Genomic DNA, 57671 nt, shown 5'->3' on the forward strand with positions numbered 1-57671 from the left:
GATTGTATGTATGGCGACCAGCTGAAATTCCTTAGGGGAGTTGCCAACACAACCTATGAATATGCCGGTCTTATCCATGAAGCCTACGAGCGCGGACAAAACCAAGTTGAGTATCAGGACAATGGTTTTGCAAGACAATTGGCATTGTTGGCCCGTTTGATCAAAGGTAACCTAGGAACTAAGGTCTATATGATTTCCATGGGAGGTTTTGACACCCACGGAAACCAGCCCTTGGCCCATGAGCGCTTGATGACAAACCTATCCGTGGCTGTTGATAATTTTTATGATGATATCGCCTTTACCCAACAAGACGATAAAGTTTTGAGCATGACCTTTTCAGAATTCGGTCGACGAATTTTTGAAAATGGTTCCAATGGCACAGACCATGGTAAAGCGGCACCTACATTGTTCTTTGGATCAGGATTAAACGGAAGTGCGTTTGTAGGGGAACACCCAACTTTGGACAATCCGGACGGCAGGGGTAATTTGGAATATACCATGGATTTTAGAGATTTATACGCCACAGTTTTGGCGGAATGGCTCTGTGTGGACATTCCTTTGGTAGAACAACATCTTTTGGATCACCCTTATGCGCCGGTCAACCTTGGCTTTAATTGTAGCGGTGTTGATTTCCCGGACATTGCGTATAGCGATGGCGAACCGACCCCTCCGACGCAACCGGAACCTACCGATCCCAATCCGGATCTGTTGAATGCGGTTGTCCACAAACCATTTTACCCAACGGACAATGCCCCGCATATTTACCTTGAAATGCCCTTTACGGCCCATGTGGATATTCAGTTGTACAATATTCTCGGCCAAAACGTAGGGACCGTTTATAATGAAATGATGACCGAGGGATCAATGGAAATTAACATTAGGGAACGGATGCCCGAACATTTATCCACTGGAAAATATATTTACCGTATTCAGATCCAGGACAAAAAAATGAGCAAATCGGTAATGGTTGCTTAACACGCCCCACACTTTGCAACTTGACCTTCGGTGCGCCAATTGGTAAACCGAAGGTTTTCTTTTTATGGCATACCGCCATGCCCGGGTAAAAATCTGTATTTTTGTGCCTTAATTCGAGTTTGATGTCTCAAAATCTTCAAAATCCAAAAAGGTACACGATTACGGCAGCTTTGCCCTATACCAATGGCCCCATCCATATTGGCCATTTGGCCGGAGTCTATGTCCCGGCCGATATTTATGTGCGGTATTTACGCTTAACGGGCCATGAGGTTGCTTTTGTATGTGGTAGTGATGAACACGGGGTCGCCATTTCCATGAAAGCGAAAAAGGAAGGTGTATCCCCAAAGGAGATTATAGACAAGTACCACGGTATCATCAAAAAATCCTTTGCCGATTTTGGGATTTCGTTCAACAATTATTCCAGGACCTCGGCAAGGATACATTATGAAACCGCTTCGGATTTTTTCAAGAAACTACATGAACAAGACGATTTTATTGAAGAAAATACGGCCCAATTATATGATGAGGAAGCTGGACAGTTTTTGGCGGATCGCTTCGTTATCGGTACTTGCCCCAATTGTGGTTATGACGAAGCCTATGGTGATCAATGTGAGAATTGCGGGTCTTCCTTAAATGCGACGGATTTGATCAATCCAAAATCTACGATTACCGGTGCCGTTCCCACTTTAAAAGAGACCAAGCATTGGTTTCTGCCTCTAAATCGTTACGAGGATTTCCTAAGAAAATGGATTTTAGAAGGCCATAAAGAAGACTGGAAGCCCAATGTATACGGTCAATGCAAATCTTGGATCGATGGTGGTTTGGAACCCCGCGCGGTTACCCGTGATCTGGACTGGGGCATTCCCGTGCCCGTTGAAGGTGGGGAAGGCAAGGTATTGTATGTTTGGTTCGATGCACCTATAGGCTATATCTCTTCTACCAAGGAATGGGCAGAAAGAGAAGGTAAGGATTGGGAACCCTATTGGAAGGATAACAATACTAAATTGGTGCATTTCATCGGAAAGGACAATATTGTCTTTCACTGTATCATTTTCCCGGCTATTCTAAAGGCCCACGGAGGTTACATACTTCCTGAAAATGTTCCGGCCAATGAGTTCTTGAACCTGGAGGGCAATAAATTGTCCACTTCCAAGAATTGGGCAGTTTGGTTACATGAATATCTGGAGGAATTTCCGAAAATGCAGGACGTCCTTCGTTATGGGTTGACCGCAAATGCCCCAGAGACCAAGGACAATGATTTTACCTGGAAGGATTTCCAAGCCCGAAACAACAATGAATTGGTTGCTATTTTCGGGAATTTCATCAACCGCGTGGTGGTCTTGACCCACAAGTATTACGATGGAATTGTGCCAGAACCCACTGGTTTTTCGGAGATTGACCAGGAAACCTTGGCCGAACTACAAAAATATCCGCAAATCATTTCCAATTCACTGGAACGCTACCGCTTCCGGGAGGCGAGCCAAGAATTGTTGAATTTGGCCCGTTTAGGCAATAAATATTTGGCCGATGAAGAACCCTGGAAAGTTATCAAAACGGATAAGGAAAGGGTGAAGACCATTATGTTTACCGCCCTGCAAATTGCAACGGGATTGGCCATTTTAAGTGAGCCTTTTCTACCCTTTACTTCCGCAAAACTGAAAAATATTCTCAATATTGGGTCGAACCCGATCCAGACCGGATGGGCACAAGTAAAGGATAACGAGATACTACTATCCACCGGTCATGTAATCAACAAAGCGGAACTTTTGTTTCGGAAAATTGAGGATGATGAAATCCAAAAGCAACTGGATAAACTGGAAGCCACAAAAAAAACCAACGCTGCTATGAGCGTCACAGAAGAAATAAGCCCCCAAAAGGACACGATTACCTTTGACGACTTCACAAAACTGGACATGCGTGTGGGCACAATTGTTGAAGCCGAAAAAATGCCCAAGACCAAAAAACTGATGATCTTAAAGGTAGACACTGGGCTGGATACCCGAACCATCGTGTCCGGCATTGCAGAAAGTTTTAAGGCCGAAGAGATCATTGGTAAAAAAGTCACTGTACTCGTTAACCTGGCCCCTAGAAAACTAAGGGGTGTGGAAAGTGAGGGAATGATATTAATGGCGGAGGATACGGAAGGCAAATTGGTGTTCCTAAACCCGGATAAGGAGGGTGTTGGCAATGGTGGCGCTATTAGCTAAGAGGCTACTTTTGGGCTTTCTTAATCTGCGGTCCGCTTTTATAATGGTCAATGCTACCCCCATTCCAACAGTAGAGACACTCTAGCATAGTTAGACTCAAATTTGTCAATTTGGGTAATCTTTGATTGCAAAAACACTTTTGGCTTATCCAAGGTCCAGAATCCATAACAAATCCGTATTTTTCCTTTGAAATTCACTAAAAACGAAGGAATTCATTTTTAAAAAATCAGCTTGTGAAAATGTGGTTTAAAATTATGTGCCCCTTTACTCAAATTACAAGAAGGTCTACCCGATTTGGACTTATGATGATAGGTCTGTTCGGTCCTTTACAGATATATGCGCAAAAAGAACACCCTAACATTATTGTAATCGTTACGGATGACCAGCGTTGGGATGCGTTGGGTGCCATGGGAAACAACATCATACAAACCCCCCATATGGACCAGTTGGCCAAGGAGGGAACCTTGTTTAGAAATGCTTTTGTAACCACTCCCATTTGCGCGGCCAGCCGGGCCAGTATCCTAACCGGACTTTATGAGCGTAAGCACAAGTTCACCTTCGGAACCGAACCTTTACAAGAAGAATTTATAAATATTTCTTATCCTAAATTACTAAAGCAGGCGGGCTATACGGTGGGGTTCTTTGGAAAATTCGGAGTGCATTTTGAAAATGAACTGGAGAAGACCATTTTTGATGGTTTTGAAACTTCAAGGACCGATGGGTATTTTCGGTTACGGGGTAAAGGATGGAGCAAGCATGAACATCTGACTGACATCACTACCAACGATGCCATTGATTTCATTGAAGGTTTGGATAAAGGGCAGCCTTTTTGCGTATCCATCAGCTATAATGCACCCCATGCCGATGACACCAACCCAAGACAATATGTGTGGCCCAAACGGAATGATACCCTTTACCAAAATGCCAAATTGCCAAAAGTGTCTCTTACTGAACAAACCTATCACTCAGCATTACCGGATATTTTAAGGGATAGCCTGTATTTGGGCAATATTCGGTACAAATGGCGCTTTGACACCCCAGAAAAAGCAGAACAGATGATTAAAGGCTATTATAAGATGATCAGCACTATAGATCAAAATCTTGGAAAATTGAGGTCTTATTTACAAAACAAGGGGCTAGCAGAAAATACCGTTATTGTGTTTATCGGAGACAACGGCTATTTTTTGGGGGAGCGCAGGTTGGCGGGCAAATGGCTGCTTTATGAGAACTCACTTAGGGTGCCTTTGATCATTTATGACCCGGCAGGGGGTAATGACGCCATGAACGAAATGGCACTGAACATTGATTTGGCACCTACCGTACTGGATTATGCCCATATTGTACCTCCTTCTCAAATGCAAGGAAAAAGTTTGAAGCCCTTAGTACGAAAAACAGGAAATCTAAAACGTGACGTATTCCTATGCGAACACCTTTACGATATTCCATACATCCCAAAAATAGAAGGGGTACGCACAACCAAGTATAAGTATTTCCGGTATTTGGATACGGACATAGAGGAACTGTACGACCTGCAAAAGGACGAATTGGAAGTCAATAATTTAGTTTCCGAAAAGGAGCATGCCCAGGTTTTGGATATGCTCCGAAAAAAAACAAACGAACTTATAAGGGATAATTCAAGGTAACTCAGCTTGCTATTGCCAAGCTTCCCTTTGAATTTAATCTTGTCATTGGCTCAGTTCACATTCTACCCAATATACCCTTCCCCTATATAGCCAAATCAACATTATTTGTATTTTCTACTCCACTAGGATACGGACAATGCTTTTTGGCTATGGTAGGGCAAAAGTCATAAGGACATCCCCTTCCTTAGTTCCCAGTTTGCCCCCGCCAGTGGCCAAAATGGAAATATATTGTTTACCATCCAAGGTGTAGGTAGTGGGTGTAGCATACCCCCCATAGGGCAATTGATATTCCCAAAGGATTTCACCGGAATCAATATCAAAGGCACGAAACTTTTCATCAGACGTAGCTCCTATAAAAAGTAGACCTCCACTGGTGACCAAACTTCCCCCAAAGTTCTCTGTCCCGGTAGGTGGCAAACCACGCTCAATCAATTCGGGATATGTGCCTAGGGGGACTTTCCATTGCAATTCCCCAGAATCCAAATCCAAGGCTACCAATGCTCCCCATGGCGGCGTAGTGGCCGGATAACCATTTTCATCCAAAAAACGGTTATAGCCCTTTACGGCATAAGAGGGCTTTGCATCCGTTTTTTTAAGGTCGGGATACTCCCCTGCCTCCAAATCCATCAAGAAGTCGGATAGCGCCCTTAATCCATCTCCCGTAATTTGTGGGAACGCAGGCATGGCACCCCGTCCTTTGGTAATGATGGCGGCTACCTCTTCCGGAGAACCATATTTTTTTGATAACTGGTCTAGACCAGGTTGCGTATCATGGCCTTTACGTTCCGCACCGTGACAAGCAACACATGCGTTTTGAAAGTAAATGGTCTGCCCCGGGTGCGCCGCTTCCCTTTTGCTGGCATCTACCATTTCAATATGCCATGCGATTTGATTGGTATTGATAAACAACCAATTTTTTTCCGGGTGATATGCTGGACCCCCCCACTCACCCCCACCGTGCAGTCCATAGTAGATGATTCCTTTTTCGGAAGGTGCATCATATCGGCCTAGATCCGAGTTCTGCATACGTAAAACTGCTCCGTTGTGGGCACTATCCGACAAGGTAGTGGCGTGTTCCAGGGCAACTTTCTGTCTAGAAAAAGGCTCTGGCCATGAGACCATAGGTTGGGTTGGATAGGAACGTTCCCCCGGCAATTGGCTCTGCTTTACAGGAACTTCTTCAACATCGGACAACACCTCGCCGGTTAATCGGTGAAAGATAAAGGTATCCCCGGTTTTGGTAATCTGTATGGCAGCCGGAATTTTTTTGCCCCTTACCGTAACCTCCGCCAAAACCGGAGCGCAGGGCACATCGACGTCCCAAAGATCGTGGTGTACTATTTGATAGTGCCAGACGCGCTCCCCTGAACTGGCCTTTAAAGCAACAACACTGTTGCCAAAAAGGTGTTTCCCAGGATTAAAGGGCCTATAAAAGTCGCCTTTGGGTTGCCCGGTGCCAAAAAAAATCATATCGTTCTTCTCGTCCACCGATATACCGCCCCAAACATTTACACCAGCCCCCTTTTTCCAATAATCCTTGTCGCCATAGGTCTTATGACCAAATTCCCCTTCATGGGGAATGGTATTGAATTTCCAAACACGTTTTCCCGTGCGCACGTCATAGGCCGCCACATGGGAAGTCGCCGACCAGCTGGAAGCCCCGATAATGATGAGGTCATCGATTACAACCGGACTTGAAGATACCGTGACACCCATTTTCTCAGGTGGCAAATGATGTCCTTGGTTCATGTCTACCTTACCTTTATCTCCGAAGCTTTCCACAGGCTTACCGGTAATCCCATCCACAGCCAATAAAAGATTGCCTGCACAAAAAAATATTCTTTTTAAACCCTTTTTTCGCCAAGCGGCCATTCCACGATTGATATTCATGTATTCCGGTCGTTCTTCTCTGTTGAAAGTAGGTTGAAAACGCCATTTTTCCGTTCCGTTTTTGGCATTTAAAGCAATCAGCTCTTGATAACCTGTGGTAAAATATAAGGTACCTTCAATAACGATAGGATTACATTGATTATGCACCTTGCTTCCGGAACTGAAAGTCCAAGCCGGTCGTAATTGTGCCACGTTTCCTTTGTGAATTTGCTCCAGTTCCGAAAAATGCGTGATTCCCGGATCGCCCCCGGTTACCTCCCAATCGGTAAAAACAGAAGATGTTTTTTCCCGATTTTTGCCACAACTTATCGCCATCGTTGCCACCCCAAGACATAGAAAGAGCTTATTATATGACTTCATTAAAAGAAAGGCCTTTTTCGGCCATGTACGGAAGATGTTCAATTTAGGCATGTCGAGGTTTTTATTTTTTAATTAATAAGACTGCTTAGTTACAAAAATAAGGTATTGGACCTTCAGATGTAATTAGGAACATCGCCTCCTCGATCCAGAATTTCCAATAGGTTGCTTTGTTCTTCGAAGTCTTTATTCCATAGCCCGCTCCAAACGATCGTTGATACTTATCCCCAATCCTTCATTAGGAAATCGTTGCGCAATGATAATATCCAAATCTGCTTGGTCCAATCGATGTAAGGCTGCAAACAGATTTTGCGCAGCCTCAACCAAATCTCGTTCTTCAGAAAGGGTTTCTACCACCTTGGCGTTGGCAAAGCTAGATTCGTAAAAGGCCAATACACCAATTTCATGGTTTACAAAATCCTTCATTGTTTTAAGGACATCATCGCTTAGCACTAGCTTTGTTCGAGGAGAATAATGCTTGGCCAACATGCCGGGTGCTTGTGGGGCATTTTCATTTTGGGTAAGCAATCTCACTTCCCCTACATAGGCTTCAATAGCTTCTAGGGAAATACCTCCTTTGCGATAAACCACCGCAGTTGACCCATCAAACCCTACAATGGTAGATTCCAATCCCACCGTACAGGGCCCGCCATCTAAAATAGCGGGAATCCGATCACCAAAATAGTCGGCCACATGTTGGGCGGAGGTAGAACTGACCCTTGTAAAGGGATTGGCACTGGGAGCGGCTATAGGAAAATCGAGCCCTCGAAGTAGCTCCAAGGTCAAGGGATGGTTGGGCATACGTAGGGCAAGGGTAGATTTTCCCGCGGTGACCAGATCGCTTACAACGTTTTGTTTTTCAAGTATTAAAGTCAAAGGGCCAGGCCAAAATCGCCCTGCCAGCTTTATGGCCGCTTCCGGTACTGATTTCACCAAGGATGACAATTGGTCCAGATGATGGATGTGTACAATCAATGGATTGAATAAAGGTCTTCCCTTCATCTCGAAAATCTTTCGGACCGCTTCGTCATTGTAAATGTTCGCCGCCAGTCCATATACCGTTTCGGTAGGTATGGCCACCAATGCATTGCTACGAAGCAGTTTTTGGCAATAGGCAACATCCGTGGTAATGGTATTCCTCATATCAGGCAAAGGTATTACAGCATCCATTTATATGAGCCATTTTCTGGGAAGAAACTGATGAAGAAAAGGGCCCAATAGGATTAGCAGTGTTCAATTGCCTGTGATTTATGGGAATAAGCGATATTTGATATAACAAATGATTTCTGGAGTTTGCTTAAAATCGCCTACCACCCTATTTATAGACATCCTCTTCCGAAAGGTCATCGATTTCCGATGGAGAAGTATGAGCTCTTACCACAACAGTTGTTGCACGAGGGCACTTGTACCGCTGTAAACTTCTTCGAACCAAAAACCCCCAATGACAAGTATATTGTAGCCGTTCATGAACCTGAGTATTTCTATGATTTGTTGAACATCAAAATCCCTGCAAGGGAGGCCAGGAAAATTGGCTTCCCCTTAACCGAGGTCCTGGTAGAAAGAGAGCGCATTATCGCCGACGGGACCATGAAAGGTTGTGAATTTGCGATTGAAAATGGAATTGCGATGAATATCGCCGGAGGTACACATCACGCATATACCGACCGGGGCGAGGCCTTCTGTATGTTAAATGACCAGGCCATAGGGGCACGTTACCTCCAGGCGAAGAATTTGGCCAAAAAAATCCTAATAGTGGATTTGGATGTCCATCAAGGGAACGGGACAGCAGAGATATTCCAAAATGATGACTCGGTCTTTACCTTCTCCATGCATGGGGCCAATAACTATCCTTTTAAAAAGGAAAAATCGGATTTGGATATTCCTTTGCAAAAAGGAACCGGGGATATCGAATATCTTTCCATTTTACGGGAGAATCTACCTAAACTCATCGATAAAACCCAACCCGATTTTATTTTTTATCTCTGTGGGGTGGATATTATTGAAACCGATAAATTGGGAACATTAGCGGTAACCTTGGAAGGGTGTAAACAGCGGGACGAAATGGTATTGGAATCCTGTCATCGGTTGGGCATTCCGGTGCAATGCAGTATGGGCGGTGGATATTCTGCCGATATCAAAAGAATTGTCGAGGCCCATGCCAATACCTTTCGTTTGGCACAACAAATCTTTTTTTGAACAACGCTATCCGGTTTTGAACAAATTAAACTGGACGCAATCCTTACGCTGTTTTAGGAGTTTTCATTTTTTTGTACTTTCCCTGACCATTTTCAATCAAAATCTGCTTTTTATGGGACTCGTTCGCTATGTATTCTTGACCCTTTTGTCCATTTCACTTTTCCCTTCCTGCAAGGAAAAACCAAAAGAACCTGTGTCCGTTCCAGAAGGGGTATCAAAAAATGAAGCCCAAAAAATAAAGGTCATTTTTGATACCGATGCCAACAATGAACTGGACGATCAGCATGCCATGGCCTATATGCTGTTCAACGGTGATGTTTTTGACATACGGGGAATCACGGTCAATGCCACATATAATGGAGGCGGTATTCAAGGACATTATGACGAGGCGGAAAGGGTATTGCAGTTGAGTAATTTAAAGGATTCCATACCGCTCTTAAAAGGGGCCAATGGAAATTTCGATGAGATTTCGGATAGCTTTGACCCCTACAATTATGATGGGCAGGAAGGAGTGGATTTTATTTTGGAGGAGACCAAAAAGGATTCAACTATCATTGTAGCAGTGGGTAAGCTAACCAATATCGCCCTGGCTCTAAAAAAAGATCCCTCTTTCGCAGAGCGGACCAAAATTGTTTGGTTGGGAAGCAACTATCCGGAACCCGGGGAATACAATCAGGACAATGACACTATTTCCATGAACTATGTGTTAAATAGTAAAATTCCTTTTGAAATGGTAACCGTGCGTTATGGAAAACCCTCGGGAACCGATGCCGTTGCCGTTACCCAGACAGAGGTAAATTCGAGAATGCCCGGATTGGGCCCAAAAGCAAAAACTCCCATTACCGGAAGGCATGGGGGAACCTTTGGAAATTTTGGGGATTATTCCATAAGTCTCTTTGAACATATCCATTACCATACCGACCCTCCCTCCCGTCCGCTCTTTGATATGGTTGCCCTGGCCATTTTAAAGGATAGCTCCTGGGGAGAACAAAAATCGATTCCAGCCCCGGTACTTATCAATAATAAATGGATAGAACGCCCACAGAACGACAGAGAAATCACAGTCTGGGAAAACTTTGACAAGGAAAAGGTTCTGGCAGACTTCTATGAAACCATGGAGAACCCCACTTTAGTATCGGCAACACAGTAGCCACCACCCATTTCTGTCTAAAATTTTGGTTTTAAAAGAAAATACAAATTGAAATCTTAACGTTAACTTGAGCCGCAAATCAGTGCAATGCAAAGAGTCTTTTCACTTTTTCTCTTCATAACCGTATGTTTCGTGCAGTCCCAGGATTTGCATACGGATATGACCGAAACCCGATGGGATATGTTCAAATATGACATAGGAAATGTTTTTTTGGGGGTGGGCCATGCCTATTCCAGGCCATTGCATTGGCAGGGTGAGCAATGGGGCGATTTTGGCATTACTATGGTAGGAACCGGATTCGCCTATTTCTTGGATGATCCTACCTCAAGGTACTTTAGGGATATTAAGGAAGACATCCCGCAGGTCATTCGGGATTACGGGTTTCAATATGGAAGCCCTTCCAACAATTACATGATAACAGGTGCCGTATATCTTGCCGGACTTGCCATAAAGGATGAGAAGTTGAGGAGAACAGGGGTTCTGCTAATATCCTCCGCAACTGCTGGGGGATTTTTGCAACAGATCTTAAAATCAGCGGTGGGAAGGGCCAGACCCTTGAGCGGAAAAACCAAAGATACTTTTAGACCCTTATGGAGCGGGGACAAGGATTTTCATTCCTTTCCTTCAGGTCATGCCATTTTGGCCTTGACCAATGCCCATGCCATTGCAAAACAATTTAAAAGTCCTTGGATAAAAGGGGGTATTTATACCTTAGGGGCCATTCCCTCAATTTCTAGATTATGGGAGGGCAAACATTGGCTCTCCGATGTAGTCTTTAGTGCGGTGGTAAGTATTTTCATCGTTGAGTCCATTGATCGTTATCTGGATACCAAATATGACGAGAAATACAACGATAACCGTAAAAAAATTAGTTGGGATCTCAATTTTGGCCCGGGACAATTTGGAATTGTTGCGCGCTTCTGACCTGGAAAGCATTGTCAAAGTAGGTATAATTCGTAACTTTGAAAAAAATTGAAATTTATGTTATCCAAGAAGGTTGAAAAAGCATTGAACGGGCAAATTAGAATAGAGGCGGAATCCTCCCAGGTATATCTATCCATGGCCTCATGGGCAGAAGTAAAAGGTCTGGAAGGGATTTCCCAATTCATGTACAAACATTCCGATGAGGAACGGATGCATATGCTTAAACTGATAAAGTTCGTTAACGAAAGAGGTGGACACGCCACCATTTCCGACTTAAAGGCTCCCAAGACCGAATTCGGTACTTTCCAAAAAATGTTCCAAGAACTATACGACCATGAAATTTTCGTGTCGAAAAGTATAAATGACTTAGTGCATGTTACCTTGGAGGAAAAAGATTATGCCACTCATAATTTTCTGCAGTGGTATGTGGCCGAGCAAATCGAGGAGGAGGCCTTGGCCCGCACTATTTTGGATAAGATAAATCTCATCGGAAATGACAAAGGCGGCCTTTACCTTTTTGATAGGGATGTTCAACAAATAACCGTGGAAAGTGCCGCTTCGGATACCACGGAGTAAAATTCCGCTGTTTTTCTTATTTAGATTTAATTAAAATAGTTACTTTTGGAATATTCCTTAAGTGATTATTTGTGGGCAAAAAAAAGAAGGTAACAAAAAAAAAGCTTAAAAAACTAGAAAAAGCCCAGAAGGCCGCATTGCGGAAATTGACTCCAAAGAGCTGTAAAACCAAGTGCTGTTCCAAATATAAAAAAGGCGAACCCAAACGGTGTAGTCGCTGCCCTTGCTTTGATTTATTGAAAAAAGTAGCTTAATATCCAAACCGGCCTTACTTCATAAATGGTTACCCGCACACACCGAGAATCATAAAATTCAGTATCTTTCCTGTACCCTAGAATACTGGGACAGTTTCAAAAACGTATGCATATTTTTTGCCCATGAAGCAACTTCATCTGATTTTCACCTTCGTTTTCGCTGTGCTATCGTATGGCCAAACCCCATCGGCAAGCACCTCTTCACCCCTTTCCGAAACTTCACCGACCGATGAAGGTATGTCCCCGGAGCGTTTGGAGCAAATAGATTTGATGCTACAGCAAGCCGTTGGAAAAAACAATATCCCAGGTGCCGTTGCCCTAATAGCCAGAAATGGGAAAATTGTATTTCATAAGGCCTATGGCAAGGCAGATAATGCATTGAACAGGACCATGGAAAAAAACACCATTTTCAGAATCGCCTCACAAACCAAGGCCATAACCTCTACCGCGGTAATGATGCTATGGGAAGAAGGAAAATTTCGTTTGGACGACCCTATTTCGAAATACATCCCAGATTTTGGAAAAGCTGAAATATTGGACACCTTCAATGAAAGCGATTCTACTTACACTACAAAGCCCGCGGAAAACCAAATTACCATAAGACACCTTCTGTCGCACACTTCGGGATTGGGTTACGGGGTAATCGATGGTGACGAGCGGTTCCAAAAAATATATGCCAAAGCGGGTATTACGGACCTCTTTACCACCGAAAACATATCCATTGGCGAAAGTGTAAAGAAGCTTGCGAAACTACCGCTACATCATAACCCAGGCGATGCCTATGTATACAGCGAAGGTTTGGACGTCCTTGGCTATTTTATTGAAGTTGTTTCCGGAATGCCGTTTGATGAATTTCTTCGAGAACGACTTTTTGACCCACTAGGCATGGATGATACCTGGTTTTACCTTCCCGAAGAAAAGAAAGACCGGCTGGTGACCGTACAACGGAAAGGAGCAAGCGGATGGGAGAAATATCCTGTTACTTTTTATGATCCGGATTACCCTGTTAAAGGGGCTCGTCGATTTTTTTCGGGAGGTGCAGGATTGTCAAGCACCGCCAAGGACTATGCTACTTTTTTGCAGATGTATTTAAACGATGGCGAACTTAACGGAAAACGTATTTTAAGCCGGACTACCGTAAGAAGCATAATGGGGAACCAAACCGGGGAGCTGTGGGGCAATGGTATAAAACATTACGGACTTGCGTTTGGTGTGGTTACCGCAAAAGGTCAGGATCATGGTGGTGAAGGAAGTGTCGGGACCTTTGATTGGGGCGGATATTTCAATACCCAATATTTCGCAGACCCTCAGGAAAACATCATTGGAATATTAATGAAGCAAACCCGGGGACCTGTAGAAGATCAAACCGGTTGGAAATTTCGTCAGATGGTTTTTGCCGCTGTGGATGACTGATTTTTTGTTTCAAAAGACCCGCTCTACTTACTCCAATTTGAAGTAATGGGATAGATATACCACACTCCCAGGTTCTTTAAGTGGAAAATGCCAAAAACTTGTACTAAACTTGGGACCCGTTTCCATAATTAATTAAGAAATGGCCCATACACTTCTTATTGAGCACCCACTGTAAAAAAGATAGTATTGCCACGAAATTAAAGTGCTCTTTCCTACTTCCATAAATGTAAATCTTACTCCTTTTTAACAGTTTGATCAGGATATTAATGACCAAGGTTAGGTCTTTCAATTTTTTTTGAATTAGTAATGGTATTGTATTGAAGAATATCGTAATTTAATTCGATATTATTTTTACTAAATCGAATTGCAGTTCTATGGAAAATAAAGACCAAGGTCCGGAATCCAAACCGGAAAAAACCATAAGTAGGCGCAGTTTTATCAGAGGTGCAGGATTATCTACCGCAAGTAGTGTCCTCATGACTTCAAATGCCTTCGCACTCGAGTACAAGGAACAAGCTCAGACGGGAAAAGAATTTGGCCCCGATGCCACAACGATAAAGATGAAGGTCAATGGCATAACAAAATCCCTTAGCGTAGAACCCAGAACAACCCTGGCTTCGGCTCTGAGAGATCATCTGGAGCTTACCGGAACCAAGGTTGTCTGTGATAGAGGCTCTTGTTCCGCATGTACGGTTTATTTGGATGGTAAGCCCGTGAATTCCTGTATGATGTCAGCGTTTGATGTTGGAGACAAAGAAATTACTACGATTGAAGGTATTGCCAAAAACGGTGAATTGCATCCGGTTCAGGAAGCCTTTATAGAACATGATGCTTCCCAATGTGGGTACTGCACGCCTGGGATGGTTATGTCTTGTGTAAACCTTGTAGATAACAACCCCAATCCCAATTTGGAAGATGTAAAGAACGCTACTCGAGGCAACCTTTGCCGTTGTGGCACCTACCCCCATGTCTTTAAGGCTACTTTGGAAGCAGCAAAAAAAATGAATTAAGATGGATACTAGAAAAGAAAAATTCCCATACGGTATTCCAGGGCATAATTTAAACCAAGTGGAACGGGAAATTCCTGTTGAAGAGCCGCCTGCGTGGCCTATCAATGATGAGTTAAAACTTATCGGAAAAAGGGTCACAAGAATCGATGCCCTCGAAAAAGTGACCGGCAAGGCAATTTATACCTCAGATATTAGATTGCCAGGTATGCTGTACGCAAAGATGTTGCGTTCCAATGTGCCCCATGCCACTATCTCATCCATAGATATATCCCAAGCGAAAAGACTTCCTGGCGTACATGCCATTCACCTTATCGAGAACGCACCAAAAGAGGGAGAGGAAAAGAGCACGAATAAATACCCCATGGTAAAATATGTGGGTCAACCTTTGGCAGGTGTTGCTGCCGAAAGTTTAGAAACTGCCAAGGAGGCTGTTTCGTTAATCAAGGTAAACTACGAGCAAAAACCATTTGTTATAGACATTGAAGCCGCCATGGAACTCAATGCCCCTATTGTGTTTGATGCGCCTATCCAACAGCAGCAAGATGGTGGGGACGTAGGCGAGACTCATGATGGCAGCAAGGGAGAAGGTAATGTTAGAGGGCCATCCACTAGCAGTTTTTTTGGCGGGCCCAGGGGTAATTTGGAAGAAGGATTTAAAGAAGCCGATGTTATCGTAGAAAGAACGTATAGAACTCAGGTACATACACATATGCCATTAGAGACCCATGGCGTTGTTGTGGATTGGAATGCCGATGTTATGACGGTCTATGCCTCCACACAAAATACGGCTGCGGTTCGGAATGAGATGGCCAGCGTTTTCAATTTGCCAAAAAGCAAGGTGCGTGTCATCTGCGAATTCATGGGCGGCGGATTCGGTGCCAAGCACAGCGCCGGAAGTTTTGGACCTATGGCCGCGAATCTGGCGAAAAAAACAGGTAGGCCCGTTTGGCTGATGCTAGATAGGCAGGAAGAGCATCTTGCAGAGGGAAATCGTCCCAATTCAATTCAATACCTAAAAATTGGGGCCAAGAAAGACGGAACCTTGACCGGTATTCAACAGCGCTCCCATGGAACGGCTGGTGTTGGACTAGGCGCCGGAGTGGGGCGTATCGCCCAAATCCTATACACCTGTCCAAATTTTGCCACCGAACAGTACGACGTTTTGACCAATGCCGGACCTGGAGCGGCATGGCGCGCACCTGGAAATGTGCAAGGCGCTTTCGGCCTGGAACAAGCCATAGATGAAATGGCGGAAAAACTAAATTTGGATCCCTTAAGTTACCGGGACCATATCGATATCAGCGAAGTACGAAAAGTAGAACGCCAACGGGGAGCGGAACTTTTTGGATGGTCCCGTCGCAAACCTGCCGGAAGTGGCAAGGGTGTGGTAAAAAAAGGGCTTGGAGTAGGGCAATCTACCTGGCCCCGATTTGTTTCGTTGGATTCTTCCGTGGAAATTAAAATCCATAAAGGCGGAGGTGTAGAGATACGATCTAGCGTTCAGGATATAGGAACAGGGACTAAGACCATTCTTGCCCAAGTAGTCGCCGAGGAATTGGGCTTAGAAGTAAAGGATATCAAAGTAAATATTGGCGATACCTTTTTTCCTGTAGGACCAGGTTCCGGTGGAAGTGTGGTCACGGGTTCTATTACACCTCCTACCCGTAACGCAGCCTTTGAGGCAAAAATGGCTGTATTGAAACTTGTAGCCAAAAAATGGGAAACAGATTCTTCCGAATTGTATATGGCCGATGGTCAAGTGGGCCATAAAACAAATACAGACCTTAAAATGTCCTTTAAGGAAGCCACCAGGCTAATGCGAACCAGCCAAATCAGTAAAATAGCCAGCCGATCGGATGATTACGGTGGCTTTCAACAACCTTGGGGTCTGGCTTACGGTGATCTGGGATCAGTTCAATTTGCAGAGGTTAGCGTCAATACCGATACGGGATTTGTAAAGGTAGATCGTATAGTGGCAGCGCATAGCTGCGGTAGACCATTAAATATTGGACAATTGGAAAGTCAGATCAATGGAGGAGTCATCCAAGGGGTATCTTATGCCCTTTATGAAAACAGGGTGATGGACAATAGCACTGGCCATATGATGAACGCCAATGTGGATCAGTACAAAGTCCCATTTTCTATGGAAATTCCCGAGATTGAAACAGTAATCGTGGAAGAATATTCCGGGCGTTCCTCCACCGATGCATATGGCATTGGGGAACCCGCTAATATTGCCACGGCAGCGGCAATAGCCAACGCGGTTTACAACGCAATTGGAGTAAGGCTTTATGAAATACCCATTACCCCATCTAGCGTTCTTAAAGCATTAAGTAAAGTCTCTTAAATACAAAACCATGAATAGATTTAGTTGGCACGAAGCAAAATCTGTTGAGGATGCCCTTGAGCAGGTCAACTCTACCCTTTCCGATGAGCTATATCAGCCTACCCAAAAAGCCGCGGTTTTTAAATCTGGTGGCATTGATGTGTTCGACTGGGTAAAGGAAGGTTTGCTTAAGCCTCAAAAGATGGTCAATATCCGGAACATTCCGGGCCTCGATAAAATTAGTTATGACCGTAAGAAAGGCTTACGAATAGGGTGCAATGTTACCCTGGCGGAAATTGCTTCAAATCCTGAAATCGAAAATCAGTATTTGGCGCTCCATCAAGCGGTAAACCATGCTGCAACTCCCCAGCTCCGTAATGTTTCTACCTTGGGTGGCAATATTGCACAGCGCAACCGCTGTTGGTATTTTCGTTCGGCGGATCACAACTGCTTAAGAAAAGGAGGCGATCGCTGTTTCGCACGTAATTCACAAACCGGTGAAAATGAAAACCATGCCATACTCAATAATGGTTCTTGCGTAAGCGTCCATGCATCCTCTATAGCTACCGCACTTATGGCCTTCAATGCCAGTGTAGTCATTGCGAATGCCGAAGGGAAAGAAAAAACGGTTCCTATGGACGATTTCTTTGTCTCCCCAGGGGAAGACATTGCCATGGAGAATATTCTTAAGACCAAGGAAATCATAACCGAAATTATTCTCCCTCCACTATCAAAAAACACTAAAAGTTCGTATATCAAACAGGTAGCCCGTGAATCCTATGATTGGTCCCTGGCGGATGTGGCAGTGGTTATGGAGGTTTCGGGAAGTACCTGCAAATCGGCAAGCATAGTCTTAGGGGCAGCTGCTCCGGTACCGTATCGTTCTGTTGAAGCCCAGCAGGCTATTGAAAATAAAACTATTAATAGTGAAAATGCCACAAATGCGGCAAAAGCCGCGATGACAAAAGCGCGCCCACTTTCTAAAAATGATTATAAAGTACCTCTATTTATATCCACAATTAAGCAAACCATTTTAGAAATCTCCTAGGCATGGCAAATGGTAATGTGAATAAAAAAAACATCTGCAAATTCCTTAGGGCCAGAAATCCATATGGTATGATGGAAGGGGGAGAAAATCCCTGGCTCTTATTGGATGATGCCAATACCATTTGTTGGTGCATTACTTCCGCTGGCGCTACAGGACCGGATAATGGTTTGGTATCCCCCATGCACTGTTTGGAAGGACGGAGTTGTTTTGTTTCCGAAGATGTGGATGATTTTATGGACAAGGAACCTCCTATAGTGTGAACAAATACCATTGTGTCGGGCCGAGAAATCAAAACTCTTTTCGGATTGAGAAGTAGTTTTTAATTATCTCTGTTTTCAGAGCTCAAAGCTATCCAAAAGACCTGTAAAGAAGAGTCCCTAAATACTTCTATTAATCCCAACGAATCCCTGGCAGCAACGAGTAGATAGGGATGGATTCCTGCTATTTCCGAGTTTGGCCATACAATTTGTTGACCACTTTTGAGTTTAGATAAAGATAATTAATCAATCTAATCCATAATCATGAAAAAGTACCTACCTTTTTTTATCTCGCTATTCATTACTGCTCTTTCCGCCCAAAAAATGAAAATAGTCGAGGGCGACTTCGAGTTCCTTAAAGGACAAACTGAAATTAATGTAGAGTTTATATATGATAATATGAAGCTCCTTAAGGACAACCTCCCCAATGACGAATACGTAGAAAACCACGCCGCTAAATTGGAAGAAGATACCAGGGGCAAGGGGAAGTCTTGGGAAAAAAGTTGGTATGCAAGCCGAGAGCTTATTTATGCCCCAAAATTTTTGGAATTAATGAACCGGTATTTTCATGAAGATCATGGCATCTATTTTGATGAAGACCTTACCAATGCCGAATACACCCTTATTGTGGATACAGTTTGGGTATACCCAGGATGGGATGCCGGCATAATGAAGCAGCCGGCCAAGGTTTCAACAATCCTCCGCTTTGTGGAAACGGCGAATAAAGGCCATATTCTGGCCGAGGTAAACAGCAAACATGCCCCTGGTGATCAGTGGGGAAGTAGTTTTAATAATGAGGACCGTATTGGGGAAGGGTACGCCAAAACAGGGAAATCTTTTGCGAAACTAATTAGGAAGAAGGCTTTTTAAAAACCTGAAAACTATTTTTCGGACAGACGCATTTCCTTTTCGAGATCTGTAATATGGGCTACGGCCTTTACCAACCGATGGTGGTTCTTTACAAAAGGATTGGTTTGATCCCAAACGTATCCGGCCAAAACGGCGCAAATTTGTTTTTTGATCTCCGGATTTTCAGGTTTGTGAAAGAAAATCTTTTGCAAGCTGCCGGCATACCATTCCTTTACATAAGTAGTAAAAACCTCCACTCCCTTTCGGATGTAGTTTGAATAATCCGTTTCCCAATCGACGTCCTTACCTTTCAATTGCTTGGCAATAAGTTTGGCGGACAATAAGGCCGATTCAGTGGCAAAGGTAACCCCGGACGAAAAAACGGGATCCAAAAACTCTGCACTATTCCCAGTAAGGACATAGCCTTCGCCATACAATTGTTTTACGGACTTCGAGAAATTTTGTATGATTCGCGGCTCAAATGCATACTCCAAATCCTTGAAACGGTCATAATAATAATCCGAAAGTTTCATCATTTCGATTAACTTTTGCGTACTATCGCCTTCAAAAGAATTTATATAGTCCGTGGGCCCCACGTAACCGATGCTTGTGTATCCGTTGGAAAAAGGAATGACCCATAACCATGTTTCGGTACTTACCACATCAAAGGTTATTAAAGTACCTTCCCTTCCTTCTGGCCTTCTTACGTCCTTTACATGGGTGAAAATTGAAGAATGTTTGGGTATCTCCGAGGGTTTGTCCAAATCCAGCAATCTGGGAAGCACCCTACCAAAGCCGCTGGCATCAATAATAAATTTTGCGTTGACATAAGAGAGTCCACCCTCCATATCCCTTATAGTCGTAGTAGATCCGGTTTCATGGAAATCTACGGCTACAACTTCTTGCTGAAAACAGATGTCGACGCCCCTTTTCTGAAGAGTATCTGTCATAGCCTTGTCAAAATCAGCACGAGGCACTTGCCAAGTCCAATCCCACCCTAGAGTATGTTTTTTGCTAAAATCAAAATTACAAACCTCTCCCCCTTTCATAAAACGGGCGCCCGATTTAATTTCAAAGCCATATGCATCAAGGCAGTCGAAAAGATCGGTTTCCTTAAAATGGTCCATACATCTGGGCAACAGGCTTTCTCCTATAACAAATCTTGGAAATTCATTCTTTTCCACCACCTTAATCGTAAACCCCTTACCGTGGAGGTAGGAGGCAGCAACACTGCCGGATGGACCCGCTCCAATAATCAAAACATCTACCATTTCCTTCTTCATAGCCCGAATAAAATATAGATTCGCTAATTATTATAAATTTGCAAACCAAATTAACTATTTTTATTTAGTATATAGCCATTAACAAAGTTTGATCCGACCATAGATGCCGAAAATTAAGGGAAAGTTAGGAATAGACGAGTTTTATAACGTAATCTTTAATGGGGAGCCAGTCAGCATAGACCAGACCGTTCTCACTACCGTTCAGAAAAGCTTTGATTTTCTTAAGGAATTTTCAAAAAACAAAATTATATATGGTGTAAATACGGGATTTGGCCCAATGGCCCAATACAAGATCAAGGATTCCGAAAGAACCCAATTACAATACAACCTGATTCGAAGCCATGCTTCCGGTACCGGAAATCCGATTCCGGTCAAATATGTTAAGGCAGCTATGCTGGCAAGGCTTAACACGTTGAGCTTGGGCAATTCTGGAGTGCATACTTCGGTGATAGATTTAATGACCTCTTTGATCAATAAGGACATTATTCCCTTAATTTATGAACATGGCGGTGTTGGTGCAAGCGGTGACCTGGTTCAATTGGCACACTTGGCACTGATATTGATCGGCGAAGGAAAAGTGTACTACAAGGGTGAATTAAGACCTACTCAAGAGGTGTTTGAAATCGAAGGGCTCCAACCCATATCGGTAGAAATCCGAGAGGGTTTGGCTTTGATCAACGGAACATCCGTTATGACCGGTATTGGGGTGGTGAACACCATTTATACCCGCAGATTATTGGAATGGATGATAGCCTGTTCCTCGGCCATAAACGAAATAGTCCAAGCCTATGACGATCATTTGTCCCATGATTTGAATGAGACCAAAAAACATCAGGGCCAACGGGAAATTGCCCGTGCTATGCGAAGCCATTTGAAGGATAGCACGCTCACAAGAAAACGCGAACATCATTTGTATACAGAAAATAACGGGATTACTATCTTTGAGGAAAAGGTACAGGAATACTATTCCTTACGCTGTGTGCCCCAAATATTGGGTCCTGTACTGGATACATTGAATGACGTTGAGCGAATCTTGATGGAGGAGGTAAATTCGGCAAACGATAATCCGATAGTGAACGTGGAAAAAAAGCATGTTTACCATGGAGGAAATTTTCATGGGGACTATGTTTCCCTTGAAATGGATAAATTGAAAATAGTAGTTACCAAAATGAGCATGTTGGCAGAGCGGCAACTAAATTATTTAATGAACTCGAAGCTAAACGACATACTACCCCCTTTTGTAAACCTAGGAAAATTGGGGTTGAATTTTGGCATGCAGGGTGTACAATTCACTGCAACTAGTACTACGGCAGAGAACCAAATGCTATCCAATCCAATGTACGTACATAGTATCCCCAATAATAATGACAACCAGGATATTGTAAGTATGGGCACCAATGCCGCATTGATTACCAAAAAAGTAATCGAAAATGCATTTGAGGTTATAGCCATTGAACTAATTACCGTAGTACAGGCCATAGAATATCTAAAGGTCCAGGATAAAGTTTCCTCAAAGACAAAGAAAATGTACGAGGCCATTAGGGCTATTGTTCCCCCGTTCAGGGAAGATCTGGTGATGTACCCTTATGTTAATCAGGTCAAGGATTTTATCACTAACCATAAAAACAATTAGAACTATGAGAACAAAAAGCGTTATGAAAACCACATTGACACTAATCTTGGGTATCTTATTGGGAATGACAGATTTGCCGGCACAGGAGCTTGCTTTGGTGCGGGAAGATGGTAAATTTGGGTATATAGATAAGTCCGGGGCTTTTGTCATCCAACCAAAATTTGAAAAGGCCAAAAGCTTTTCGGGCCCCTATGCCATGGCAGAAAAGAACGGTAATTGGGGGTATATCAATGCCTCGGGAGAATGGGCCATTGAACCAAAATTTGACAAAGCGAAAAAATTCAATTCAGGGCGCGCTATGGTCTACACAAATGATGAATGGGGTTATATAGACGATTCAGGAAATCCCCTTGACGTTCCATCTGCCGAAAAGTATTACGATTTTAATAATGGCGTGGCACTGATTAAAAAAGACGACAGAATAGGCCTTTTGGGAACGGATGGAAAACTAATTCTGGAGCCGAAATTTGAGGAAATAAAGAATTTCCACCATGGCGGGGCCAAAGTCAGAAATGGAGATCTTTGGGGAATGATCAACCAAAAAGGAGAACTCCTTATCCCGGTCGAGTACAAGGAATTGGGATTTAATCATCCCAATGGGGTCTGGGGCAGAAAAGGCGATGATTATGGAATTGTGGTAAACGGGCAACTAAAAGTAATACCTGGAGTGGACAGAATCTGGAATTTCCATGACGGCTCAGATTGGACCTATGCCAGGAAGGATAAAAAATTGGGCTATATCAACAATCAGGGAGAATGGGTTATAGAGCCCAAGTTCGATAAAGCAAGAGCTTTTAAAAATGGCTTGGCTCCCGTGGCCCAGAGCAAAAAATGGGGCTATATCAACGAAAAAGGTGAGACCGTTATTGATTTTCAATATAGGGATGCCGAAGTTTTTTCCAAAGACGGTCTTGCACCCGTAAAGGACAAGGACTGGGGGTTCATCGATTCGTCAGGCAATCTGGTAATTCCCATGGACTATGATATTTCGGTAGGCTTTGCTTTTTTCCAGAGCGGGGAAGATAAAGGTTTCATCAATGGCCTTTCTCGGGTAAAGACCAAAAAAGGCTGGGGCTATTTAGACAAGGAAGGAAAGCTTCTAGGTAATAAATGGTACCAAAATGCAGAGCTTTTTGTTGATACCAGCAAGTAATTTATACGGACCGTGAATGGGAGAAGCTAAAAAGTGTGCCCTTATAACAGGAGGGTCTAGGGGAATAGGCCGTGCCATTTGTGTGCAATTGGCCCAAGATACCGATTACCACATATTGATCAATTACAACAGTAATAGTGAGGCCGCCCAAGAAACTTTAGTCCAAGTAAAGAAAGCCGGAGGATCCGGTGAACTTCTACCCTTTAATGTTGCAGATGCAAATGCCGTAAAGACGGCCTTGGACAAGTGGCAGGAAAACAACGGGGAAGCCATTATCGAAGTAATCATTAACAATGCGGGTATCGCCCAAGACGGGCTCTTTATGTGGATGAAACCTGAAGATTGGTCCAATGTGCTAAACACCAGCCTTAACGGTTTTTTCAATGTCACCAATCATTTGATTCAAAAACTCTTGGTCCATAAGTATGGTAGAATTATCAATATGGTCTCCGTTTCGGGGCTAAAAGGAACTTCTGGACAGGTCAATTATTCCGCTGCAAAGGGAGGGCTTATTTCGGCCACCAAGGCACTTGCACAAGAAGTAGCGAAAAGAAACGTTACTGTAAATGCAATAGCGCCCGGATTTATCAAAACCGATATGACAAACCAAATGGATGAAAAGGAATTGAAAAAAATGATTCCGGCCAATCGATTTGGGGAAGCTGAAGAGGTAGCGCACCTGGTTTCGTTTTTGATTTCCAAAAAGGCGTCTTACATAACTGGAGAGGTAATCAGCATTAACGGCGGTATTTACTCTTAAATTATTTTTTGGCCATGCAACGAGTGGTTATAACAGGTATGGGTATTTATTCCTGTATAGGCAAAAACTTGGAAGAGGTAAGGAATTCGTTATACCAAGGCAAATCAGGAATCATTTACGATAAACAAAGGGAAGCTTTTGGCTATAGATCTCCTTTAACAGGTTATGTACAATTACCAGACCTCAAAGGTCAGCTTTCCAGAAGACAACGGGTAAGTATGGGCGAAGAAGCGGCCTATGCCTATGTAGCCACTATGGAGGCCTTAAAAAATGCCAATATCCCATTAGAATTCATGGAGACCCACGAGGTCGGTATCATTTATGGCAATGATAGTACTGCAAAATCTGTTATTGAATCCATAGATATCGTCCGTGAAAAAAAAGATACCACCTTGGTAGGTTCGGGAGCTATTTTTAAAGCGATGAATTCTACAGTGTCCATGAACCTTTCCACAATCCTTAAGCTCAGGGGTATAAACCTTACCCTAAGTGCCGCTTGCGCCAGTGGGTCCCATTCCATTGGTATGGCCTATCAACTTATTAAGGGTGGGCTTCAAGATTGTATTATCTGTGGGGGTGCCCAAGAAATCAATCATTTGGCCATGGCCAGTTTTGATGGACTCGGCGTATTTACCGTTAATATGGAAAACCCTGAGAAGGCCTCCCGGCCCTTCGATAAAAGTAGGGATGGCCTGGTTCCCAGTGGCGGGGCCGCCACACTCATTTTGGAGAGCTATGAATCCGCCAAGGAAAGAGGTGCTCCTATCTTTGGGGAAATTGTAGGTTATGGATTTTCCTCCAATGGAGGTCATATTTCAACACCCAATGTGGATGGACCTGCCTCGGCAATGAAAAAAGCCTTGAAAGACGCTAATATAGAGGCGGCTACTGTGGATTATGTAAACGCCCATGCGACCTCTACCCCTGTAGGTGATGCCAATGAGGCGAAGGCCATATTTGAGGTTTTCGGAGCGGACAATCCCTATGTGAGCTCCACCAAGTCTATGACAGGCCATGAGTGCTGGATGGCCGGTGCCAGTGAGGTAATCTATGGTACGCTGATGATGCAAAATTCTTTTATAGCGCCCAATATTAATCTAGGAGAACCCGATGAGGATTCTTCCAAATTAAACATCGTTAAGAAAACCTTAAATAAAAAAATTGACGTATTTTTGTCCAATTCATTCGGTTTTGGTGGTACCAACTCCGCATTGATAATAAAAAAATGCTAGAGAAAAATGACTAAAGAGGTTATTGTCGAAAAAATTGATGACTTCCTTATAGACGAATTTGAAGTAGAGGAAGAAGATATTGCGCCAGAAGCGAATCTAAAGGAGACTTTGGAACTGGACAGTCTCGATTTTGTGGATTTAGTCGTGGCGGTAGAAAGTAACTTTGGTGTTAAACTGGTCGGAGAGGATTTCATAAACATTATAACACTTCAGGATTTCTACGACCTCATCGAACGGAAATTGGACTAAAAGTTCTCAAAACTCGTCCATGGCAACGGAATGGGAAGGAAAATCCAGAGGCACCGTACTAGGATATAAAATCTTTATTTTTTTTATTAAAAAATTAGGCATCCGTGCCTCATATTTCCTGCTTTACTTTGTTATTCTTTATTTCTGCCTTTTCTCCTGGAAAAACACAAAGGCAATTTACTACTACCTCCGCCAAAGGCTGGGATACTCCCTTGTAAGGAGCATTTTTGGAATTTATAGAAGTTACTACCGCTTTGGACAAACGCTCATTGACAAGACGGCCATAGCATCCGGGCTGCGGAATCGGTTCACGTATGAGTTTGACGGTATAGAGAACATAAAGGACTTACTGGCAAAGGGTGAAGGAGGTATTCTAATCAGTGCACACCTTGGAAATTTCGAGATAGCCGAATTCTTCTTTGAAGATATAGATACCCGGTCCCAGATCAACCTAGTAACCACAGATGCCGAACATGAGCACATAAAGGAATATCTTGAAAGTGTTACCTCAAGATCAAAAATCAAGTTTATATTGGTAAAGGATGATCTTTCGCATATTTTTGAAATCAATGTGGCCTTGGGCAAAGGAGAGCTGGTCTGTTTTACCGGTGATCGTTATTTTGAAACCCAAAAAACATTGATCGGGACGCTTTTGGGTGAGAAGGCCTGTTTCCCAGCTGGCCCATTTCTGTTAGGTTCTCGACTTAAAGTTCCCGTATTGTTCGTATATGTTATGAAGGAGACCGCCAAGCACTACCACCTTTTTGCCAGAAAAGCTGTGGTCAAAAACAGGGATGCCCAAGGTTTATTGGAGGAATATACCAAAAGTGTGGAATGGATCTTGAGCAAATATCCCATGCAATGGTTCAACTATTTTGACTTTTGGAAAAAAAAGGAAAGCACATGAAGGAAGTTCTAGTCGTCTATTACTCCCAAACAGGACAATTGTTGCATATTCTGGAAAATATGGTTTCTCCACTAAAACAGGGTAATATTAGGATTTCCTATTACAGCATAGTCCCAAAGGACCCTTATGAATTTCCATGGAAAAAGGAGAATTTTTTTGATTGCTTCCCCGAGTCTTTTTTACAAATTCCCTCCGGTTTTCATCCGCCTGAAGAGGAAATCCTAAAGAAAGAATACGATTTGGTAATTTTAGGCTACCAAGTATGGTACCTCACTCCATCCATTCCCATCAATTCATTCTTAAGATCCGATATCGGGAAGTCCCTTTTAAAGAACAGACCGGTCTTAACCGTTGTTGCCTGTAGGAATATGTGGATACAGGCTCAGGAGAAGATGAAAAGGCTTTTGGTCAAAATAGAAGCCAAACTCGTTGGTCATATTGCGCTCGTGGATCGCCATATCAATCATATCAGTGTCATTACCATTTCGCATTGGATGTTGTCCGGAAGAAAGGACAGATATCTGGGTATTTTTCCGAAGCCCGGAGTTTCCGATAAGGACATTAGGGAAGCCGACAAATTTGGAGAACCTATAAAGAATGCGCTGCTTTTCGATGACTTTTCTGATTTGCAGGAAAATTTATTAAAGCTAGGGGCGGTTCACATTAACCCGTATTTAGTGCTTACCGATAAAAGAGGCAATATTTTGTTTTCCAAATGGGCCAATCATTTAATTAAAAAAGGAGGGGCCGGAGAACCATCACGACTTAAATGGATCAGAATATTCAATTATTATTTGTTATTTGCAATCTGGGTCATAGCACCAATAGTTTTTATTGTATTTTTGCTCACTTATTTGCCACGGTACCAGAGGATGAAAGAGGATAAAGCCTACTATTCCTCGGTAGCACTAAAGGAAAATAGATGAAGGACGTTTACATAACACGGATTGCCAAGTTTTTGCCCAATGACCCTGTGGATAACGATGGGATGGAGGAAAAACTAGGGATTTTAGGTGGCAAGACTTCAAAAGCTAGGCGAATTGTATTACGCAACAACAAGATAAAAACACGGTATTATGCCTTGGATGGTAACGGCGAGGTAACCCATAATAATGCCCAGTTGACCAAAGAGGCCATCGAACGCCTATGTGATGAAGATTTTACGGTAAGAGATATACAATTACTTTCCTGTGGGACCTCCAGCCCTGACCAAATATTACCATCCCACGCTGCTATGGTGCATGGCTTTTTGAAGAACGGCAATATGGAAATCAATTCAGCCTCCGGTGCTTGCTGTTCAGGCATGAATGCATTGAAATACGGTTACCTATCAGTTAAGATCGGACAGGTGGAAAGGGCCGTTTGTACAGGTTCAGAACGTAGCTCTACCTGGCTGAAGTCCGAAATTTATGAGGATGAAATAGAACATTTGAAAGCATTGGAGGAAAATCCTATGCTGTCCTTCAACAAGGAATTTCTGCGTTGGATGTTATCCGATGGCTCAGGAGCGGTGTTGCTGGAGTCAACCCCTAAAGGCAAGACACCCTTAAAGATTGAATGGATTGAGGGCTATTCCTATGCCTTTGAACTGGAAGCCTGTATGTATGCTGGTGGCGATAAGGAAGAAAATGGACATCTAAGGCCCTGGACGGAATATCACGCCAATGACTGGAGTAAAAAATCGGTGTTTGCAGTAAAGCAAGACACCCGATTGCTCGGTGAATATATATTGGAAAAAGGTGTGAACAGCCTAAAATTGACCTATGAAAAATACGGCATCGGGCCGGATGATGTGGATTATTACCTACCGCATATCTCATCATACTATTTCAAGGAAGGCCTGTATAAAGAGATGAAGCGGCAAGGCATTGAAATGCCCTTGGATAAATGGTTCCTGAATCTAGAAAAGGTCGGTAATGTAGGAGCAGCATCTATCTACATGATGTTGGAGGAACTGGTAGACTCCGGGAAACTCAAAAAGGGGGATAGAATATTGCTACATGTCCCGGAAAGTGCCCGCTTTTCCTACACCTACGCCTATTTGACCGTAAGTTAAATGAATCTTCTAAAGGACCCCATAACCGATAGGGACTTTCTACTTGGACTAATTCCCCAAAAACATCCTTTTGTAATGGTGGATAAATTATTTTATTTTTCCACAGAAAGAATAATATCGGGGTTCACCATTACAAATGATAATCTTTTTACGGAAAATGAAGTGTTCAAAGAACCCGGACTTATTGAGAATATGGCACAAACCGTAGCACTGCATACCGGATATCATTATTTCTTAAAAAACCAAGAGGCCCCTATGGGATACATCGGTGCCATTGCCAAAGTGGAAATCGATTCGCTTCCTTTGCTAGGACAGGAGCTCAAGACTACGGTTCATATCCTACACGATATTATGGGAGTTACATTAGTAGCGACTCAAATTGAATGTAATGGATCTCTTATAGCAACGGGCAAAATGAAAACCGTACTGGCCAAGAGGTGAAGAATGCGCGTATACATATCGACATTAAGAAGTTTCTTCCCCATAGGGAACCCATGCTCATGGTAAATACCATGCCCTATCTTGATGCCGACTCCGTCGTTACGGAATTCCATATAACGGAGGATTGCATTTTCGTACGCAATGACCACTTATCGGAAACAGGGCTTATTGAAAATGCGGCCCAGGCCTGTTCGGCAATCGTGGGGCAAAGTTATTTCGAAACTGATGATCTGGAGGGTAAAGGCAATAAGGTTATAGGATATATCAGTGCTATAAAAAAAGTAGCTATATTTCAATTGCCCAAGGTAAACGAAACCTTGATTACAAAAGCGAAATTAGTTTCCCGGTATGATACGGAAGAATTCAGTATTTGTACGATAACCGGTTCCATTTTTAGAAAAGACGATTTAATCGTAGATTGTACCTTGAACTTTTTAATTCATGAGGTATAATGAAAAAGGGCGAAGTGCCACAACACAAAAGTATACTTGAATCGGCCAACCTTCGCGAAATGTGCTATGCTGTGGACGAAAACGGAGAGTATACTACAGCACTGAGCACTGGTTGGGATCCCAAGACCATAGCACTGGAAAATGCGTTAAAGGAAATTGAGGAACGTGTGGAGGAAGCAAGACAAGGTGTGCTCGCCCATGAGGTCAGCCCTATTGTATATTATATGGAGCTTCATAAGATGGACTTAAGTATCCTGGCGAGTTATGTAGGGATTTGGAAATGGCGTGTAAAACGTCATTTTAAACCTTCGGTCTTTAAAAAATTGAGCTCCGGAACACTACAAAAATATGCCAATGTCTTTGACATTACCGTTGAGGAACTAGTGCATATAGACCCTTGAACCATGCAAATAGATTTTACACATAAACAGTCTGCCCATTGTGAGAACGGGGTGGTATCCAACCTCATGCGGCACAATGGTTTTGAAGTAAGTGAGCCTATGGTATTCGGAATAGGATCCGGGCTTCTATTTAGTTACCTCCCTTTTTTAAAAGTCAACTATGCCCCTGTTTTTACCTATAGGGTAATGCCCGGTCTTATCTTTAATCGGTTTGCCAAACGTGTCGGCATTAAGGTGAAAAGGGAAAAATTCAAAAGCCCGGGTGATGCCCAGGCAAGACTGGATCTAAATTTGGCGAACAACAACCCTGTGGGGCTCCAGGTAGGGGTATTCCAATTGCCCTATTTCCCGGAAGAGTATCGCTTTCATTTCAATGCGCACAATATGGTGGTCTACGGAAAGGCAGGGAACACGTATCTCATTAGCGACCCTGTTATGGAGGATGTCACCACCTTAACAGATAAAGAATTGGAAAAGGTTCGGTTTGCCAAGGGGGCCTTTGCCCCTAAAGGCCATATGTATTACCCGATTGCCTTCCCAAAGAGCCTGGACCTGGAAAAGGCTATTGTAAAGGGTATAAAACATACTTGTAGGGACATGATCGCTCCCGTACCCATCGTAGGGGTAAGAGCCATGCGCTGGGTAGCCAAAAATATTCGGAAATGGCCCCAAAAATTGGGAACCAAAAAAGCTAATCATTATTTGGGACAGATTGTTCGCATGCAGGAGGAAATAGGAACGGGCGGTGGTGGATTTCGGTACATTTATGCTGCCTTTTTGCAAGAAGCCGGTAAAGTGCTGAAAAACGAAAAACTACCGGAGTTTTCAAAAGAAATGACCGAAATTGGAGATCAATGGCGAGATTTCGCGCTAGAGGCTTCACGGGTCTATAAAAATCGTAGTGTGCAGACTGACGCCTATAATAAAGTGGCGGACCAGTTGATGGATCTGGCCCAAAAGGAGGAGATTTTTTTTAAAGCGCTACGTAAGGCGATCTAGAGGTTTTAATCACTGTAATGCATCCGTTGTTTTGGAAAAATCACAGCCCATGATTCAAATCGACCAACTATCCAAAAAATATAAGGGAGCCGATTTTTACGCGGTAAAGGATTTGAGCCTAGCTGTTCATGAAGAAGAGATTTTTGGCTTGTTGGGCCCAAACGGGGCAGGTAAAACTACTTTGATTTCCATGTTAAGTGCTCTGCTAAAGCCAACATCGGGTTCCTTTTCCATACATGGACTGGATTTCCAGCGGCATAAAAATGAATTAAAACAACATATAGGTATCGTTCCCCAAGATTATGCGCTCTATCCTTCGTTGACCGCTTTTGAGAATTTACACTATTTCGGAAGTATGTACGGGTTAAAGGGCCATTCCCTACAAGAAAGAATACTATCCGGTTTAAAAACACTTGGACTTCATGAATTTGCCCATAAAAGGATACGAACGTTCTCCGGGGGAATGAAAAGGCGTATCAATCTCATTGCCAGCATTCTGCACGAACCTAAAGTATTGTTCCTGGATGAACCCACGGTAGGGGTTGACGTACAGTCCAAAAGTGCTATCCTGGAACATTTAAAGCATCTAAACCATAAGGGTACCACGATCATCTATACCTCCCACCATCTGAACGAGGCCGAGCATTTTTGTACGCGGGTCGCTATTATAGACCATGGTAAAATTGTTTGTAAGGGGCAACCAAAAGACTTGGTCGTAGAACAAAAAGGGGCAAGTAATCTCGAGGAGGTTTTTCTGGCCCGAACTGGAAAGGCATTGCGGGACTATGCATAAACTTTGGGTCTCCACATATAAGGAATTTTTGCTTTTGATCCGAGACTGGGGCGGTTTGGCCATTCTATTCCTTATGCCCTTGGTCTTGTTGATAGTTATCACTTTGGTACAGGATAGTACTTTCAAGACCGTTAAAGAAACAAAAATTCCTATTCTATTGGTAGATCTGGATGATGGAACGGTTTCCAAAAGTATACATGAAAATTTCTCGGAAAGCAGATCCTTGGAAATCATCAAAAAGACATCCGAAACTGAGGCTATTGAACTCGTACAAAAAGGGGATTATCAATTGGCCATAATCATCCCGAAGGGACTGTCCACAGATTTGGACAAAAAAGTAACGACCAATGTAGATGGTATCTTGGAAAAATTTGGGTTGAGAGAAGAAAAAGATACGATTTCAAAAACCCTAAAAATCGAGCCCAAGGAGATACGGCTCTACTTTGATCCTGCCACCCAACAGTCCTTTAAGAGTTCCATAAAAAATGGTATCGATAAAATGATTTCCAAAATTGAAATCGAGACCATTTATAACGCTTTTCAGGAGCAATTGACAGATGATGCCTCTGAAATTATTTTTGATACCGAAAGTTTTATCACCTTCACCGAAATCGTTCCAGGGGCGGATAGGAATTACATCCCTAACTCAACGCAACACAACGTACCGGCGTGGACGCTCTTTGCTATCTTTTTTATTATCCTACCCCTTTCCATTAATATGATAAAGGAAAAGAACCAGGGAACTTTTATACGCCTCCGTACCCAACCGGTATCCTATGCGACTGTCTTGGGAGGCAAGACCTTGATTTTTTTAATCGTATGTTTGATTCAGTTCTCCTTGATGTTACTGATAGGCGTTTACTTGTTTCCCTCTCTTGGCCTGCCACAATTGGACGTCCGCGATAAGCTGCCGCTTCTATATATAACGGCCTTTTTTGCTGGTTTGGCAGCTATTGGATTGGGACTTTTAATAGGAACAATTGCCAAATCTCAAGAGCAATCGGCACCTTTTGGCGCCACATTAGTGGTTATTTTAGCAGCGTTGGGAGGAGTTTGGGTACCTGTTTTTGTGATGCCCTCTACTATGCAGTTGCTTTCGAACATCTCACCAATGAATTGGGGATTAAATGCCTTCTATGATGTATTTTTGCGCAATGCAGGGGTTTCGGAAATTATCCCTGAAATTTCGTTGTTGCTGGGATTTTTTGTGTTGTGCACTCTAATTGCGGTCATTTATTATGAACAAAAAAATGCGGTCTAAACCCAAAAAGGAAATTGGTTATACAAGCCAGATACGTGTACGGTTTGTGGAAACCGATCCTTTGGGCATTGTTTGGCATGGGAATTATATTCAATATTTTGAGGATGGCCGTGAAGCTTTTGGAAGGCACCATGGGATATCTTACTTGGATCAGAAAGTGCATAATTTTTCCACTCCCATAGTTACATCCAAAAGCGAACACAAACTCCCTTTGCGCTATGGGGACGTTGCCACTGTAAAGACCATTTATGTGGATTCCCCGGCCGCTAAGATGATATTTCGATATGAAATCTATAATCCCAAAGGGGAACTGGTCTGTACTGGGGAAACCGTACAGGTATTTGTGGAACTTGGTGGGGAAATGTCATTGACCATTCCGAAATTCTTTTTGGAGTGGAAGAGAAAAGTTGGATTGTTGGATGGATAAGATATACGTGTCACATAATTCTATTGTTTCCTGCTTGGGCAACGATAGTCAAACCGTAATCCAAAAAATAAAGGATGGGGTTTCTGGACTTCAACCCGTAAACGACCCTAAACTACTTGACCAACCCCTGTGTACCTCACAAATTAATATAGAAAAAATACCCAAGACCATTAGAGGCAAGGCGAAAGAAGAAATCTTTACACGCTTGGAACATATGTTGTTGAACTCTTTGGGTAAGGTTATCCAAGCCTCCAAAATTGAATTGACCGATCGGGTCGGACTTATTATTTCCACCACCAAGGGCAATATAGATGTTTTGGATGATGACAACCCGTTCCCCAAAGAGCGGGCGTATTTGGCTGAATTGGGAAAGGTCCTGAAGGAGTTTTTTGGATTTAGGACCCATCCCATAGTATTGTCCAATGCTTGTGTTTCGGGCTTGTTGGCCATTGCCACTGCAAAAAAAATGATCCTGCAGGGCGATTTTGATCATGTGTTTGTCACCGGAGGCGATTTGGCCTCCAAGTTTACCCTTTCAGGCTTCAGGGCATTTCAGGCACTGAGTTCGGTACCATGTAGGCCCTATGACAAGAATCGTTCGGGTATCAATATCGGGGAAGTAGGCACCAGTGCTTTGGTTACCAAGGACGATACTAAACTTGCCCGGGAAGCCGTAATCATTTTGGGCGATGCCTCTTGCAATGACGCCAACCATATTTCCGGTCCCTCAAGAACGGGTGAGGGACTATACCGGGCGGTAAAACTTGCCTTAAAGGAAGCAAAATTACAACCTAAGGATATCGATTTCATCTCCGCACATGGAACGGCAACCCAATTCAATGATGAAATGGAAGCTATTGCCTTCAACCGGTTGAAGCTCCAAAACACACCCTTGAATAGTTTAAAAGGCTATTTTGGCCACACTTTAGGTGCCTCAGGTCTTTTAGAAACGATAGTGGGTATGCATTCCCTACATCAGAATACCGTAATTGCATCCATGGGATTTGAGGAAATAGGAGTATCACAACCTATCAATATCATTCGACGAACGGAGTCCAGGCCAATGGATACCTTCCTAAAAACGTCTTCGGGATTTGGAGGTTCCAACACGGCTGTCGTTTTTAAAAAGGTAGCGGAATGATGAAAAAAAAATATTGTATATCTTCCTATTGCCATATCCGGGACAATACTATATCCCTTAACGGGAAAACAATTTATACTGGGCAGCACTCTGACCTCAAGTCACTCACAAAATCGGCCTACCGCCACTTCGATATCGATTATCCCAAGTTTTTCAAAATGGACAACCTAAGTAGGTTGGGGTTTTTAGCAGCGGAGATTCTTTTAACGAACGAAGGTGTTCTTCCTGAAAACGAAGAAGACATCGCCATTGTATTAAGCAATAGGGCATCAAGTCTGGATACGGACAGAAAGCATTGGGAATCTATCCGGGATTCCCATAATTATTATCCCAGTCCAGCTATTTTTGTCTATACCTTACCCAATATTTGTATTGGAGAAATTAGTATTAGGCACAAACTTTATTCTGAAAATAGTTTTTTTATCTTTGACGAATTTAATCCAAATCACCTGTTCTCATACGCGAACGGATTGTTGGATACGGAAAAAACAAGAAAAGTACTGTGCGGTTGGGTGGATGTCGATGGACCTGTTTACAAGGCTTTTTTATATTTAGTGGGCAAAGAAGGCCCTGTATTGCATAGTATTGAGGAAATAACCCGATTATTTTAGACCCATATGGAGGCATTGAAAGAAGAGTTGAAATCAAAAATCATAGAGCAGTTAAATCTTGAAGATGTTTCGGTGGATGAAATTGCCGACGATGATCCACTTTTTGGTGACGGTTTGGGGCTGGATTCCATAGATGCCCTAGAACTCATTGTGATGCTCGATAAGGATTATGGCATAAAATTGGCCGATCCCAAGGAAGGAAAAAAGATCTTCGAATCCGTCGGAACCATGGCGGATTATATTGCACAACACAAGACCAAATAAATTTCCCGCTTCACCTTCCGTTTTTGTACATTCGTAAAAAGGCGTTTTCAATTAGGACTATGGGCAAAGGTATCGCCATAACAGGTATGGGAATCATTTCTGCCATTGGCAACAATGTGGAGGAAAACTACAGGTCCCTCGTTGAAGGCAAAAAAGGAATCTCCAGAATTGTAAAGATTGATACGGTCCACAAGGATGCCTTAATGGTAGGGGAAATCGATTTCACCAATCAGGAATTGGAGGCATATCTAGGGCTCGATACTAACAATAATTACTCCCGAAGTGCTTTGTTAGGCGCCTATGCAGCCAGGCAGGCGGTTTCCGATGCAAAAATCACGGATGTAAATTCGTCTAAAACAGGCTTGGTATCGGCCACTACGGTAGGGGGCATGGACAAGACCGAACAATACTATTATAAGTATTTCGAGGATAAAAAAGTCCAAAAATATATTGAGGGGCATCATGCCGGGGATTCTACCCAAAAAATTGCAGAGCAATTAGGTATCCACAACAGCCTGGTAACGACCATAAGTACGGCCTGTTCCTCTGCTGCAAATGCTATTTTGTTTGGTGCGCGTCTCCTAAAATCAGGGAAATTGGATAGGGTAATTGTAGGTGGAACAGATGGACTTTCCAAATTCACGTTGAACGGTTTTAAGACGCTAATGATCCAATCCGATACCTACAATACCCCTTTTGACGAAAACAGAAAGGGTCTTAACTTGGGCGAGGCGGCCGCTTTTTTGGTCCTGGAATCCGATAAGTCGGTACAAAGAGAAAATAAGGAAGTCCTGGCCTATGTCAAAGGATGGGGCAATGCCAATGATGCCTTTCACCAAACAGCTTCCTCAGAGCATGGGGATGGAGCTACCTTGGCTATGCAAAAAGCATTAAAAGTTGGAGGACTGAAAGGCGAGGAAATCGATTATATCAACGCCCACGGTACAGCCACACCCAACAATGACCTTTCGGAAGGCAGGGCCTTTTTACGGGTTTTTGGCAATGGTGTTCCCGATTTCAGTTCAACAAAGGGTTATACCGGGCACACCTTGGCGGCGGCCGGAGGGGTAGAAGCGGTTTTTTCGGTCCTGGCCCTAAGGCACAATGTGATTTTCCCAAACCTCAATTTCAAAAATCCTATGAAGGAATTTCATCTTAGGCCACGGGCAGAGCTTAAGAAAAGGAAACTGAATACGGTATTATCAAACTCCTTAGGCTTTGGCGGCAATTGTTCAACACTTATTTTTTCGAAAGAAGCCTAGATGAAACCCGTTTACATCAATAGCGTCGCCTCCATATCCGCACAAAGTACTTTTGACAATTCGGTCTTTTTGGAGGATATCGCTGAACATACGGACAACGTCATTCGCGCAATGAATCCCAACTATAAGGAATTCATTCCTCCCGCCGCCGCCAGGAGGATGGCCAAGGGAATAAAAATGGGGGTGGCCACTTCAAAAATTGCCCTGAAAGAGGCCAATCTGGAAAATGTAGACGCCATTATTACCGGCACCGGTTTGGGCTGTATTGCGGATTCGGAAAAGTTCGTTAGTAAGATAATAAATGACAACGAGGAATACCTGACCCCTACATCGTTTATACAATCTACCCATAACACCGTTGCGGGGCAGATAGCCTTAGGTATAGGATGCAAAGGCTATAATTTTACCTATGTGCATTCGAGTATTTCTTTTGAATCAGCTCTACTGGATGCCAAACTACAATTGGAAAACGATGAGGCCCAAAACATTCTGGTCGGTGGAGTGGATGAACTGGCCGACCATCACATTAAAATACATAAGTTGGTCAACCACATTAAGAAAGATGTGGTCAATTCAAGGGATTTATTGGAATCCGGTACTAAAGGTGCAGTTTTTGGGGAAGGGGCCAGTTTCTTCGTGCTTTCCAACGAAAAAAGTGAAACCACTTATGCACAGGTTCTGGACGTAACTGCCTACAATAGTCTTCCCGCGGAAGAATTGCAGAATGGCCTTAAATCTTTTTTACACGAAAATAGTCTGGAAATTGAGGATATCGATATTGTGGTGTTGGGCAATAATGGCGACATCGATTACGATACGTATTATAACCTATTAAGCCAAGGAAGCCTCAAGAATACTGCGCAGGTTTATTATAAGCATTTATGCGGGGAGTTCAATACGGCCTCTTCCTTTGGGATATGGATGGCCACAAAAATGATACGGACACAACGTATTCCGGAAGCTGTTAGGCTGAATGGCATTCAGCCCTCCAAAATCGGGACCGTATTACTATACAACCAGTACCGAGGGGAGAACCATAGTCTTGTATTGCTACGCGGATGCTAACATTTGTATCCATAAAACGGTTTTTCCTAATCACTTTGATTATTCTTTTAGCTGTCGATTGGCTATATGACATCTCTGGGCTTTATTATTGGATTCTTATAGGTATATTTCTTACCATTACCGTATTAGGCTCATTTTTAATACAATGGAATTTCCACCTTACATCGTACAATTCCAATCCAAATGTGGTTGAAAACTATATTGCCCTGACCTTTGATGATGGTCCTCATCCCGAGTATACCTCGCAGATACTTCTACTCTTAAAGCAATTTAATGCCAAAGCTACCTTTTTCTGTATCGGAAAACATATGGAACAAAACAGGGATTTGATCAAAAAAATTATAGACGAGGGACATACCATTGGCAATCATACCTACTCACATTCCAATGCGTTCGGATTCTTTGGAGCGAAAAAAGTAACCGCTGAGCTTCAAAAAACAAATACCACCTTTGCCAAAATAACGGGAAGGCAAATGCAACTATATCGCCCGGCTTTTGGGGTTACCAATCCGAGCATTAAAAGAGCCATTCGTGCCATGGGTCTTCAATCCATTGGATGGAGTGTTCGTTCCTTGGACACCACCACACTTTCGGAAAATGCCATTTTAAATCGGGTAACCCATGAACTTGGCAAAGGAGACATCGTATTATTACATGATACCAGCGCAAAAACCTTGGTAGTTTTGGAACGGTTATTGTTAATTTTGCAGAAGAAAAATTTCGAATCGGTTACCGTTGATCAATTGTTGAATATAAAAGCCTATGCGTAACCTTGTTTATCTGTTATGGATTTTGGTATATACCGCAAATGCGCAGTCCGAAATGAGCGCAACGGATGCGCAAGCCTTGGAGGCAAAAGTAAAGAAGGCCTCCAATACTACCGAGACGATTACCAGTAGTTTTAAGCAATACAAGCACATGGATTTCCTTTCCAATGACATTGAATCTTTGGGCAAGCTCTCCTTTAAGGCACCGAATTTGGTTAAATGGGAATACACGGAACCCTTCGCTTATTCGGTCATATTTAAGGATGACGTGCTTTATATCAACAATGAGGGCAACAAAAGCGATATGGATATTGGTTCCAACAAATTGTTTAAACAGCTTAACCAGCTTATCACAAACAGTATTAAAGGAGATTTATTCGATAGGACCCAATTCCACATTAATTATTTTAAAAAGGGAAGCGTTAGTGAGGTCCATTTTGCCCCCAAAGATGAAGATTTTGCCGCATTCATCAAGGCCTTTCACATTACTTTTAACGAGAATGGGGAAGTGACCGAAGTAAAGATGTTGGAACCGACCAATGACTATACCCGTATTGTTTTTAAGGACCGAAAAACGAACCAATCCTTGCCCGATGCGGTATTTGCCCATTAGTCTCCTTCTACTGGTTTGGGCCTGTGCCTCTTATCCGGAGCGCAACAATTTCCAATCCGTGGAAACGTCCAATGCATCGGTAACAAATCCCTACTTTTCCAATCCGGACAAGGATTATGTATACAAGGCAGATATTGATTTGTACAAAAAAACGTTCAGTGGTCTCCTTATCTTTAAAAAATTGGGAGCGCGACATCATAGGGTGGTATTTGCTACGGAGTTGGGAAATACCATTTTTGACTTTTCAATCAAGGACAGTGACTTTATCGTGAATCATATTCTTCCGGAGATAAACAAAAAAATGGTTGTTAACCTGCTTAAGAAGGATTTTAGAACATTGGTTACGGAGAATTTACCCGTTCTAAAAACATTTGCCTCACAAAACGAATATGTTTTTGAAACGGAAATCGACGAGCAGGCACATTACTACCATACTATAGCCGGAAAATTGGAAAGAATTGTGCAGACCAAAAATCAAAAGAAAAAAGTCACTTTCATATTTTCTGCCGTTCATGCGGAGGTTGCGAAAAATATTCAGATCTTGCACCACAATATTAAGCTGTCCATACGGCTAAAAGCTATTTAAAATGAACAGAATAATCCTTTTGTCCGTACTCCTTTTGTTTTCCGGGATAGTCCATGCCCAGACCAAAATTAGACCAGGTATTCGCTTGGGATTCAATAGTGCCAACATTTCCAACACAACTTTGGACAACAAAATTGGGCTTAACGCGGCAGTTTTTGCAGATTTTCGTTTTTCCAGGTTCTATGCCCTTCAGCCTGAAGTTATGTATTCCAGACAAGGCGGAGAATCCAATATCCGCACTGATACGGATTTGGATATAGATTATTTATCCGTGGGGTTGGCCAATAAGTTCTTCGTTGCTCCCAATCAGGGTCTCCATTTTATTGTAGGCCCTAGCTTGGATTTTGATTTTGAAAATAATCTCATCAATGTAATCAACGATAGTAATGACTCAGACATCACTCCGTTTGACCTTTCTTTCTTTTTTGGGATAGGTTATGAGTTTGATTTTGGACTAATCCTGGAAGCCCGATATAAACAAGGATTGCTGGATATCGATCTCTTTGATGAAGATTTTGAGTCGGAATTTTACAGTGGGGAGGGCAATACGTTGAACAACGTATTTCAATTTGGTGTGGCCTACAAATTTGATTTGCGCTAATGATGTTGATTGAAGGACTTTACGTCATAAAGGATTATGAGTACGACCAAGGAACGGCCAGTACTACCATACAATTGAACAAGGAGCATCCTATCTTTAAGGGCCATTTCCCTGGAAATCCCGTGATGCCCGGTGTATGTATGATACAGATTATTAAGGAACTTACGGAAAAGGCAACGGGGAAGCAGCTTTTTTTAAAGGTCTCCTCCAACATCAAGTTTATGGCCATCATAAACCCGGAGCAGAATAATATACTCCATCTAATTTTAAATATTTCCAGTGACGAAAGAGAGGTTAAGGTAAAAAATACGACTACATTCCAAGATACCTTGGCATTAAAGCTCAGTGCTACCTTTCAAATACAAGACTAAATGAAATTAGTGGTATTTCTTATATGTTCCCTTACCTCTTGGGTTTCCCCGGATGTTTCCGAATTGCGGAGTACCTACCCCAAGGCCAATAAAAGTGAGGAGGTTACCGAAGAACTCTTTGTGAAACTTTCACCGGTTACCAAAACAGATGATGCGGTTCTTGTGGCCTATAAAGGAGCCGTATCTACCTTAAAAGCCAAATATGCCCAAAAGCTCAGGGACAAGAAGAACTTCTTTAAATCCGGGGCGGAACTGATCGAATATGCTGCAGCTATTAAACCTGGAAACATAGAAATCCGATGTATTCGGTTAAGCGTACAGGAGAACTCGCCCAAAGTTGTCGGATACAAAGAAAGCATTGAGGAGGACAAAGGATTTTTACTGCACAATTTTGCAAAGATATCCTCAGATGAAATACGAGAGTTCGTAAAAAACTATGCCTTGCAGTCTTCTGTTTTTGATGCCTCTGAAAAGCAATTGTTTTCGGGGCGGTAATCCGTATCTTTGTCTAGAATTTAGCTTTTTGCCACCAGAAAGCTCTCAATGGATTTACCTTGCCAGCTTCCATCCCATCGATAGCGGAGACCATGCAACAATTAAGATGTTGTGTAGTCGTACCCACATTTAACAACAGTAGGACCTTAAAAAAGGTGTTGGATGGCATATTGAGTCACACCAAAAACATCATCGTTATCAACGATGGATCTACGGATACCACTAGGGAAATACTTGACTCATATCCCGAATTGACCCAGGTTCATTTGAATAAAAATCAAGGGAAAGGCCATGCACTGCGAATAGGTTTCAAAAAAGCCTTGGAGTTGGGGTATCATTTTGCCATCACCATAGATTCGGATGGCCAACATTTTCCCAAGGATATCCCTGTTTTCATCGAGGCCCTTGAACGGGAACCCTCAAAAAAGGTTTTGTTCATAGGTTCCAGGAATATGCAGCAATCCGATGTCCCGGGTCGCAGCAGTTTTGGCAACCGGTTTTCCAATTTTTGGTTTTGGGTAGAGACCGGTATTTGGCTCAAGGATACGCAATGCGGATTTCGCCTCTATCCCTTGGAGGCACTGAGGGACATGAAATTCTATACGCCAAAATTCGAGTTCGAAATAGAGGTAATAGTAAGGGCAGCCTGGAAGGGCATAACGGTCAAGAATATTCCGGTCAGCATTATGTATGATGATCCGGAACGGGTTTCCCATTTTAGGCCAATAATCGATTTTGCCCGTATTAGCGTGCTGAATACTTGGTTGGTCTTTGTGGCCCTGGTCTATATAAAGCCAAGGGACCTTCTTCGCAGATTTAAAAAAAAAGGATTTAAACGTTTTTTTTATGAGGACTTTTTGCACAATCAGGATTCGCCCAAAAAGAAAGCGTTTTCCATAGCATTGGGTATTTTTATAGGACTATCTCCCTTATGGGGGTTTCATACCGTAATCGTTATCTTTTTGGCCCTTTTGCTTAAACTGAATAAGGTCATTGCTTTTGCCGCTTCCAACATCAGTTTACCTCCTTTTATTCCTTTTGTACTGTTTTTAAGTCTCCAAACCGGAGCATGGGTCACCGGTAGGGAATTGAGCTTTTCCATCAATGAGATCGATGAAAATTTTGAAATCATTAAAAACCTACAGACTTATATCATAGGGAGTGTAACGCTATCTACCCTCTCAGCCTTGACCCTCGGATTTTTGGCCTATATCTTTTTATCCATTTTTGATCGGAAAAAAATTGCCATGCACAATGGATAGTTATTTCTTCCGTACATATCAATTTTTTCGAAGAAAAAAGTGGTCGGGACTTATTGTAGTATTGCTTCTTTTTTTGGGACTTTTAGCCGTAACGGCCAAAATAAGATTTGAGGAGGACATTACTAAGCTTGTCCCTGTTAATTCAGAAAACGAGGCCTACCAAAGGGTATTGAAAACGCTCCAATTTACGGATAAGATTATCGTAAACGTAAAGCTGGGCAAGGAAGGTACCGTGGAAGATCTTACGCAATACGCCTCCCAATTTCTGGACAGTCTTCAAAACAACACCCAGGGATATATAAAAAATATCCAAGGGAAAGTAGGTGATGACGAGGTGCTACGGACCATGGAATTTGTCTATGAAAACCTACCTCTTTTTCTAGATAAAGCGGATTATCGGGTTATCCGACAAAAAATGAAAAAGGACAGTATTACGGTCCTAACAAGGGAAAATTACAAAACACTTATTTCTCCATCAGGAATTGTCGCCAAAAAGAATATGCTTCGCGACCCTTTGGGATTGTCCTATATAGCCCTAAAAAAATTGCAGCAACTCGGAGTAGCCGATGGATTTACGCTCAAGGATGGGTTCCTTCTAAGTAGCGATCAGCAAAATGTTCTTCTTTTTATTACGCCCGCCTATGCCTCTAATCAGACTTCCGAAAATGACGCCTTTGCCAAGGAACTGTATCGCATACGGGATGTATTGAACCTTTCGTTTGAATCCAAGGCCGCGAGTGAGTACTTCGGAGCACCTTTAATAGCAGTGGCCAATGCAAAACAAATAAAACGGGACATTCAATTTACCGTTGGGATTGCGTTGACCCTTTTGTTCATCCTTTTAATTTTCTTTTATCGGAAGTTGACCCTGCCTATAATTCTTTTTTTACCGACGATTTTTGGCGGGTTGTTGTCCGTAGCCCTTCTTTATTTTATTCGAAAGGAGATTTCAGGTATCTCCCTGGGTATAGGTGCCGTATTGCTCGGGGTAACTTTGGATTATTCGCTCCATATCCTCACGCATATCAGAAACAACCGTTCCATAAAGAGTCTGTATTCAGAGGTTGCCCCATCAATCTTGATGAGCAGCCTTACTACGGCCTCGGCGTTTTTATGCCTATTGTTCCTGCAATCCCAAGCCCTACAAGATTTAGGAATTTTTGCAGCAGTAAGCGTTTTGGGCGCCTCTGCCTTTGCGCTGCTTTTTATCCCCCAGGTTTACGCAACGAAATCCACCGAAAGGAAGAGGACGACTTTTCTGGATGCCATTGCGGCGTATGACTTTCAGCGAAATAAATGGCTCGTCGGGTCGCTCGTCGGATTGTTTATTATCAGCATTTTTACATATGCCTCGGTAACTTTTAGCAAGGATATTGCCAAATTGAACTACGAAACAGTGGCACTGGCCAATGCCAGAAAGCACCTGGAAACCCTCACTGATCTCGGGGCCAAATCCCTTTACGTAACCAGTTATGGGAATTCCGAGGAGGAGGTGCTACAATCCAATGATAGTGTTTACGCTTTGTTGAACCAACTTAAAAACGAAGGGCGAATTTTAGGTTTCAGTTCCATAGGCGCCCTTGTCCGTTCAAAAAAGGAACAAAATGAAAAGATAGGCCTTTGGAAAACGTTTTGGAACGATGGTAATATTCGTTCCGTCACCACTTCCCTCATTGATGCCGGCCAGGAAAATGGGTTTAAACCCAATACCTTTGATGAATTTTATACGTTACTACAATCGGATTTTGAACCTTTGGAAATTGAGGATTACGATCTAGTAAACTCCTTTTCGGTGGATGACTTCCTCTCCACAAAAGATGGTTTTACTACCGTAAGTTCCCTAATAAAGGTAGATTCTTCCCAGACGGCATATATCCGCAAAGTCTTCTCGAACAACACTCAAACGGTGCTTATAGACCGCCAGGGCATGAATGAAACCTTTTTAGGCCATCTTAAAAACGATTTCAATCGGCTTATCGGGTATTCCGTATTGGTCATTGTAGTACTCTTGTTGCTATTCTTCCGAAGCCTGTCCCTCACCTTGGTGACCAGTATTCCCATTTTCCTAACCTGGTTTTTGACCATAGGTACTATGGGGCTCTTACAACTGGAATTCAACATTTTTAATATTATCATCTCTACTTTTATTTTTGGCTTGGGCGTGGATTACAGTATTTTTATGACCAACGGTCTACTAACGGAATATCGCACTGGTGAGCGAGCCCTGTCTACACACCGAACTTCGATTATCCTGTCCGTGGTTACTACCATTTTGGGTGTTGGGGTGCTGATTTTTGCCAAACATCCTGCCTTGTATACTATTTCTGTGGTCTCCTTAACTGGTATCCTCTCTGCGGTCTTGATCGCCTTCACCATACAGCCCATGCTCTTCCGCCTATTTATAGGAAGTAGGGAAAAAAGGCCCATTTCCTTAAGATATTTGATCCATTCATCGCTCTCTTTTGGCTATTTTGGTTTGGGTGGACTTTTATTTTCCCTATACGCCGCGGTTGTGTTGACGTTCTTTCCAAAAAGTAGGGAAAAAAAACAATTGGGGTTCCATAAGGCGGTATCCCTTTTGATGAAATCCGTGCTCTACACCAATCCTTTTGTGCGCAAAAAAGTTATCAATGAACATCGGGAGACCTTTGAAAAACCGGCCATGCTCATTTCGAACCACACCTCATTTCTGGATATTCTGGCTATCGGTATGCTACATCCCAAGATTGTATTTCTTGTAAACGATTGGGTCTATAACTCACCTATTTTTGGGAGGGCCGCCAAGCTGGTTGGAGCCTATCCTGTTTCAAGTGGACTGGAAAACGGGGAGGAATATCTTCGGGGAAAGGTAGCCCAGGGGTTTTCATTGATAACCTTTCCAGAGGGTACCCGTTCCCCAACCAATAAAATAAGGCGTTTTCACAAAGGGGCCTTCTATTTGGCGGAAAAATTGGAGTTGGATATCCTTCCAATACTGATTCACGGAAACTCGGAGGTTTTGCCCAAAGGGAGTTTTATCATTAGGGACGGCGGTATCACCCTTAAAATTCTACCACGAATCAAGACCAAGGATCCTGATTTTGGAATAGACTATTCCCAAAGGACGAAACGGATAAGCACCTATTTTAAGGATAGCATTTTAACCTTTCGTAAGGAAATAGAGAGAGAGACCTATTTCCACAAGACCGTTTTGGAGGAGTATCGGTTTAAAGGAAACGAATTGTACCGGGAGGTTCGCCAAGATCTGAGCAAACATACCTCCGTCTACAAGCAGCTTATGGATTTCGTTGGCAAAAAAGCAAATATTGTCCATCTTTCCGAGGATTGTGGTCAATTGGATTTTCTACTTGCCCTGGATTCGGCCCACCGTAAGATCCACGTGTATCCCAAGAATGAAAAAATCGGACAAATCATCAAAAACAGTTTTATTACCGGACATCGCAAAACTATTCAGGTGGCCTCTACCCCTCTCGGTGCCTTGGCCAATGAAGCGCAGGTACTACTTATCGATCTAAATCCAACGGACTGGGAACCTATCCAAAAAAAATTGGATGAAATTGGTATCTTACTGTTATTGAAGAATGGAATGGACCTTCCCCTGAAAAATATTACGGAAGCCGGCTTTACGATAAGCGCACAAAATGATAATTTTATCATAGCCAAAAAGTAGGACAGGATGAAAGAGCATTATGATGTAGTAATCATCGGTAGTGGTATGGGCGGACTGGTAGCGGCAAATATTTTGGCCCGCGAAGGAAGGAGCGTCTGTGTTCTGGAGAAAAACAACCAATACGGCGGTAATTTGCAAACCTTTGTCAGGGAAAGGACCATTTTTGATACAGGTGTACATTACATAGGCGGACTTTCCGAAGGGCAAAACCTCTATCGCTATTTTAAGTATCTAGGTATCTATGACGACCTTAGGCTTAAGAAGCTTGATGACGGTTTTGATATCATTACTTTTGATAATGATCCAAATAAATACCCCCATGCCCAGGGATATGAGGATTTTGAGAAATCCCTGATTGCACAGTTTCCCCAGGAGGCTCAAGGCATTACGGCCTATTGCAAGGAATTAAGGGAGACCTGTAATAAATTTCCCTTATATAATTTAAACCACGGCAAACCTTATTATGATGATGAGGAGATGTTCCGAACTCCGGCCAAAGCCCGTATCGATTCCTTGGTCAGCGACCCGAAATTAAGGGCCGTATTGGCCGGATCAAATTTGCTTTATGCGGGTGAGCCGGACAAGACCCCATTTTACGTCCATGCACTTTCAGTCAACTCCTATATAGAAAGTGCGTATCGTTGTGTAAATGGCGGTAGTCAAATTACCAAACTATTGATAAGACGGCTTAAGGAAAACGGAGGTGAAGCCTATAAACATCATGAGGTGGTAAACTTTGGATATGAAGGGAAAAAAATAACCTATGCCGAAGTCGCAAACGGAAAACAAATAAGAGGGAACTTGTTCATTTCCAATATTGAGCCCAAGAGCACTCTAAAACTGGTGGGTGCGGACAAGTTCAGAAAATCATATTCAAATCGGATAGCGCAAATAGAAAGCACTATCTCTGCGTTTAGCCTGCATTTGGTCTTAAAACCAAAAACCTTCAAGTATTTAAACTACAACTACTACCATTATAAAGACCCTTTAAAAGTTTGGGAAGGTCATCGGTATTCCCAAGAGAGTTGGCCTGAAAGCTATATGGTAAGTATGGGAGTGGGCAAAACTACGGACGATTGGGCGGATCAAATGACCGCAATTACCTATATGCGATATGATGAAGTGAAACCTTGGGAAAAAACCTTCAATACCGTAGCCGATAAAAATGACCGCGGACAGACCTATGCAGAATTCAAGAAGACCAAAACCGAAAAGTTCCTTAATGAGCTCGAAAAAAAATTCCCTAATATTAGGGAATGTCTACAGTCCATATATACCTCCACGCCCCTATCCTACAGGGATTATATTGGCAGTAATCAAGGAGCTATGTACGGTTATGTCAAGGATGTCAATTATCCTTTAAAATCCTTCATTTCCCCAAGGACCAAAATCGGAAACTTGTTCTTTACCGGTCAAAGTCTAAACATGCACGGCATTTTAGGGGTAACTATCAGCGGGGTGGTCACTTGCTCCGAGATTTTGGGAAGGGACTATTTGTTAAATAGGATTCTAGATCATGAAAGGGAGAATACAACGGCTAAAATAGGTGTGTGATGGGAAAATTTAGGACCATTCCGGTGAGCAGGGTTAAAAATATTTCCAAAAAGGATTTTCTGGAAAACTATTACAATCCCCAAAAACCCGTTTTGATAGAGGGTCTTACCAAAGATTGGCCGGCCTACGGGAAATGGAACCTAGACTATATTCAGCAGCGGGCCGGGAACCAAATAGTACCACTCTACGACAGTAAGCCTACCAAAGGCAAACAAAACTCGGCAGCACCGGCGACCGAAATGAAATTGTACGACTATTTGGAATTGTTGAAAAATGAACCGACAGATCTTCGCATATTTTTCTATAATATCCTGGATAGCATGCCCCAATTGGCCGAGGATTTTGAATATCCGGATTTGGGGCTAAAGTTTTTCAAACGTCTGCCGGTGATGTTCTTTGGGGGCGAGGGCTCAAAGGTGCTGGCCCATTATGATATGGATTTGGCGGACTTGGTCCATGTACATTTTCATGGTACCAAAAGTGTCACTCTTTTTAAACCCGAGCAGACCAAATATCTGTATCGGGTGCCTTTCTCGGTCCATAATCTGGAAACTATTGATATGGACAATCCTGATTTTGAAAAATATCCTGCACTCCAGAACGTTCAAGGGATTCAGGCCGAAATGAAACATGGGGATGCCCTCTATATGCCCAGTGGCTATTGGCATTATATAAAATATACGACCGGAGGGTTTTCCATTACGCTGCGCGCATTGCCCACCAAACCGCAACGTTTGTTGAAAACAGCCTCCAATGTCTTGTTTATGCGAAATTTTGAAAACATTATGCGGAGGACTATGGGTCAAAAATGGGTAAACTACAAGGAAAACAAAATGGTACGGCGTATCAATAAAAAATATGGGAAATCGGCATTTTAATGCAAAAACGAGGCTACATACGAAGCATATATCCTGTATTTTCCCTACTATTCCTCTTTATATCCTGTGGTGTCTCCAAGTCATTAAGGGATTTGCCGGATATCAGTCGATATGACGCACAAACTCCAGAACGGGTACGTCTATCCGACTCCACTTTCTTTTCTGAAAAGGGCTATTTGACCAAAAATGACTATGGACTATGGGAATTATACATAGAGGGTAATCCTTTGGAATTGGGCCTTACAACGGGCAGCCTTACCCAAGAGCTTTTTCATAAACAAGAAGATGCGCTGTTGACCAAGGTGAACGAGCTGGTACCATCCAATACCAAACAATACCTATTGCGTAAATTTTTGGCCTGGTTCAATCGTAAAATGTACCTCAATATACGGGAAGAATACAAAACCGAGATTTATGGTATTGCCCAATACGCATCGGATGCCTATGCGCATATTGCGGATGCCTACCCCCGTATACTTTACCTACACGGGGCCCACGATATCGGTCATGCGTTACAGGACTTGGCCTTGGTAGGTTGTTCCTCCTTTGCCGTATGGGGAGATCAAACGGAGGACGGTCAACTCCTTATAGGGCGGAATTTCGATTTTTATGCTGGGGACGATTTTGCCGAAGAGAAGATTATTGCCTTTGTAAACCCGGATGAGGGCCATAAATTTATGTCGGTCACTTGGGGAGGCATGATCGGGGTAGTCTCCGGAATGAACGATCAGGGCCTTACCGTTACCATCAATGCCGGGAAATCGAAGTTTCCATTAGTGGCCAAGACTCCCATTTCCTTGGTGACCCGTGAAATCCTACAATACGCCAGTACCTTGGAGGAAGCAGTGGCCATTGCCCGGAAACGGGAAGTCTTTGTTTCGGAATCCATTTTTGTGGGCAGTGCAAGGGATAAAAAGGCAGCAGTCATTGAGGTATCGCCCAAAAATTTTGGGGTGTACGAGGTTCAAAATTCCAATCAGCTTATCTGTTCCAATCATTTTCAAAGTACTGCTTACATGGCGGACAAAAAAAACCAAAGGCATATTCTGGAAAGCCACTCCCAATATCGGTATGACCGCATGGAAGAACTATTGGGGCACAGCAACAAAACCACAGTTCGTTCCGCGGTGGATGTTCTTAGGGACAAACAAGGACTGGATGGAAAGGAAATCGGGTATGGTAATGAAAAGGCACTCAACCAATTGTTGGCGCATCATGGTATTGTCTTTAAGCCAGAAGAGCTTTTGGTCTGGGTAAGCACCAATCCCTATCAATTAGGCGAATTTGTTGCTTATGACTTGGACGAGGTTTTTAAAAAGACGGCATCCGATCTTCAAAGGACCACGCTCGCGGAAAAAAGCATGACCGTTCCTGAAGATTCCTTTCAACACACCCAAGCCTTTAAAAAATATCAGGAATATCGCAGCTTAAAAAACAAGGTTTTGACCGCTATGGTCAATGATCGGCATCTAGAACAGGGCGTACTAAAGGAATTGGTACAAAACAACCCCGAGTATTGGGAAGGATATTATCTGGTGGGAAGGTATCAATACCGGAAAGGATATTACACCGCTGCCCTTATGGCCTTTGAGCAGGCCCTTACCAAAGAGATTACTACGGTTCCGGATAAAGAAAACCTAATGCGGTACATCAGAAAAATAAAGCGTAGATTGCATTTATGATTCCAGAAATAGAAAAGGCTTCGCCTGAAGAGATAAAGGCATTTCAAGAAGACAGATTAAAGGAAACGCTGCGTTATGTCCAAGAAAAATCGCCTTACTACAAAAGACTTTTCAAAGATTACTCCATTGATATCAAGACCATTGGTACGTTAGCGGACTTGGCCAAAATTCCAGTTACCACCAAGGAGCAGCTTCAAAACCACAACGACGATTTTATCTGTGTTCCCAAAAACAAGATCGTTGATTTTGTAACCACGTCCGGTACCTTGGGCGAACCGGTGACCATAGGCCTTACCGATGCCGATTTGGATCGTTTGGCCTATAATGAGGCCATTTCCCTAGCTTGTGCGGGTGTTACCCAAAATGACGTCTTGCAGCTGACAACGACTATAGATCGGCGTTTTATGGCGGGGATGGCCTATTTTTTGGGAGCCCGTAAATTAGGTGCAGGCATCATCCGTGTGGGTGCGGGAATCCCGGAATTGCAATGGGATACCATTTTGAAATTCAAACCCACATACTTAATTGTTGTACCTTCATTTTTGTTGAAACTTATCCGATATGCAGAGCAGCACCATATTGATGTAAACGCCTCCGGAATCAAAGGGGCCATCTGTATCGGGGAATCGCTACGGAACCAGGATTTTTCATTAAATGTCCTCGCCAATAAGATAAAGTCGGCTTGGGATATCGAACTCTATTCTACCTATGCCTCCACGGAAATGAGTACGGCATTTACGGAATGTAGTGAACAACGGGGTGGGCATCATCACCCGGAACTGATCATCGTGGAAATTCTAGATGAAAACGATCGGCCCTTACCTCCCGGAGTCGAGGGGGAATTGACGGTTACCACACTTGGTGTAGAGGCCATGCCCTTGGTACGCTTTAAGACCGGGGATATCATGGTGGCCCATGATTCACCTTGTGATTGTGGAAGAAATACCCTGCGGTTGGGACCCGTGGTAGGACGAAAAAAACAAATGATCAAGTACAAGGGCACCACGCTTTATCCTCCGGCCATGGATAACCTATTGAACGATTTCCAAGAGGTGGAAAGCTACGTTATAGAGATTTACCATAACAGCATAGGCACGGACGAAATAGGCATTAAGATTGCCTCCCGGAACGCTTCGGATTTGCTCTTGCACGATATAAAGGACCACTTCCGATCCAAGTTACGCGTCTCCCCCAAAATCGAGTTTTGTGCGACCGAGGAAATTCAAAAACTACGGTACTCAAAATTGCGCAGAAAACCTGTGACCGTCATCGATAAACGGGGGCAATAAATTTTCTGGTATTCTTTTGAAAGTGTTAGTCCAAGCATAGTTAGGCAATCCGTCCATCAAAGCATGTCAGTCTGAGCGCAGTCGAAGACCTCGCCATTCAGCCGTTCTTAGGTTTATACTTAAAATGAGTGAAATTTCTAAATTCTGAAAGCAAAAACTCCTCTGGTCAACACCTTCCCCAAAATATATTTTTGCAAGCTTAGCCAAGCTAAGCTTTTCCAATCCTAGTCTTAAAACTTTGGACCGCCTCCTTCTGAAAACTAAACAAAATAGAACAACCATCCTTGGGACAAATCATTCCATTCAGGATTCGCCGAATTAATCAAATCTTCCTTTCGTTGTCGATTTCCCGATTTTAGCTGTTTCTCTCTCGCCATGGCCTTTTTGATATCTGTGAATTCTTCAAAATAAACCAATCTATCACAATTGTAACGAGCGGTAAATCCTTTATAGTGTTTTGTTTTGTGTTGATAAATTCTTCTCACCAAATTAGTGGTGACTCCTACATAAAGGACTGTTCGGTTTTTATTGGACGTAATATAAATATGTGATCTTTTCATCCCAAATCCCAATGCTACGATAACGAAGCAACCTACCCGGCCCGTATTCTGGACGGACAGATCGCTTCGTCGCTACACTCCTCGCTAATACGTTTTTGCGAGCGGAGCGAAGCAAACTGTTTAGTCCTAGTCCAGGACCTGCAAATTGCTTCGTCACTTTGTTCCTCACAAAAGCCCTACTTCCCCAACATCAGCAACTCGTTGCAGCGTACTTCGGTGATGTATCGCTTTTCCCCTTCCTTGGTCTCGTAGGAGCGATGTACGAGTTTCCCTTCCACGGCCACTTGCTTTCCTTTGGTGAGATAGTTCTCCACAATCTCCGCGGTCTTGCCCCAGGCCACAATATTGTGCCACTGGGTGTCCTCTACTTTTTCACCCTGTGCATTCTTGTAGTTTTCACTGGTGGCAATGGAAAATTTGGCCAGCTTGCTTCCGTTTTCCAAGTTTACGATTTCAGGATCTTGTCCCAAGTTTCCAATCAACTGTACTTTGTTTTTAATTGCGTTCATACTACTAATTTTTAAGATAAAACAGTTAATGCCATCGAACCTCCCTGATTCGACAAGGCAAACATAGAACGTTGTGAAAAAAGAATTCGGTTAGGAAATATTTACTTTCGTTTGTAAACGTTTGTAGTCGTTTGTAAACTTTTATGTTTCTTTATATCAATTAATTACATTCCAATTTAAAATATCAGGATTTATCCTATAATGTATGTAGATGCCAAGTTTTCTTATATTTAAGATAAACCAATCTTATGTCCTACATAAAAGATTTCTTTGAAAATGAGCCATTAAAAGCGATTTCGTTTAGCATATTGCTTATGCCTTTTTGGTATTTTTCCATATTCCTACTGAACCATGAACTTTATAAAAAATTGGATGCAACTCTATTGATTGTTATGTGTTTTGTAATTAGTGTATCCTCTTGCATTATTCTTTCCGTGGCTTATCGTCTCGATGATGACAAAGACGACCCCAAAGATATAATCACTATCATAGGTATATCTTCTTTGGTTCTTTGGGCTTGGAAAATTATTCTTCTTTTTGTGGTTTACTCCTTTTATTTCCTATTTCAAATGCATATGTATTTATATTGGTACATAACTATTTACTTTGCTTTGCTTGTTCTATTTTTGATTATATCATTCCTAAAGAATTACAAAAAACAAAAGTTCAAATATTAAAATAGCGACACAGATTTAGTCAAAAATTTTATTGTCTAAAAATTTCCTAAGAATAATACTAACGACCTAATCTTTGACCGGCGTGGCTGCCATCTTTAGGTTAACCTAGAGCATATGAAAAGTTATATTCCTTAAATTTGAACACGTAGGAATTCTTTATGACTTATTTGGCTGTACTGGCGGATTAATGTTTGATTTTTAAACTGGGAAACCACCTTGTCAACCCATAGATTTTTAGTATTTTAAAGGTATGGATTTTGATGGAGCTTTGGATATATCGTATGTGCTTTTATTTATTGGGATTGCACTTCTTATAATTACTGTAGTGGCGTTTATAGTCGGTAACCGTAATAAAAGTAGTAGTGATTTCAGAAGTAGAAGTAGGCATGGTAAGCGGAGGTTGTAGTTATAACCTACTAAATTCTACTTTTGGATGTATTGAAGATTGTCAGACTTCTTCTTCAATAGAATAGAAACTATTGCGCCACAACTCCTTAGATTCGAATCCAACAATTACATCCTTAACTTTATAATGGGAGATACGATTTAAAGGGTAGAATGAAATCCATTTTATCTTTTTTCTAATTTTCATCTTGTCCCATATTGTATATAGGTGCCATAGAGATAGGGAGCTATTAAAAAGTGAGGGTATTGGATACCTTCAAAAGATATAACACAAGTACGGTCCCAATCGTTCCAAAGAACAGTATTCCCTGCACATAGTAAAGTCTGTTTCCCCAGCTCTTCAGCCAATCAGAACCAAGTTTGTTCTTGACAAATCCCCTTAAAAAACTGTGGCAAACAAGACAAAATACTATAAAAACCACTATTACAAGTAAAATTTCTCCCATCATTACTTTTCATCGTGATTTTGATCTTCTTTTGGTCTTGAGGCAAACTTCCTAGCCAAATAATTCCTAGAGGCAAGGTCTAAGTTTGCGGCGGACAATATGTATATCAGATAGCGCATAATTAAATTTACGAAATATTTCTATTTGTCCTATATTGTATATAGGTGCCAATCCTCTATAAATTTGATTCTCCCAAAGATTTACTTTCATTGTATTAAAAAATGAAATACGGCATACTCATAGCGACCTTAATCTTGATTCTTGGATGTGATTCAAGAACAATGAGCGAATATGTGCTGGATGAAAGGGGTTTGGTGCCCGAGGGAATCGCCTATTCAAAAAAGAAGGATGCCTTTTATTTGACCAGTGTGGCCAAATCCAAAATAGTGGAGGTAGATAGAAAATCCGGAGAGCAAAAAGATTTTATACGGGAACGGGAATTTGGATATACCCCGGGAGTCGGGATTCTGGTGGATGATACCCGCAATCTGCTTCATGCCCTTGGCGGATATTATATGTACAAAGATTCCCTTCCATCACTGTTCACCTTCGATATCCATACCAAAAGACTGTTGAAAAAATATGACGTGACCGATGCGGGGGAACATTTCCTAAACGACCTCATCCAAGATGACAAAGGAAATCTATACCTCACGGATTCAAAGGACGCATCCATCTATATACTAAAACCTGAAACGGATTCCTTGGAGCTATTTTTCAAGTCCTCAGAAGTTGAATTTCCCAATGGAATTGCCATTTCGGACGACAATAGCAAATTGTATATCGCATCTTTTTCCAAAGGTGTAAGAATCCTCGATATTTCGACAAAAAGAATTTTAAATGACCCGGACACCTTGGGTATATCTCAAGGAATAGACGGATTGGAGTTTTATAAAGGTCATTTGTATGCCATCCAAAATGGGGTTAGGGCAAATACATTCAACTTTAGAAAATTGGTCCTTGACCCAACACAGGGAAAGATTGTAAAGGCCAAGGTCTTGGATAGCCACACACCGAGGTTGGATTTGCCGCTGACTTTTTGCCTGGTCGAAAATGAGGCGGTAGTCATTGGAAATTCCAATCTGCAATATTTAAATCAAGAAACGTTCAAATTCGTTGCATCGGATACGATTTCAAATACCAAATTGTTGGTGTATGCCCTTGAATGATTGGAATGTTTATTTCCCAATACCCATATTCCATTTCGGCGAATTCATAAAACACCCCCTCCTATCATTTTAAAAGGCATTCCATGTTTTTATGGCTTGTCCCTAGCTAAGTTCCGAACCACTGGTGCAAAAGGAAGCGTATTGCCTTGTACACTGGTTTATCCGGATTAGTACCATCGAGCGAAAGGACTGAAAAAACAGCGTTACCTTTTTTAAAAAAGGCGTCCAAGAAATTGTCCATTCCTTTTGAAGGATACGCTCCAAACAGGTTGGTTATAGCCGTTGTTTGGTGTGCTGATAAGAGAAGTCATAAGGCCCATTGTGGACAGGTTGTTCAGAAGAAGGATACCACCCACCGTCAAAGGGTATTCAAAAAACTTGGAATGGACTGACTAAAATGAAACCAATGGTTAAGGAACAGATAAAGCTGCTCATTGAATCAGGCATCATGGATACGCTCATCAAGGGATTCGTGGACTATTCGTATGAAGGAAGAAAATACCTCTATAAGTCCGAAATGCATGCCGCATCCAAAGATTTCCAAGAAGAGCTTTTAGGACTCTTAGAGGAATGAAAAACTAAATTACCTATTCGGGAATCCCTGTTAAAAAAATGATGGTGACTTTTTTTAAATGGTTGTTCAAGATAATATGCTATACGGTATGGATTGCCCCGGTATATTTTGTAACGATTTATGTATTGCAGACCAATCCCTTTATGATAGCCTTATGGTTATTGGGATGTATTCTTTTGGGTGGCGTTCTCAAACCCCTGATAGACCATTTGGCCAATAAAATCTTTAATTGATAGAACCAATTGCCAAGAAGCCGTCATTCTCTTCGATTAACTAATATGTGCCTCGTTCACAAGCATCGGAAAATGCCATAAGATAGACTAGGTAGAACTACGCAAGCTTCTAATCCTAACCATACGAAGGTGAAGCACCTATATATTGCTTATCTTTAAATCGAATGGATTCTTTACAAGAAATCGTGCGTCAAATAGAACTTCATTCCTTTGATGGTATCCGGGACTGTTTCCAAAGCGGTATTACCCCAAATGACACCTACAAAGGAGAGCCTTTGATCTATGAGTTGATAAGTGCATATTTGCGTGGTCCGAAATTTAAGAAATGTGTTCGGGTATTTGTGGAATTCGGACTCGAATTTGAGGACAAGGCTCTATTGTCGGTTCTGTTGGACAACTCGGATACACTTCGGGCATATATTACGGACCATACAGAAATTGTACATGAAAAATACACCCTAAAATGTGCCTATACCCCTCTGTCCAAAGTGACCTTGTTACACATTTGTGCCGAATTCAATCATGTGGCCTGTGCGGAAGTGCTATTACAAAATGGGGCGGATGTCAATGCCATAGCTGGAATCGATTCTAATGGCTTTGGCGGACAGACCCCAATTTTTCATACCGTAAATCAGAACCTGAACCAGTCTGCCGAGATGTTGGACTTTCTACTGTCCCGTTCCGCCGACTTAAAACTAACGGTCAAAGGGCTCATTTGGGGCCAGGGCCATGATTGGGAAACCTTGATGCCCGCCGTAAATCCAATAAGTTATGCCATGATGGGCCTGTTGCCCCAAATGCACCGGAACGAAACTGTTATTTCCGAAACCGTATCCAAATTGTTGCGGCATGCTTTCGGCATCGACTATACGGCCGGGAACATCCCGAACAAATACCTGCAAACGTAAAGCCACAAATCGAAAAGAAGGTTTGCGACGAGCGCAATTTACTTCGTTTCCAATACCGCTTCGATTTTGGCCATTCTTTCGGTAATGGACTTTAAGGTCTCGTTTTCCTTTTCAAGATGTTGGATCCGTTTCTCTTGGGCAATGGTGTATAGGGTAAGCTCCTCTATCTTCTCCAAGAGTTTCATGTTCATTATCCCCAATTCCACCCCGTTCTCTTCCATTTCCTGAGCGGAGGGGATGTTGGGCAGATGTCCATTTTCCCGGATATGTTCTTGTACTTCTTCCAAGGACCTTAAATCATACCCTTCCTTAAAGACATAATCCGGCCCCGGAACGGAAAGGTCCACTTTTACTTCCTCGGCATGGATACGTCCCTTAACTGTGAGCTTGTCGTCGGGGGCAGTTGTGCCGATACCTACATTACCATCCGTCTTAATGGTAAGCCTATCGGTGGAAGAAGTCTGGAAACGTATATCGTTATCCGGAGAAGTTCCTTCGGCAAGGTTCCGGAAGTACATGATATGGGGGCCATTTCCGTCCGAGTCCTGTACCAAATCGAAAAAGAAATGGTTGTCCTCCGTCTTCAGTAAAATCTTTTCGTTTGTGTTCCTTCCTACTTCAAGGGTGTTCGCCCCTGTGTTACTAAAGAAATGAGCGTTCTGCCCGAGTACGTGCAATTTGGCTATGGGATTCGTTGTCCCAATACCAACATTTCCTTGACCAGGGTTGATACGCATTCTTTCAATATTGTTGGTATAAATTGATAAAATCCCGTCCCCTTGTTGTTTTAGTCCGGTGTCGCTGTCGCCAATGGCTATGGCGCTCCCCGAGCCAAGATTACCAGATGTACCAGTATTTATAGCGACCGGCCCCATTACCTGTAACCTTGCTATTGGATTTGTTGTTCCTATACCGACATTTCCGTCCTTTGAAACCCTGACCCTCTCCGAACCATTT

Annotated in this window: 56 protein-coding genes (2 of these 56 running past the window's edge); 50 read left to right on the top strand and 6 right to left on the bottom strand. The window is 42.6% G+C overall.

The genetic code is table 11. From position 1 onward, the window contains the following. The 3 genes from Q0993_RS03855 to Q0993_RS03865 form a co-directional block, all read left to right on the top strand. Nucleotides 1-975, top strand: partial view of a DUF1501 domain-containing protein gene (locus Q0993_RS03855; protein WP_299529908.1) — the 3' portion only. The gene continues 717 nt to the left of window position 1, outside the view; the window shows 975 of its 1692 coding nt (coding positions 718-1692); the start codon falls outside the window, past its left edge; the stop codon is at nucleotides 973-975. Between the two features lie 122 nt (nucleotides 976-1097). Continuing rightward, complete coding sequence (gene metG / locus Q0993_RS03860; protein WP_299529909.1) at nucleotides 1098-3182, top strand: methionine--tRNA ligase; 2085 nt, start codon at nucleotides 1098-1100, stop codon at nucleotides 3180-3182. A 239-nt stretch (nucleotides 3183-3421) separates the two neighbouring features. Continuing rightward, the gene (locus Q0993_RS03865) at nucleotides 3422-4825 is read left to right on the top strand and encodes a sulfatase (RefSeq protein WP_299529911.1); all 1404 of its coding nucleotides are present in this window, start codon (nucleotides 3422-3424) and stop codon (nucleotides 4823-4825) included. Nucleotides 4826-4972: 147 nt separating this feature from the next. On the opposite strand, the gene Q0993_RS03870 is transcribed toward Q0993_RS03865, so the two are convergent. Beyond that, the gene (locus Q0993_RS03870; protein WP_299529913.1) at nucleotides 4973-7075 is read right to left on the bottom strand and encodes a PQQ-binding-like beta-propeller repeat protein; all 2103 of its coding nucleotides are present in this window, start codon (nucleotides 7073-7075) and stop codon (nucleotides 4973-4975) included. A gap of 183 nt (nucleotides 7076-7258) precedes the next feature. Next, the gene (locus tag Q0993_RS03875) at nucleotides 7259-8242 is read right to left on the bottom strand and encodes an L-threonylcarbamoyladenylate synthase (RefSeq protein ID WP_299529915.1); all 984 of its coding nucleotides are present in this window, start codon (nucleotides 8240-8242) and stop codon (nucleotides 7259-7261) included. 123 nt (nucleotides 8243-8365) lie between these two features. Here Q0993_RS03875 and Q0993_RS03880 point away from each other — a divergent pair, with 123 nt between their 5' ends. The 11 genes from Q0993_RS03880 to Q0993_RS03930 all read left to right on the top strand — a co-directional run bounded on the left by Q0993_RS03880 (nucleotide 8366) and on the right by Q0993_RS03930 (nucleotide 19096). Beyond that, complete coding sequence (locus Q0993_RS03880; RefSeq protein ID WP_299529917.1) at nucleotides 8366-9268, top strand: histone deacetylase; 903 nt, start codon at nucleotides 8366-8368, stop codon at nucleotides 9266-9268. Beyond that, nucleotides 9228-10418: a nucleoside hydrolase gene (locus Q0993_RS03885; protein WP_299529919.1), complete on the top strand. Its 1191-nt coding sequence runs from the start codon at nucleotides 9228-9230 to the stop codon at nucleotides 10416-10418. Before Q0993_RS03880 ends, Q0993_RS03885 begins: the two co-directional genes overlap by 41 nt. 87 nt (nucleotides 10419-10505) lie before the next feature. After that, nucleotides 10506-11342, top strand: a complete 837-nt coding sequence (locus Q0993_RS03890; RefSeq protein ID WP_299529921.1) for a phosphatase PAP2 family protein — start codon at nucleotides 10506-10508, stop codon at nucleotides 11340-11342. 57 nt (nucleotides 11343-11399) lie between these two features. Then, nucleotides 11400-11918, top strand: coding sequence for a ferritin (locus Q0993_RS03895; protein ID WP_299529923.1), 519 nt, complete (start codon nucleotides 11400-11402; stop codon nucleotides 11916-11918). 71 nt (nucleotides 11919-11989) lie between these two features. Further along, entirely contained in the window at nucleotides 11990-12172 is a 183-nt protein-coding gene (locus tag Q0993_RS03900) for a hypothetical protein (protein ID WP_299529925.1), read from the top strand. 123 nt (nucleotides 12173-12295) lie between these two features. Then, a complete protein-coding gene (locus Q0993_RS03905; protein ID WP_299529927.1) occupies nucleotides 12296-13585 on the top strand; it encodes a serine hydrolase in 1290 nt (429 codons plus the stop codon). A gap of 374 nt (nucleotides 13586-13959) precedes the next feature. Further along, entirely contained in the window at nucleotides 13960-14595 is a 636-nt protein-coding gene (locus Q0993_RS03910; RefSeq protein ID WP_299529928.1) for a (2Fe-2S)-binding protein, read from the top strand. 1 nt (nucleotide 14596) lies between these two features. Beyond that, nucleotides 14597-16942: a xanthine dehydrogenase family protein molybdopterin-binding subunit gene (locus Q0993_RS03915; protein ID WP_299529930.1), complete on the top strand. Its 2346-nt coding sequence runs from the start codon at nucleotides 14597-14599 to the stop codon at nucleotides 16940-16942. Nucleotides 16943-16952: 10 nt separating this feature from the next. Next, nucleotides 16953-17969 carry an FAD binding domain-containing protein gene (locus Q0993_RS03920; RefSeq protein ID WP_299529932.1) on the top strand — a complete coding sequence of 339 codons (1017 nt, stop codon included), beginning with the start codon at nucleotides 16953-16955 and terminating at the stop codon, nucleotides 17967-17969. Between the two features lie 2 nt (nucleotides 17970-17971). Beyond that, nucleotides 17972-18229, top strand: a complete 258-nt coding sequence (locus tag Q0993_RS03925) for a hypothetical protein (protein ID WP_299529934.1) — start codon at nucleotides 17972-17974, stop codon at nucleotides 18227-18229. 261 nt (nucleotides 18230-18490) lie between these two features. Then, nucleotides 18491-19096, top strand: coding sequence for a hypothetical protein (locus Q0993_RS03930; RefSeq protein ID WP_299529936.1), 606 nt, complete (start codon nucleotides 18491-18493; stop codon nucleotides 19094-19096). An 11-nt stretch (nucleotides 19097-19107) separates the two neighbouring features. Here Q0993_RS03930 and Q0993_RS03935 read toward each other — a convergent pair whose 3' ends face one another. Then, complete coding sequence (locus Q0993_RS03935) at nucleotides 19108-20358, bottom strand: NAD(P)/FAD-dependent oxidoreductase (RefSeq protein WP_299529938.1); 1251 nt, start codon at nucleotides 20356-20358, stop codon at nucleotides 19108-19110. Nucleotides 20359-20461: 103 nt separating this feature from the next. On the opposite strand from Q0993_RS03935, the gene hutH reads away from it, so the two are divergent. From hutH to Q0993_RS04095, 32 genes are all read left to right on the top strand, one after another. Then, nucleotides 20462-21991, top strand: coding sequence for a histidine ammonia-lyase (gene hutH / locus Q0993_RS03940; protein ID WP_299529939.1), 1530 nt, complete (start codon nucleotides 20462-20464; stop codon nucleotides 21989-21991). A gap of 4 nt (nucleotides 21992-21995) precedes the next feature. Beyond that, complete coding sequence (locus tag Q0993_RS03945; protein ID WP_299529940.1) at nucleotides 21996-23144, top strand: WG repeat-containing protein; 1149 nt, start codon at nucleotides 21996-21998, stop codon at nucleotides 23142-23144. Between the two features lie 16 nt (nucleotides 23145-23160). Then, nucleotides 23161-23904, top strand: a complete 744-nt coding sequence (gene fabG / locus Q0993_RS03950; RefSeq protein WP_299529941.1) for a 3-oxoacyl-ACP reductase FabG — start codon at nucleotides 23161-23163, stop codon at nucleotides 23902-23904. A gap of 14 nt (nucleotides 23905-23918) precedes the next feature. After that, nucleotides 23919-25136, top strand: coding sequence for a beta-ketoacyl synthase (locus Q0993_RS03955; protein ID WP_299529942.1), 1218 nt, complete (start codon nucleotides 23919-23921; stop codon nucleotides 25134-25136). 6 nt (nucleotides 25137-25142) lie between these two features. Next, nucleotides 25143-25385, top strand: a complete 243-nt coding sequence (locus Q0993_RS03960; RefSeq protein WP_299529943.1) for a phosphopantetheine-binding protein — start codon at nucleotides 25143-25145, stop codon at nucleotides 25383-25385. Nucleotides 25386-25404: 19 nt separating this feature from the next. Continuing rightward, a complete protein-coding gene (locus Q0993_RS03965; RefSeq protein WP_299529944.1) occupies nucleotides 25405-26292 on the top strand; it encodes a lipid A biosynthesis acyltransferase in 888 nt (295 codons plus the stop codon). Beyond that, on the top strand, nucleotides 26289-27218 hold the full coding sequence (locus Q0993_RS03970; protein ID WP_299529945.1) for a dialkylrecorsinol condensing enzyme DarA: 930 nt from the start codon (nucleotides 26289-26291) through the stop codon (nucleotides 27216-27218). The genes Q0993_RS03965 and Q0993_RS03970 overlap by 4 nt, the downstream gene beginning before the upstream one ends. Beyond that, on the top strand, nucleotides 27215-28348 hold the full coding sequence (locus tag Q0993_RS03975) for a beta-ketoacyl-ACP synthase III (RefSeq protein WP_299529947.1): 1134 nt from the start codon (nucleotides 27215-27217) through the stop codon (nucleotides 28346-28348). The genes Q0993_RS03970 and Q0993_RS03975 overlap by 4 nt, the downstream gene beginning before the upstream one ends. After that, nucleotides 28349-28789 (top strand): hypothetical protein, encoded by a 441-nt coding sequence (locus Q0993_RS03980; RefSeq protein ID WP_299529949.1) that lies wholly within the window; start codon nucleotides 28349-28351, stop codon nucleotides 28787-28789. Beyond that, nucleotides 28786-29241, top strand: a complete 456-nt coding sequence (locus Q0993_RS03985; RefSeq protein ID WP_299529951.1) for an ABC transporter permease — start codon at nucleotides 28786-28788, stop codon at nucleotides 29239-29241. The genes Q0993_RS03980 and Q0993_RS03985 overlap by 4 nt, the downstream gene beginning before the upstream one ends. After that, nucleotides 29241-29642, top strand: coding sequence for a helix-turn-helix domain-containing protein (locus Q0993_RS03990; protein ID WP_299529953.1), 402 nt, complete (start codon nucleotides 29241-29243; stop codon nucleotides 29640-29642). Before Q0993_RS03985 ends, Q0993_RS03990 begins: the two co-directional genes overlap by 1 nt. Nucleotides 29643-29645: 3 nt before the next feature. Beyond that, nucleotides 29646-30641: a BtrH N-terminal domain-containing protein gene (locus tag Q0993_RS03995; protein ID WP_299529955.1), complete on the top strand. Its 996-nt coding sequence runs from the start codon at nucleotides 29646-29648 to the stop codon at nucleotides 30639-30641. A gap of 49 nt (nucleotides 30642-30690) precedes the next feature. Next, entirely contained in the window at nucleotides 30691-31434 is a 744-nt protein-coding gene (locus tag Q0993_RS04000) for an ABC transporter ATP-binding protein (RefSeq protein ID WP_299529957.1), read from the top strand. Continuing rightward, a complete protein-coding gene (locus Q0993_RS04005) occupies nucleotides 31427-32695 on the top strand; it encodes an ABC transporter permease (protein WP_299529959.1) in 1269 nt (422 codons plus the stop codon). The genes Q0993_RS04000 and Q0993_RS04005 overlap by 8 nt, the downstream gene beginning before the upstream one ends. Beyond that, nucleotides 32685-33122, top strand: coding sequence for a thioesterase family protein (locus tag Q0993_RS04010; protein WP_299529961.1), 438 nt, complete (start codon nucleotides 32685-32687; stop codon nucleotides 33120-33122). Before Q0993_RS04005 ends, Q0993_RS04010 begins: the two co-directional genes overlap by 11 nt. Further along, a complete protein-coding gene (locus Q0993_RS04015) occupies nucleotides 33115-34263 on the top strand; it encodes a beta-ketoacyl synthase N-terminal-like domain-containing protein (protein WP_299529963.1) in 1149 nt (382 codons plus the stop codon). The genes Q0993_RS04010 and Q0993_RS04015 overlap by 8 nt, the downstream gene beginning before the upstream one ends. After that, nucleotides 34260-34874, top strand: coding sequence for a 3-oxoacyl-ACP synthase (locus Q0993_RS04020; protein WP_299529965.1), 615 nt, complete (start codon nucleotides 34260-34262; stop codon nucleotides 34872-34874). Before Q0993_RS04015 ends, Q0993_RS04020 begins: the two co-directional genes overlap by 4 nt. Nucleotides 34875-34880: 6 nt before the next feature. Then, complete coding sequence (locus Q0993_RS04025; RefSeq protein WP_299529967.1) at nucleotides 34881-35138, top strand: phosphopantetheine-binding protein; 258 nt, start codon at nucleotides 34881-34883, stop codon at nucleotides 35136-35138. A 59-nt stretch (nucleotides 35139-35197) separates the two neighbouring features. Then, the gene (locus Q0993_RS04030; protein ID WP_299529969.1) at nucleotides 35198-36400 is read left to right on the top strand and encodes a beta-ketoacyl synthase; all 1203 of its coding nucleotides are present in this window, start codon (nucleotides 35198-35200) and stop codon (nucleotides 36398-36400) included. Next, nucleotides 36401-37465, top strand: coding sequence for a beta-ketoacyl synthase N-terminal-like domain-containing protein (locus Q0993_RS04035; protein WP_299529971.1), 1065 nt, complete (start codon nucleotides 36401-36403; stop codon nucleotides 37463-37465). It abuts the gene before it with no gap. Continuing rightward, nucleotides 37459-38235, top strand: coding sequence for a polysaccharide deacetylase family protein (locus tag Q0993_RS04040; RefSeq protein WP_299529974.1), 777 nt, complete (start codon nucleotides 37459-37461; stop codon nucleotides 38233-38235). The genes Q0993_RS04035 and Q0993_RS04040 overlap by 7 nt, the downstream gene beginning before the upstream one ends. Continuing rightward, on the top strand, nucleotides 38228-38845 hold the full coding sequence (locus Q0993_RS04045; RefSeq protein WP_299529976.1) for an outer membrane lipoprotein carrier protein LolA: 618 nt from the start codon (nucleotides 38228-38230) through the stop codon (nucleotides 38843-38845). The genes Q0993_RS04040 and Q0993_RS04045 overlap by 8 nt, the downstream gene beginning before the upstream one ends. Beyond that, the gene (locus tag Q0993_RS04050) at nucleotides 38826-39431 is read left to right on the top strand and encodes a hypothetical protein (RefSeq protein ID WP_299529978.1); all 606 of its coding nucleotides are present in this window, start codon (nucleotides 38826-38828) and stop codon (nucleotides 39429-39431) included. The genes Q0993_RS04045 and Q0993_RS04050 overlap by 20 nt, the downstream gene beginning before the upstream one ends. A gap of 1 nt (nucleotide 39432) precedes the next feature. Continuing rightward, entirely contained in the window at nucleotides 39433-40032 is a 600-nt protein-coding gene (locus Q0993_RS04055) for a porin family protein (RefSeq protein WP_299529980.1), read from the top strand. A gap of 2 nt (nucleotides 40033-40034) precedes the next feature. Further along, nucleotides 40035-40403: a 3-hydroxyacyl-ACP dehydratase gene (locus tag Q0993_RS04060; RefSeq protein ID WP_299530360.1), complete on the top strand. Its 369-nt coding sequence runs from the start codon at nucleotides 40035-40037 to the stop codon at nucleotides 40401-40403. Beyond that, entirely contained in the window at nucleotides 40404-40898 is a 495-nt protein-coding gene (locus Q0993_RS04065; protein WP_299529982.1) for a hypothetical protein, read from the top strand. A 92-nt stretch (nucleotides 40899-40990) separates the two neighbouring features. Next, nucleotides 40991-42160, top strand: coding sequence for a DUF2062 domain-containing protein (locus Q0993_RS04070; RefSeq protein ID WP_299530362.1), 1170 nt, complete (start codon nucleotides 40991-40993; stop codon nucleotides 42158-42160). Further along, the gene (locus tag Q0993_RS04075) at nucleotides 42153-45830 is read left to right on the top strand and encodes an MMPL family transporter (protein WP_299529984.1); all 3678 of its coding nucleotides are present in this window, start codon (nucleotides 42153-42155) and stop codon (nucleotides 45828-45830) included. Before Q0993_RS04070 ends, Q0993_RS04075 begins: the two co-directional genes overlap by 8 nt. Before the next feature lie 6 nt (nucleotides 45831-45836). Continuing rightward, nucleotides 45837-47384, top strand: coding sequence for an NAD(P)/FAD-dependent oxidoreductase (locus tag Q0993_RS04080; protein WP_299529986.1), 1548 nt, complete (start codon nucleotides 45837-45839; stop codon nucleotides 47382-47384). Further along, on the top strand, nucleotides 47384-48262 hold the full coding sequence (locus Q0993_RS04085) for a cupin-like domain-containing protein (protein WP_299529988.1): 879 nt from the start codon (nucleotides 47384-47386) through the stop codon (nucleotides 48260-48262). The genes Q0993_RS04080 and Q0993_RS04085 overlap by 1 nt, the downstream gene beginning before the upstream one ends. Further along, on the top strand, nucleotides 48262-49944 hold the full coding sequence (locus tag Q0993_RS04090; RefSeq protein WP_299529990.1) for a C45 family peptidase: 1683 nt from the start codon (nucleotides 48262-48264) through the stop codon (nucleotides 49942-49944). The genes Q0993_RS04085 and Q0993_RS04090 overlap by 1 nt, the downstream gene beginning before the upstream one ends. After that, the gene (locus Q0993_RS04095; RefSeq protein ID WP_299529992.1) at nucleotides 49941-51233 is read left to right on the top strand and encodes a phenylacetate--CoA ligase family protein; all 1293 of its coding nucleotides are present in this window, start codon (nucleotides 49941-49943) and stop codon (nucleotides 51231-51233) included. Before Q0993_RS04090 ends, Q0993_RS04095 begins: the two co-directional genes overlap by 4 nt. A gap of 260 nt (nucleotides 51234-51493) precedes the next feature. Here the strand turns inward: Q0993_RS04095 and Q0993_RS04100 are convergent, their stop codons facing one another. Both Q0993_RS04100 and Q0993_RS04105 read right to left on the bottom strand, forming a co-directional pair. Next, the gene (locus Q0993_RS04100) at nucleotides 51494-51793 is read right to left on the bottom strand and encodes a GIY-YIG nuclease family protein (RefSeq protein ID WP_299529994.1); all 300 of its coding nucleotides are present in this window, start codon (nucleotides 51791-51793) and stop codon (nucleotides 51494-51496) included. Nucleotides 51794-51969: 176 nt separating this feature from the next. Continuing rightward, nucleotides 51970-52302 carry a single-stranded DNA-binding protein gene (locus Q0993_RS04105; RefSeq protein ID WP_299529996.1) on the bottom strand — a complete coding sequence of 111 codons (333 nt, stop codon included), beginning with the start codon at nucleotides 52300-52302 and terminating at the stop codon, nucleotides 51970-51972. Between the two features lie 1749 nt (nucleotides 52303-54051). On the opposite strand from Q0993_RS04105, the gene Q0993_RS04110 reads away from it, so the two are divergent. From Q0993_RS04110 to Q0993_RS04125, 4 genes are all read left to right on the top strand, one after another. Further along, the gene (locus Q0993_RS04110; protein WP_299529998.1) at nucleotides 54052-54999 is read left to right on the top strand and encodes an SMP-30/gluconolactonase/LRE family protein; all 948 of its coding nucleotides are present in this window, start codon (nucleotides 54052-54054) and stop codon (nucleotides 54997-54999) included. 406 nt (nucleotides 55000-55405) lie between these two features. After that, on the top strand, nucleotides 55406-55573 hold the full coding sequence (locus tag Q0993_RS04115) for a hypothetical protein (RefSeq protein ID WP_299530000.1): 168 nt from the start codon (nucleotides 55406-55408) through the stop codon (nucleotides 55571-55573). Between the two features lie 38 nt (nucleotides 55574-55611). Next, complete coding sequence (locus Q0993_RS04120; RefSeq protein WP_299530002.1) at nucleotides 55612-55806, top strand: hypothetical protein; 195 nt, start codon at nucleotides 55612-55614, stop codon at nucleotides 55804-55806. Between the two features lie 164 nt (nucleotides 55807-55970). Next, a complete protein-coding gene (locus Q0993_RS04125; protein ID WP_299530004.1) occupies nucleotides 55971-56714 on the top strand; it encodes an ankyrin repeat domain-containing protein in 744 nt (247 codons plus the stop codon). A gap of 38 nt (nucleotides 56715-56752) precedes the next feature. Here Q0993_RS04125 and Q0993_RS04130 read toward each other — a convergent pair whose 3' ends face one another. Then, nucleotides 56753-57671: the 3' portion of a tail fiber protein gene (locus Q0993_RS04130; protein ID WP_299530006.1), read on the bottom strand. The gene runs 683 nt beyond the window's last position; only the last 919 of its 1602 coding nucleotides appear in the window; its start codon lies off the right edge, out of view; it ends in the stop codon at nucleotides 56753-56755.

Origin of the sequence: Ulvibacterium sp., assembly GCF_028285715.1 — a bacterium.
Lineage (GTDB): Bacteria > Bacteroidota > Bacteroidia > Flavobacteriales > Flavobacteriaceae > Ulvibacterium.

Coding starts and splice junctions, on each gene's coding strand:
- Q0993_RS04005 (WP_299529959.1), top strand. CDS start 31,427: ATGCATAAACTTTGGGTCTCCACATATAAGGAATTTTTGCTTTTGATC.
- Q0993_RS03910 (WP_299529928.1), top strand. CDS start 13,960: ATGGAAAATAAAGACCAAGGTCCGGAATCCAAACCGGAAAAAACCATA.
- Q0993_RS03975 (WP_299529947.1), top strand. CDS start 27,215: ATGAAGGACGTTTACATAACACGGATTGCCAAGTTTTTGCCCAATGAC.
- Q0993_RS03890 (WP_299529921.1), top strand. CDS start 10,506: ATGCAAAGAGTCTTTTCACTTTTTCTCTTCATAACCGTATGTTTCGTG.
- Q0993_RS04110 (WP_299529998.1), top strand. CDS start 54,052: ATGAAATACGGCATACTCATAGCGACCTTAATCTTGATTCTTGGATGT.
- Q0993_RS03990 (WP_299529953.1), top strand. CDS start 29,241: ATGAAAAAGGGCGAAGTGCCACAACACAAAAGTATACTTGAATCGGCC.
- Q0993_RS04050 (WP_299529978.1), top strand. CDS start 38,826: ATGCGGTATTTGCCCATTAGTCTCCTTCTACTGGTTTGGGCCTGTGCC.
- Q0993_RS04000 (WP_299529957.1), top strand. CDS start 30,691: ATGATTCAAATCGACCAACTATCCAAAAAATATAAGGGAGCCGATTTT.
- Q0993_RS03955 (WP_299529942.1), top strand. CDS start 23,919: ATGCAACGAGTGGTTATAACAGGTATGGGTATTTATTCCTGTATAGGC.
- Q0993_RS04075 (WP_299529984.1), top strand. CDS start 42,153: ATGGATAGTTATTTCTTCCGTACATATCAATTTTTTCGAAGAAAAAAG.
- Q0993_RS03970 (WP_299529945.1), top strand. CDS start 26,289: ATGAAGGAAGTTCTAGTCGTCTATTACTCCCAAACAGGACAATTGTTG.
- Q0993_RS03935 (WP_299529938.1), bottom strand. CDS start 20,358: ATGAAGAAGGAAATGGTAGATGTTTTGATTATTGGAGCGGGTCCATCC.
- Q0993_RS04020 (WP_299529965.1), top strand. CDS start 34,260: ATGATGAAAAAAAAATATTGTATATCTTCCTATTGCCATATCCGGGAC.
- Q0993_RS04010 (WP_299529961.1), top strand. CDS start 32,685: ATGCGGTCTAAACCCAAAAAGGAAATTGGTTATACAAGCCAGATACGT.
- Q0993_RS04045 (WP_299529976.1), top strand. CDS start 38,228: ATGCGTAACCTTGTTTATCTGTTATGGATTTTGGTATATACCGCAAAT.
- Q0993_RS03925 (WP_299529934.1), top strand. CDS start 17,972: ATGGCAAATGGTAATGTGAATAAAAAAAACATCTGCAAATTCCTTAGG.
- Q0993_RS04085 (WP_299529988.1), top strand. CDS start 47,384: ATGGGAAAATTTAGGACCATTCCGGTGAGCAGGGTTAAAAATATTTCC.
- Q0993_RS03960 (WP_299529943.1), top strand. CDS start 25,143: ATGACTAAAGAGGTTATTGTCGAAAAAATTGATGACTTCCTTATAGAC.
- Q0993_RS03915 (WP_299529930.1), top strand. CDS start 14,597: ATGGATACTAGAAAAGAAAAATTCCCATACGGTATTCCAGGGCATAAT.
- Q0993_RS04040 (WP_299529974.1), top strand. CDS start 37,459: ATGCTAACATTTGTATCCATAAAACGGTTTTTCCTAATCACTTTGATT.
- Q0993_RS04095 (WP_299529992.1), top strand. CDS start 49,941: ATGATTCCAGAAATAGAAAAGGCTTCGCCTGAAGAGATAAAGGCATTT.
- Q0993_RS04055 (WP_299529980.1), top strand. CDS start 39,433: ATGAACAGAATAATCCTTTTGTCCGTACTCCTTTTGTTTTCCGGGATA.
- Q0993_RS03965 (WP_299529944.1), top strand. CDS start 25,405: ATGGCAACGGAATGGGAAGGAAAATCCAGAGGCACCGTACTAGGATAT.
- Q0993_RS04035 (WP_299529971.1), top strand. CDS start 36,401: ATGAAACCCGTTTACATCAATAGCGTCGCCTCCATATCCGCACAAAGT.
- Q0993_RS04065 (WP_299529982.1), top strand. CDS start 40,404: ATGAAATTAGTGGTATTTCTTATATGTTCCCTTACCTCTTGGGTTTCC.
- fabG (WP_299529941.1), top strand. CDS start 23,161: ATGGGAGAAGCTAAAAAGTGTGCCCTTATAACAGGAGGGTCTAGGGGA.
- Q0993_RS04090 (WP_299529990.1), top strand. CDS start 48,262: ATGCAAAAACGAGGCTACATACGAAGCATATATCCTGTATTTTCCCTA.
- Q0993_RS03870 (WP_299529913.1), bottom strand. CDS start 7,075: ATGAAGTCATATAATAAGCTCTTTCTATGTCTTGGGGTGGCAACGATG.
- metG (WP_299529909.1), top strand. CDS start 1,098: ATGTCTCAAAATCTTCAAAATCCAAAAAGGTACACGATTACGGCAGCT.
- Q0993_RS04025 (WP_299529967.1), top strand. CDS start 34,881: ATGGAGGCATTGAAAGAAGAGTTGAAATCAAAAATCATAGAGCAGTTA.
- Q0993_RS03895 (WP_299529923.1), top strand. CDS start 11,400: ATGTTATCCAAGAAGGTTGAAAAAGCATTGAACGGGCAAATTAGAATA.
- hutH (WP_299529939.1), top strand. CDS start 20,462: ATGCCGAAAATTAAGGGAAAGTTAGGAATAGACGAGTTTTATAACGTA.
- Q0993_RS04080 (WP_299529986.1), top strand. CDS start 45,837: ATGAAAGAGCATTATGATGTAGTAATCATCGGTAGTGGTATGGGCGGA.
- Q0993_RS04105 (WP_299529996.1), bottom strand. CDS start 52,302: ATGAACGCAATTAAAAACAAAGTACAGTTGATTGGAAACTTGGGACAA.
- Q0993_RS03930 (WP_299529936.1), top strand. CDS start 18,491: ATGAAAAAGTACCTACCTTTTTTTATCTCGCTATTCATTACTGCTCTT.
- Q0993_RS04030 (WP_299529969.1), top strand. CDS start 35,198: ATGGGCAAAGGTATCGCCATAACAGGTATGGGAATCATTTCTGCCATT.
- Q0993_RS04115 (WP_299530000.1), top strand. CDS start 55,406: ATGGTTAAGGAACAGATAAAGCTGCTCATTGAATCAGGCATCATGGAT.
- Q0993_RS03885 (WP_299529919.1), top strand. CDS start 9,228: ATGCCAATACCTTTCGTTTGGCACAACAAATCTTTTTTTGAACAACGC.
- Q0993_RS03865 (WP_299529911.1), top strand. CDS start 3,422: ATGTGGTTTAAAATTATGTGCCCCTTTACTCAAATTACAAGAAGGTCT.
- Q0993_RS04070 (WP_299530362.1), top strand. CDS start 40,991: ATGCAACAATTAAGATGTTGTGTAGTCGTACCCACATTTAACAACAGT.
- Q0993_RS03920 (WP_299529932.1), top strand. CDS start 16,953: ATGAATAGATTTAGTTGGCACGAAGCAAAATCTGTTGAGGATGCCCTT.
- Q0993_RS04125 (WP_299530004.1), top strand. CDS start 55,971: ATGGATTCTTTACAAGAAATCGTGCGTCAAATAGAACTTCATTCCTTT.
- Q0993_RS03995 (WP_299529955.1), top strand. CDS start 29,646: ATGCAAATAGATTTTACACATAAACAGTCTGCCCATTGTGAGAACGGG.
- Q0993_RS04120 (WP_299530002.1), top strand. CDS start 55,612: ATGATGGTGACTTTTTTTAAATGGTTGTTCAAGATAATATGCTATACG.
- Q0993_RS04060 (WP_299530360.1), top strand. CDS start 40,035: ATGTTGATTGAAGGACTTTACGTCATAAAGGATTATGAGTACGACCAA.
- Q0993_RS03905 (WP_299529927.1), top strand. CDS start 12,296: ATGAAGCAACTTCATCTGATTTTCACCTTCGTTTTCGCTGTGCTATCG.
- Q0993_RS03875 (WP_299529915.1), bottom strand. CDS start 8,242: ATGGATGCTGTAATACCTTTGCCTGATATGAGGAATACCATTACCACG.
- Q0993_RS04015 (WP_299529963.1), top strand. CDS start 33,115: ATGGATAAGATATACGTGTCACATAATTCTATTGTTTCCTGCTTGGGC.
- Q0993_RS03945 (WP_299529940.1), top strand. CDS start 21,996: ATGAGAACAAAAAGCGTTATGAAAACCACATTGACACTAATCTTGGGT.
- Q0993_RS04100 (WP_299529994.1), bottom strand. CDS start 51,793: ATGAAAAGATCACATATTTATATTACGTCCAATAAAAACCGAACAGTC.
- Q0993_RS03980 (WP_299529949.1), top strand. CDS start 28,349: ATGAATCTTCTAAAGGACCCCATAACCGATAGGGACTTTCTACTTGGA.